We start from the raw sequence: 56908 nt of genomic DNA on the forward strand, positions 1-56908 counted from the left end.
GGTGTCGGCGGGTTGTGGCTGGCAGCGGGGGCACCAGTACGTGATGCGCTCGCCGTCGCCGTCGCCGTCCCGCTTGGCGATCGGGCCGTTGCAGCGGCGGCAGGGCTGGGCGCGGCGGCCGTACACGTAGCTGGTCTCGCCGCGGCGCAGCGAGCCGGTGGTGGACTGGGTCCAGCGGCCCCGGTTGGCCGCCAGCAGGCGCTGCCCGAGGGCCACCATGCCCGGCAGGTCGGGCACGTCGCGCAGCGGCGTCCACGGCCACACACCGCGCAGGAACAGCAGCTCGCACCGGTAGAGGTTGCCGATCCCGGCGAGGTTGCGCTGGTCGAGCAGCGCCTCGCCGACGGGGCGGGCGGGGTCGGCCGACAGCCGCCGTACCGCCTCCGCGGGGTCCCAGTCGGGCCCGAGCAGGTCCGGGCCGAGGTGGCCGACCAGCTCCGCCTCCCGCGCGGTCGGCACGAGTTTGAGATCGTGCAGGTGGTAGCCGACGGCGACGGCCTTCGCGGTGCGCAGCACGACCCGGATGAGGTGCGCCGGGCGGCCCGCCCAGCGCTCACCGGGGGCGTACACCCGCCAGGCGCCCTCCATCCGCAGGTGCGAGTGCAGCGTCAGCTCGCGGTGCTCGGGCGAGACCACCCGCAGCAGCAGGTGCTTGCCCCGGCTCAGCGAGTCGGCCACCCGGTAGCCCGCCAGGTCGACGGTGGCCAGGTGCGGCACGCGGAACTCCGACCCGATCAGCTCCGCGTCCTCCAGCCCGTCCCGCAGCACCTTGGCGGTGTTCCAGACGGTGTCCCCTTCCGGCATGGCTCCATCCTGCCCCAGCCGGCCTCGCCACCGCGGTCCCGGCATGCCCGGCACCAGGCCCCACCACGCCGACGATCATGAAGTTATGCCGGCGACACACCGTCGAGCCGTGCCATAAGTTCATGATCAACGCCAAAAAGCCGGGGCCCGGCCGCATGGTGCGGACCGGGCCCCGGGGTGGGCGGTGGTGGCTAGACCTCGTGGTCGCCGCCGTGGCGGCCGTGGGAGTAGCTGGGGGCCTCGATGACCGGGGCCTTGGTGCCGGTGGACACGGCCAGGTGCGGGAACTTGGCGTCGAAGGCGGGGCGCTCCGAGCGGATGCGGGGCATGCGGTCGAAGTTGCGCAGCGGCGGCGGGCAGCTGGTCGCCCACTCCAGGGAGTTGCCGTGGCCCCACGGGTCGTCGACGGTCACCAGCGGGCCGGTGCGGTACGACTTCCACACGTTGTAGAGGAACGGCAGCGTGGAGGCGCCCAGGATGAACGCGCCGACGGTGGAGAAGGCGTTCAGGAAGGTGAAGCCGTCGCTGGGCAGGTAGTCGGCGTACCGGCGGGGCATGCCCTCGGCGCCGAGCCAGTGCTGCACCAGGAAGGTCCAGTTGAAGCCGATCACGGTCAGCCAGAAGTGCACCTTGCCGAGCTTCTCGTCGAGCATCCGGCCGAACATCTTCGGGAACCAGAAGTAGACGCCGGAGTACACCGCGAACACGATGGTGCCGAAGAGCACGTAGTGGAAGTGCGCGACGACGAAGTACGAGTCCGAGACGTGGAAGTCGATCGGCGGGCTGGCCAGCAGCACGCCCGAGAGGCCGCCGAAGAGGAAGATCGCGAGGAAGCCGATGGCGAACAGCATCGGTGTCTCGAACGTTATCTGCCCTCGCCACATGGTGCCGATCCAGTTGAAGAACTTCATACCGGTGGGCACGGCGATCAGGAAGCTGAGGAACGAGAAGAACGGCAGCAGCACCTGGCCGGTGGCGAACATGTGGTGCGCCCACACGCTCATCGACAGGGCGGCGATCAGCAGGGTGGCGGCGACCAGACCGGTGTAACCGAAGATCGGCTTGCGGCTGAAGACCGGGATGACCTCGGAGATGATGCCGAAGAACGGCAGCGCGACGATGTACACCTCGGGGTGGCCGAAGAACCAGAAGAGGTGCTGCCACAGCATGGGTCCGCCGGTGGCGGGGTCGAACACGTGCGCGCCGAGGCGGCGGTCGGCCAGCAGGGCCAGCAGCGCGGCGGCCAGCAGCGGGAAGACCATGATGACGAGCAGGCTGGTGACCAGGATGTTCCAGGTCATGATCGACATGCGGAACATCGTCATGCCGGGCGCGCGCAGGGTCAGGATCGTCGTGATCATGTTGACCGCGCCGAGGATGGTGCCCAGACCCGACAGCACCAGGCCGGCGATCCACATGTCCGCGCCGATGCCGGGCGAGTTGATCGCGTCGTTCAGCGGCGCGTACGCGAACCAGCCGAAGTCGGCGGCACCACCCGGCGTGATGAACCCGGCGGTCGCCAGGCTCGCGCCGAACAGGTAGAGCCAGTACGCGAAGGAGTTCAGCCGCGGGAACGACACGTCCGGCGCGCCGATCTGGATCGGCACCACGAAGTTCGCGAACGCGAACACGATCGGCGTCGCGAAGAACAGCAGCATGATCGTGCCGTGCATGGTGAACAGCTGGTTGTACTGCTCCGGGGAGAGGTACTGCATGCCCGGCGCGGCCAGCTCTGCGCGCATGAGCAGCGCCATCAGGCCGCCGATCAGGAAGAACACGAAGGCGGTGACCATGTACATGATCCCGATCTGCTTCGCATCCGTGGTGCGCAGCAGGCGCGCGATCGCGGAACCCTTGACCTGCTTGCGCACGGGGTAGGGCCGGGTCGCGATCGGCTGCGGTGCGACGGTGGTCACGTCTGGCCTCCTGTAGCTGGCCCGGCTGCCGCGCCCCACTCTCGCGCCGTCACCCGGATTGATCATTCGAGGCGTACCTCGGAGGCAGAATAATCCTTCGCAGGCGGCCTCGGAGCACGGGGTGCCCAGGCGCGCCGAGCCATCTATACGAATGGCCCGGCATTCTCATGCCGGGCCATTCGCATTGGACGGCGTGCAGCTCAGCGAGTGCCGGCCGACGCGCCGAGGTTGAACTCGATCGCACCTGCCGCGACGGCGCCCAGGGCGAGCAGGATCACGCCCCAGCCGATGAGCCGGTCGGCCGCGTTGATGCGGTGCAGCCAGCGCGAGAACCTGTTGCCGTTGGTGGTGGCGGTCCCGCCCAGCGGGTCCGTGCCGGCCGGGGTGCCGGCCGGGTCGGGGGTGAGCGTCTTGACCACGGTGACCGTGGCTCCGGCCAGGACGAGCAGGGTGCCCAGCACGGCCAGCAGGCCGGCGATCCAATCCTTCATGATCATCCTCCCCAGCAGGGATGTCGCCGGTCGGGGTACCGGCGAACGACTCAGGTTAGACCTGAGCCCGGCTGGGCGACGCACCCCGGACGTGAGATCGTTTGAGCATGGCAAAGAAGCCGCCCCGCGACGACGTCGGTGACCGGGATCTCACTGTGCGCGGCCCCGAGGCCGCGGCGGCGGGGCTGCCCGGCGTGCGGCACGGCCTGGCCGCCGCGATGAGCCACATGGGGGTCCGCCGTACGGCGCTCACCCTGCTCAAAGTCAACCAGGCCGAGGGGTTCGACTGCCCCGGATGCGCCTGGCCGGAGCCGGCCCCCAAGCACCGCGCGACCGCCGAGTTCTGCGAGAACGGCGCCAAGGCCGTGGCCGAGGAGGCCACCCTGCGCCGGATCACCCCGGAGTTCTTCGCCGCGCACCCGATCGCCGAGCTGGCCGGGCGCAGTGACTACTGGCTGGGCCAGCAGGGCCGGCTGACCACCCCGATGGTCAAGCACCCGGGCGCGACGCACTTCCGCCCGCTCGGCTGGGCGCAGGCGTTCGCGCTGGCCGCCGAGCACCTCAAGGCCATCGAGCCGGACCAGGCGCTGTTCTACACGTCGGGACGCACCTCGAACGAGGCCGCGTTCCTCTACCAGCTGTTCGCGCGGGCGTACGGGACCAACAACCTGCCCGACTGCAGCAACATGTGCCACGAGTCGTCGGGCGTGGCGCTGGGCGCGACCATCGGCATGGGCAAGGGTTCGGTCACCCTCGACGACATCCACGACGCGAAGCTGATCGCGGTGGTCGGCCAGAACCCGGGCACCAACCACCCGCGCATGCTCGCCGCCCTGGAGAAGGCCAAGCAGCGCGGCGCGAAGATCATCTCGATCAACCCGCTGCCCGAGGCCGGGCTGATGCGCTTCAAGAACCCGCAGAAGGTCGCCGGGCTGGTCGGCTCCGGCACCCCGCTGGCCGACCTGCACCTGCCGATCCGGGTCGGCGGCGACCTGGCCCTGTTCCAGGCGATCGGGGCGAAGCTGGTCGAGTGGGGAGCCGTCGATGAGGCGTTCGTCACGGCGTACACCTCGGGGTTCGAGGGTTATGCCACCGCGGTGCGCGAGGTGGACGCCGAGCTGGTGGCCCGCGCGACCGGGCTGAGCGCCGAGGAGATCGAGGCGGCGGCGCGTCTGTTCGCCGCGTCCGAGGCGACCGTGGTCTGCTGGGCCATGGGCCTCACCCAGGGGCGCGACGCCGTCGCGACGATCCGGGAAGTCGTCAACGTGCAGCTGCTGCGCGGCATGATCGGCAAGCCCGGCGCGGGCCTGTGCCCGGTGCGCGGGCACTCCAACGTGCAGGGCGACCGGACCATGGGCATCTGGCACGAGCCGCCGACGTGGCTCGGCAGGCTCGGCGAGCGGCTGGGCGTGGCCATGCCGACCGGGCGCGGGCACGACACCGTCGAGGCGATCCGGGCCATGCGCGACGGCCACGCGAAGGTGTTCGTCGCGGTCGGCGGCAACTTCGCCGCGGCCAGCCCCGACACCGACGTCACCGAGGCGGCGCTGCGGCGCTGCACACTCACCGTGCACGTGTCCACCAAGCTCAACCGCTCGCACGTGGTCACCGCCGACGAGCAGACCGTGCTGATCATGCCCACGCTGGGCCGTACCGAGCGGGACACCCAGGCCGGCGGGGACCAGTTCGTCACCGTCGAGGACTCGATGTCGAACGTGCACGCCTCGCGCGGCCGCCTCGACCCGGCCTCGCCCCTGCTGCTCTCCGAGGTCGCCATCGTGTGCGGGCTGGCCCGCGCGGTGCTGCCGGAGTCGACGATCCCGTGGGAGTCGTACGCGCGGGACTACCGGGCGATCCGGGCGCTGATCGAGCAGACCGTGCCCGGCTTCGACGGCTTCGAGGCGAAGGTGCGCACACCGGCCGGGTTCACCCTGCCGCACCCGCCCCGCGACAGCCGCAGCTTCCCCACCCCGGACGGCAGGGCACGGTTCACCGTCAGCCCGCTGGAGGTGCTGACCGTGCCCCCGGGCCGGCTGCTGCTGCAGACGCTGCGCAGCCACGACCAGTACAACACCACGATCTACGGCCTCGACGACCGTTACCGCGGCGTCAAGGCGGGCCGGCGGGTGGTCTTCGTCAACCCCGACGACCTGACCGACCTCGGCGTCGCGGACGGGTCCATGGTCGACCTGATCTCCGAGTGGGCCGACGGCGAGCGGCGCGCGCCCGCGTTCCGGGTCATCGCGTACCCGACCGTGCGCGGCTGCGCCGCCGCCTACTTCCCCGAGGCGAACGTGCTGGTGCCGCTGGACTCCACAGCGGCCGGGTCGAACACGCCGACCTCGAAGCAGATCATCGTCCGGCTGCAGCCCGTCTGATGGGCCGGGCCAGCGACCGCAGGCAGGTGACCCGGATCGACCTCGGCGGGCCGGCTTCCGTACGCCGCCAGGACACCCTGGCCGCCGAGGAGCCCCTGGAGATCCGCGTCGGCCACCGCCGCGGCCCCCGCCCCCCGCTCGCCGTCACCATGCGCACCCCCGGCGACGAGCTCGACCTCGCCCTCGGCTTCCTCCTCACCGAAGGCGTCATCACCCACCCCACCGACATCCTCACCGCCCAACTCTGCGCCGGCGCCGGCACCGTCGCTGGCGCTGGCGAAAGGAAGGGCACCTTCCCAACCAAATACGTAGAGGAAGGGCACCTTCTTAACATCGGCGGAGCCGGAGCTGCGGCGGGGCCGCGGGTCGCTGGTGCGGTTGCGGGCGGGGCGGTCGGCGGACCCGGTGCGGAGCAGCTCGGCGGGCCCGGGGTAGTCGACGACGTGGAGCCCGCCGCGCCCGCGAACACGTACAACGTCGTCGACGTCGTGCTCGCCGACCATGTGCCGCCACCGGCGGCCGGGACGGAGCGCAACTTCTACACCACGTCCTCCTGCGGGGTGTGCGGCAAGGCCAGCATCGACGCCATCCGCACCCGGTCCCCGCACGACGTGGCCGCCGACCCGGTCACCGTCGACGCCCGTACGCTGGCGATGCTCCCGGACCGGCTGCGGGCCGCCCAGCGCACCTTCGAGCGCACCGGCGGGCTGCACGCGGCCGGGCTGTTCACGCCCGACGGCGAGCTGGTCGGGGTACGCGAGGACGTCGGCCGGCACAACGCGGTCGACAAGCTCATCGGCATGCAGCTGCGGGCCGGGCGGCTGCCGCTGGCCGGGCACGTGCTGCTGGTGTCCGGCCGGGCCAGTTTCGAGCTGACCCAGAAGGCGTGGATGGCCGGGATCAGCGTGCTGGCGGCGGTGTCCGCGCCGAGCACGCTCGCCGTCGACCTGGCCGCCGAGGCGGGCATGACGCTGGTCGGCTTCCTGCGCGGCCAGACCATGAACGTGTACGCGGGCCAGCAGCGCATCACCACCTGACACGTACTCCGGCCGCGTGCCCACCGACTCGCCCCCCGCTGCAGCCCGGCCGCGCCTGCTCGATGAGATGCCGCCGGCGACGTCGAAGCGCTCCCCCGCGTGCCGGCACTCGGCCGCGAGCGCGACCCTGCCCCGCTGGTCAGCAGCCAACAGGAGTTAAGAAGGTGCCCTTCCTCTACGGATTCGGTTGGGAAGGTGCCCTTCCTTCGCCAGGTCGTCAGGGGCGGAGGGCGTGGGAGTGGTGGTAGTCGCCGTCGGGGGTGACGAGCCAGGTGTGGAGGGGGGTGGCGGCGACGAGGGCGGTGGTGGCGGTCAGGCGGCAGAGGCGGGTGGCGAGTTCGAGTTCGCTGACGCCGGTGGCGCGGGCCAGGGAGTCGCCGGCGCTGAGTTCGCAGCCGTACTGCGGGTCGCCGGCGTCGGGGTTGATCCAGACGGTGGCGCGGACGTCGGCGGCGGCCATCAGGTCCTCGGCGGTGCCGGTGAACACGTCGGCCGGGTCCAGGCCGTACGCGTCGTGCAGCGCCTGGCGGAGGGACTCGGCCGGGGTGCCGGACGCGAAGGAGACGCTGTAGCCGGCCCGGCCGTCCTGGGCGGCCTGCCACACCTGGTCGATCGCCGTCCTCAGGTAGGCCGCCACTCCTTCGGGCTGCATGTTCAGGTCCCCGATGGCTTCGGCCGTGAACGGCACCCGCACCACGTCGTACGTGCCCTTGGCGGGGTCGGCGAACTCGGCGCCGTAGCGGCCCGCGACGTCCATCGACACGAGCTTGCACGCGAACAGGTGCTGGCGCTGCCAGAGGCCGTCCTCGCGCCGGGTGTCGACGAAGGTCAGCGGCACCGGCGGAGTCACCACCGCGCACAGCTCCTCGTCGAGTTCCCGGTAGAGCGCGGCCAGCAGGTTCGCGTCGCCGCGGTCCACGCCGCCGCCGGGCGTGGCCCAGTAGCGCCGCGGCACGCCGGGGCGGGTCCGCTCGAACAGGACCATGTCGTCGCCGTCGAGGAGCACGGCGCGCACACGATGACGGTCGGGCACGGCAACCATGTCTCCAGCGTCGCTGCCCGTGACGCCTTTGTCGACCGGAAGCCCGATTCCGCCGCCCGTCCGGGGACTGCAAGAAACGTGATTGAGTCTCGCCAAGCACGCCCTGTACTGGTATATGTGATTGGCCGTAACCCCGGGTCACAGGAAAGTGGTCATCATGGTGAGCTCAGCCGACCCCACCGCGGGGGAGGAAGAGACGATCAACATGCTGTTCCACCTCTCCCGGCGCTCGCAGGCGATGGTCGACCGGCTGATCAGCTGCCTGGACCGCATGGAGCAGGTGGAGCCGGACGCCGACCGGATGAAGGACGTCTTCGAACTCGACTTCCTCGCCATCCGGATGCGGCGCAACGACGAGAGCCTGCTGGTGCTCGCGGGCGGCGAGTCCGCCCGGATCCGGCGTGAGCCCGTCAGCCTGGTCGACGTGCTGCACGGGGCCCGGTCCGAGGTCGAGGACTACCGCCGGATCGAGTTCGGCGTGATCGACGAGAGCCTGGCCGTGGTCGCCCCGGCCGTGAACGACCTGGTGCACCTGCTGGCGGAGCTGTTCGACAACGCGGCCGCGTTCTCGCCGCCGGACAGCACGGTGCTGGTCGAGGCGCGCCGGGTGGCCGACCGGGCGGTGCTGCTCATCGAGGACCGGGGTATCGGCATCGGCGCGGAGCGGCTGCGCGAGCTGAACCACCGGCTGGCCCACCCGAGCCCGATCACCGCCGCGACCTGCCGGCAGATGGGCATCGAGGTGGTCAGCCGCCTGGCCCAGCGCCACGAGATGCGCGTCGAGCTGGAGCCCGCGGGCGAGCGCGGCATCGCCGCCTCCGTGGTCCTGCCCGCCCACGCCCTCGTCAACTGACCTCACCCACCGCGCGCCGCGCCTGACCCGCCGCACGCCGCACGCCGCACGCCGCGCCAAGATCGCTAGACTTGCCTGGCACGTGGGCGAATAGGCGGTCAAGATACGCACCGGTGCCGGGCAATTCCGACGATCTTGGCGCGGCGCGCGCGGTCGGGGCCGGACCGCGGATCACGGTGGGTAGGGGCGTCGCGAAACTCGCTGGGCCGATCCGGGAGAATGGGGCCAGTTCGCTTTCTCTTGGAAGGACGTGCCGATCGTGGCCGCAACCCCGGAGGCCGACTGGGTCTCCCGCTTCGCTGACGAGGTCATCGCCGAGGCAGAGCGTCGCGCTCCGGGCAAACCGATCGTCTGCGCGTCCGGGCTGAGCCCCTCGGGCCCGATCCACCTGGGCAACCTGCGCGAGGTGATGACCCCGCACCTGGTCGCCGACGAGATCCGCCGCCGCGGGCACGAGGTCGTGCACATCATCAGCTGGGACGACTACGACCGCTACCGCAAGGTGCCGGCGGGCATCGACCCGTCCTGGGGCGAGCACATCGGCAAGCCGCTGACCTCGGTCCCGGCACCGGCGGGCAGCGCCTACCCGAACTGGGCGGAGCACTTCAAGGCCTCGATGATCGAGTCGCTGGCGCAGCTGGGCGTGGAGTACCGCGGCATCAGTCAGACCGAGATGTACACCTCGGGGGCGTACACGGAGCAGGTCCTGCTGGCCATGCGCGAGCGCGGCAAGATCGACGCCGTGCTGGACCGCTACCGCACCAAGGGCCGGACCGGTTCGGGCGCGCCGCAGCAGGGCAAGCTCGACGAGGACGAGGCCGCCGCGGCGCAGGAGGCCGCCGAGGGCTCCGGCGCGGCCGCCGAGGACGACGGCACCGGCGCGGCGGGCTACTACCCGTACAAGCCGTACTGCTCGGTCTGCGACCGGGACCTGACGACGGTGGTGGCCTACGACGACGCGTCGACCGAGCTGACCTACACCTGCCAGTGCGGGCACACCGAGACGGTGCTGCTGTCCGAGCACCGGCGCGGCAAGCTGGTGTGGAAGGTCGACTGGCCGATGCGCTGGGCGTACGAGGGCGTCGTCTTCGAGCCGTCGGGCGTGGACCACTCCTCCCCCGGCTCGTCGTTCCAGGTCGGCGGGCAGATCGTCGGCGAGGTGTTCGGCGGGCAGCAGCCGATCGGGCCGATGTACGCCTTCGTCGGCATCTCCGGCATGTCGAAGATGAGCAGCTCGAAGGGCGGCGTGCCGACCCCGGCCGACGCGCTGCAGATCATGGAGCCGCCGCTGCTGCGCTGGCTCTACGCGCGGCGCCGCCCGAACCAGGCGTTCAAGATCGCGTTCGACCAGGAGATCCAGCGCCTCTACGACGAGTGGGACACGCTGGGCCGCAAGGTGGGCGAGGGCGCCGCGAACGCGGCCGACACCGCCGCGTACAGCCGTGCCGTCGGCACCGCCGCGGGCCCGCTGCCGGTGACGGCGCACCCGCTGCCGTACCGCACGCTGGCCTCGATCGTGGACATCACCACCGGCGACCCGGAGCAGACCCTGCGCATCCTGCGCGACCTGGACCCGGCCGACCCGGTGGCCTCGCTCGACGAGACCCGCCCGCGCCTGGACCGCGCCCAGCACTGGATCACCACCCAGGTGCCCGCCGAGCAGCGCACCCGGGTCCTGGCCGAGCCCGACGCCGTGCTGCTGGGCAAGCTCGACGACGACCAGCGCGAGTCGCTGCGCCTGCTGCTGGCCGGCCTCGACGACCACTGGTCCCTGGAGGGCCTGACCACCCTGGTGTACGGCGTCCCGAAGACCCGCCTGGGCCTGCCGATGGACGTCAAGCCGACCCCCGAGCTCAAGGTCGCCCAGCGCGAGTTCTTCGCCCTGCTCTACCACCTGCTCGTAGGCCGCGACACCGGCCCGCGCCTGCCCACCCTGCTCCTCGCGGTAGGCCCCGACCAGGTCCGCAAACTCCTCACCCCCTGACCGGACCCGTTACACGGAACAAGGACGCCCACCTCACCACCCCGATTTTCATAGACGCTGGCCTATCTCATCGAATTTTCGCGACTCGGATTCGATGAGATAGGCCAACGTCGATCACAAGGCGGGACGTCGGAGCGCGCGTCACGGCTCCAGGAGGTTGGCGCGCAGGCGGGTGACGTAGGCGTCGTCGATGCCGAGGCGCTGTTCGGCGTAGCCGCGCAGGGAGCCGTGCTGCTCACGAGCCCAGGCGAGGAACAGCGCCATCACCTCGGCCGGGGCACGGCCGTAGCCGGGCCAGACCGGTGGCACGCCCATCTGCGCGGTGATGTCCGCGACCAGGCCCGCCGTGGCCAGCTCGGTCAGCGCGAAGTCCTCGACGATGACCTCGTCGGGCACCTCGAGCAGGGTCAGCACCAGGGCGGCGAGCACGCCGGTGCGGTCCTTGCCGGAGGCGCAGTGGAACACCACGGGCGCGTTCTCGGCCGCGACGATCACGTCGAGCGCCTGCCGCAGCTCCACCACCCCGTCCTGCGCGACCTCGGCGTACTTGCCCGCGAGGAACGGCCCCGTCGCCACCTCCGGGCCCAGTTCCGCCTGCCGGTACGGCCGGTGCTCCACGCTCAGGTTGTGGTACGCCAGCCCGTCCCGCTCCCGCACCCGCCCGCGCCGGGCGATCTCGAACGGGTACCGCAGGTCGATCACGGTCCGGACACCCAGTTCGAGGAACCGGCCCCAGTCCTCGTCGTCCATCTTGGACAGCGCGTCGGACCGGTAGAGCCGGCCCCAGCGCACGGCCCTCCCCCCGAAGCCGACGTATCCGCCGAGGTCGCGGAAGTTTCGCAGGCGCGTGAACGCGATGTGTCTCTCCACGTCTGATCACCATACTTAAATCCGTGAGCCCACGCGTGCCCGCCGAATTCACCATCTACTCAAAACGGACGTATCCCTATAGAGTCGTGGCAGCCGCGGCAAGCACCTGCACGTCATCGCCAGGAATACGTCAGGAGACGGTGATGCAAGCGTTCGTCCTGCCCGACTTCTACCTGCCCCACCCGGCGCGGCTGAACCCGCACGAGCAGCACGCCCGGGACCACTCGAACGCCTGGGCCGAGCAGATGGGGATGCTCGACGCCCCCGGCCCGTCCGGCGAACCGGTGTGGGACCTGGAGGAGCTGAACAAGCACGACTACGCGCTGATGTGCGCGTACACCCACCCCGACTGCGACGAGACGGCGCTGGACCTGGTCACCGACTGGTACGTCTGGGTCTTCTTCTTCGACGACCACTTCCTCGAGTCGTTCAAGTACGACCGCGACCTCGCCGGGGCGCAGGAGTACCTGGACCGGCTGGAGTTGTTCATGACCGAGCCGGGGCAGACGCCGCCGGAGCCGCGCAACCCGGCCGAGGCGGGGCTGGCCGACCTGTGGGCGCGCACCATCCCGCACATGTCCGACGGGTGGCGGCGGCGCTTCGTCGCCAGCACGCACAACCTGATGGTCGAGTCGATGTGGGAGCTGGACAACATCAACCGGCACCGCATCGCCAACCCGATCGAGTACATCGAGATGCGGCGGCGGGTCGGCGGCGCGCCCTGGTCGGCGAACCTGGTCGAGTACGCCTGCGGGGCCGAGGTGCCCGACCGGCTCGCCGGGCAGCGGCCGCTGCAGGTGCTGCGGGACACCTTCGCCGACGCGGTGCACCTGCGCAACGACCTGTTCTCGTACCAGCGGGAGGTGGCGCAGGAGGGCGAGAACTCCAACGCGGTGCTGGTGCTGGAGAGGTTCCTCGACGTGCCCACCCAGCGGGCCGGCGACCTGGTCGGCGAGCTGCTCACCTCGCGCCTGCACCAGTTCGAGCACACCGCCCTGACCGAGCTGCCGGTGCTGTACGCCGAGAACGCGGTCACCCCGCCGGAGCAGCTGGCGGTGGCCCTGTACGCGAAGGGGCTGCAGGACTGGCAGGCGGGCGGGCACGAGTGGCACGCCCGGTCCAGCCGGTACACGAAGATCACGCCGCGCGCCGAGGGCCCGGCCGCGGTGCTGGCCCCGGGCCTGCCGACGCTGTTCGGGCAGTACGTCCACGTGCCGCTCGGGCGGCAGCCGGGGCACCTGCCGATCCCGGCGCTGCACATGCCGTACACGCCGCGGACCAGCCCGCACCTGGCGCGGGCCCGGCGGCAGACTGTGGCCTGGGGCCGCGAGATGGGCATGCTCGATCCGGTGCCGGGCACCGGCGTGCACGGGCTGTGGGACGAGCGGGCGCTGGCCGGCTTCGACTTCCCGCACTGCGCCGCGATGATCCATGCCGACGCGACTCCGGAGCAGCTGGAGATCTCGTCGAACTGGCTGACCTGGGGCACCTACGGCGACGACCTGTTCCCGGTGCAGTTCGGCCGCGGCCGCGACTTCCTCGGCGCGAAGGCGGCCAACGCCCGGCTGGCGCTGTTCATGCCGCTGGACGGCGAGCCGGCGCCGGAGCCGCTGACGCCGCTGGAACGCGGCCTGGCGGACCTGTGGCGGCGCACCGCGGGGCCGATGGAGCCCGGCGCGCGGGCCCGCTTCCGCAAGTCGGTCGAGGACATGACCGCGTCGTGGGTATGGGAGCTGGCCAACCAGATCCAGAACCGGGTGCCCGACCCGGTGGACTACGTGGAGATGCGCCGGGCCACGTTCGGCTCGGACATGACCATGAGCCTGTGCCGGCTGGCCCACGCGGGCCTGGTGCCCGACGAGCTCTACGAGCACCGGGTGCTGCAGCAGCTGGAGCACGCGGCGCAGGACTACGCGTGTTTCACCAACGACCTGTTCTCCTACCAGAAGGAGATCGAGTACGAGGACGAGGTCCACAACCTGGTGTTCGTGCTGGAGCGCTTCCTCGGCTGCGACCGGTTCGCCGCTCGTGACCTGGTCGCGCGCCTGATGGGCGAGCGCATGCGGCAGTTCGAGCACATCGTGTCGGTGGAGCTGCCCGCCCTGTGTGACCAGCTCGGGCTGGACGAGCCGGTCCGGGGGCGGCTGACGGCGTACGCGGACCAGCTCAAGGACTGGATGTCGGGCATCCTGCGCTGGCACGAGCAGTGCGTGCGGTACTCCCCCGCCAGCATGTCGCTGCGCAGCCCCGGCATGTCGGCGCCCGCTCCGGCGGTCCTGCCGCTGCCGTCGGGCCTGGGCACCTCGGCGGTACGCGTGCTCGCACCGCTCGGCGCCGGCTGAGCCGCACCCGCACACACCCGTGGCGCCGCCTCCGGAGCAGTCCGGAGGCGGCGCCACGATGCGCTCGGCCCCACCGGCGAGCTTGTGAGCTGCGCCCGAAGCAGTCAATATATCGATGTTAATAGATTGTTTCAAGCCGTCGCATCATATCGAAATCTGACAGTCTATCGATCTATGGCCACGCTTAGTGTATCGGTGGTCGTCGAAGCGTGACTATCGGCGACCGTCCCCCGTCCCCTAGATCGGAGGCCCCTGGTGGTCCGACTCGTCCGTGTCGCGCTCACCGCGATGCTGGTGCTCGGCGGCACCCTGTTCGCCGCCGCACCCGCCAGCGCGGCGGTGCTCGACGTGCAGTGCACCTCGCCCAGCAGCACCAACACCATCACGTTCAGCCCCCCGCTGACGCTGGTGAACCAGCCCACCGTGGTGTCGCGCACCACGAACTACAAGCCCTGCAAGGCACCGCGCTGGCCCAACCTGGTCTCCGGCTTCGAGACCAAGACGATCACCATGCTCGACGACTGCACCATGGTGCTCGGCACGCTGAACGTGAACTTCACGATCACCTGGAACACCGGCCAGACCACCACGGTCAACGCCATCCGCACCGCGTCGCTGTCCGGCACGAACCTGGTGGTGACCTTCAACGGCACCGTCACCGCCGGCCTGTTCCTCGGCAGCAACGTCAACCAGGTGTTCGTCGGCTCCGGGGTCGACCTGATCAACTGCCTCGCCGGTCGCGGCGAGGTGAAGAGCATCGTGTCGCGGGTGAACCTCGTCATCTCGCACTGACACCCGCGCCGGGGCCGTGGCGGCCGCAGCCCGAACCGCCGCCACGGCTCCACCACGACAGCGCCGAGACGGCGCGGTGACAGGACGGCAGGCGACCGTGGGTGCCGAGCAGCAGCCCACCGACCCGCCGACCTCAGGAGAGCACCGCATGCCGACCTTCGACACCCCCGCGCCCATCTCGGCGCGGGTCGACATCGTCCTCGGGGACATCCGCTTCGTCACCGGCGACCGGGCCGACACCGTGGTCGAGGTCGAGCCGATCGACCCCACCAGGCGGCTCGACCTCGAGGCCGCCGCACAGGTCGAGATCACGTTCACCGACGGCAGACTGCAGGTCACGCACCCGAAGGTGCGCGCGATGTTCACCAAGCGGTACGGCTCGGTGAAGGTGCTGGTGCGGCTGCCGGCCGGATCAGACGTACGCGGTGACACCGCGCAGGGCGAGTGCGTCGTGCAGGGCGTGGTCGGCTCGTGCCGGCTGAAGACCGCGATCGGGGGCCTCCGGGTGGGGCAGGCCACGGAGGTGCGGTTGCGGACCAGCGGCGGCAAGGTGGTCGTGGACCACGTGACCGGCCGGGCCGACGTCGACGCCAACGGCGACATCCGGATACGCAGGATCGACGGCGGCGCGGCGGTCAGGAGCATCGGCGGTGACATCCGCGTCGGCGAGCTCGGCGGCGGCCCGGCCGACCTGTACGCCGCCATCGGCAAGGTGGAGGTCGGCGTCGCCCAGGGCATCGCCGTCCGGCTCGACGCGCGCACCTCCACCGGCCAGGTGCGCGACCTGCTGGAACCTTCCGCCCCCGGGCATCCCGACCGGGCCGTCGCGCTGCGCGCCCGCTGCCATGGCGGCGACATCGTCGTCCGCCGCGCCGGAGCGGGCCACGACACGCCGCACCGAGCGGCCCCGCTCGCGGGCTGACGTCCGGCCGGGCGGCGGCGTGCCCGGCACGTTCACGAAGCGAGCGTGGCCTCGGCCAGTTCGCGCCAGTCCCGCCGCCGCCCGTCCTGGACCGCCTCGGCGAACGCGCTCTCGCCGAGGCGGTTGCGCGTGTCCTCGATGATCCGGGCGGCGTCGGGCTGCGCGCGGTCCTGCGTGCCGCGCACGCCGTCGCTCGCCGCGAGCAGCCGTACCGCCTGCTCGGGATGTCCCTGGCGCAGCGCGAGATCCGCGATCCCGATCAGCGCCTGCGCCAGCATCGGCCGGTGTCCCAGCCGCGCGGCGGCCTCGAACGCCTCGGCGCGGTGGGCGCGGGCCTGGTCGAGGTCGTCGGCCAGGTAGCCGTGCAGGTCCTGGGTCATGATGTGGATGCCGCCCCGCTCGACGTCGAACGTCGCGTGGATCGTCGTCAGACGCTCGCGGGCCTGGTCCGGTTCGCCACGCCACCGCGCCAGCTGCGCCTGCGCGAACATCAGCTCGGCCAGCGTGTCCGGCCAGGTGATGCCGTCGGCGCACCGCTGCGCCTGGGCCATCGCGGCCGCGGCGGCCCGCTCGTCGCCGAGCAGCCAGTACTGCTGGGCCTGCTTCAGCCGTACGCCGACGACCTCCTCGGTGGCGCCCAGCTCGGTCAGCGCCCCGACCGCCTGCTCGTAGTGCACCCCCGCGCGGGCGAACTCGCCGCGCGCCGCCAGCCGGTCGGCCAGGAAGACCAGCGCCGACGAGGCCCCCCACCGGTCCCCCAGCGCGCGGAACTCGCCGAGGGCGGTCTCGATGTCGGTGTCCACGTCGGTCTCGTCGCTGCCGAGCACGAGCCGGAACCGCCCCCGGGTGAGCCTGGCCTGCGCGCGCACCCACGGGTCCTCGGCGACGATCAGCGGCTCGAACGCGGGCAGGAAGTCCGTCGGCTCCCGCAGCATCCGCTCCAGCGGCGCGGCGAACCCGAGGATGGGATGGCGCGACCCGCTGCGCTGGGTGAACCGGTGCGCCTTCTCGATCCACTCCTGGGCCTGGTACTGGTCGCCGGCGGCTCCGGAGGTCACGAACAGCGTCACGATGGTGTACGCCAGCGCCCGCGCCTCGTCGGACACCTCACCCTCCAGGGCGGACGCCGCGATGGCCAGCTCGGTGCCCTCGGCCCGGTGCCCGCTGAGGAACCAGTACCAGCCCGCGGCCCCGACCAGCCGCATCGCCTCCTGCGCCCAGCCCCGCGCGATCGCCTCGCGCAGGGCCGCGCTGATGTTGTCGTGCTCGGCCTCCACCGTGGCCAGCCACCCGAGCTGATCGGCGCGGCGCAGGTGCGGATCGGCGGTCTCGGCGAGCTCGGTGAGGTACGCCAGGTGCGCCCGGCGGGCCGGCTCGTCCTGCCCGGCCTCGGTGAGCCGCTGCGCCGCGTACTCCCGGATGGTGTTGAGCATCCGGTAGCGCGGCGCGCCGTCGCCGTAGGACAGCAGCAGCGACTTCTCCGTCAGCGCGGTCAGCAGGTCGAGCGCCGGCTCCCCGCACACCCGCTCGGCAGCCTCCAGGCTCACCCCGCCCGAGAACACCGACAGCCGCCGCAGCAGGTCGCGCTCGGCCTCGCTCAGCAGGTCCCAGCTCCAGTCCACCACCGCGCGCAGCGTCCGGTGCCGGGCGAGCGCGGTGCGGCTGCCCCCGGTCAGCAGGAGGAACCGGTCGTCGAGCCGGTCGGCGAGCTGATCGACCGACATGGTGCGCAGCCGGGCCGCGGCCAGCTCGATCGCCAGCGGCATCCCGTCGAGCGCCCGGCAGATCCGGACCATGGTGGCCAGGGTCTGCTCGTCGGAGCCGACGTTGCGGCGTACCGCCTCCGCCCGGTCGCGCAGCAGCCGCACCGCCGGCGCGGAACCGGCCTGCGCCGGGCTCGCCCCCGCCGCGGGCAGGGCGAGCGGCTCCACCTGCCACAGCGCCTCCCCCGTGATGCCCAGCGGCTCCCGGCTCGTGGCCACGATGCGCAGTCGCCGGCACTCCCCCAGCAGCCGGTCCGCGAACGCCGAGACCTCCTCGATCATGTGCTCGCAGTTGTCCAGGACCAGCAGCATCACGCGCTCGCGGAGCGCGGCGACGAGCCGGTCCGTCGCGTCGCCGCCCGATCCCCCGCCGATGGACTGGTCCCGCAGGCCGAGCGCGGTCAGCGTGGCCTGTGCCAGCTCCACGCCCGCCCGCAGCGGGGCCAGCTCCACCAGCCACGCGCCGTCGGGCAGGTCGCCGAGCATCGTCCGCGCGGTCTCCGTGGCCAGCCGCGTCTTGCCGGAGCCGCCCGCCCCGGTCAGGGTGACCAGCCGGTGCCGGGAGGCGAGCGCGGCCACCTCCGCGACGTCGTCCTCCTTGCCCACGAACGTGGTCAGCTCGGCGCGCAGGTTCGTCCGGCGGTTCTCCGCCCGGCCGCCGATCTCGCCGCGCAGCAGCGCGGTGTGCAGCGCCGACAGCTCCGCCGACGGGTCCACCCCCAGCTCGTCGGCGAGCCGCTCGGACAGCTGCTGGTACGCCGTCAGCGCCTCGGCGCCCCGGCCCGCCTCGGCCAGCGCGCGCATCAACGCCGCGACCAGGCCCTCCCGCAGCGGGTAGCGCGCCACCAGGTCGGTCAGCTCGGACACCAGATCCGCACCACGGCCGAGGCGCACCTCCAGGTCGACGCGGTCCCCGAGCACGGCGAGGTGGCGTTCGGCCAGGCCCGAGACGGCGGCGTCGAACGTCCTGCTGCCCTGCAGCGCGATGCCGTCCATGGCGGTCCCGCGCCACAGGCCCAGCGCCGTGCGCAGCAGTTCCAGGCGCTCCGGGTCGTCCGCGGCGCGGGCCGTGGCGACGAGGCGCTCGAACCGGCTCACGTCCACGGCGTCCGGGTCGACGGTGAGCTGGTAGCCGCCGGGCTTCGCCTCGACCACCCCGTCGGGCAGCACCTTGCGCAGCCGGGAGACGAGGACCTGCAGGGCGTTCACCGCGTCGGCGGGCGGCTCCTCGCCCCAGACCCAGTCGACCAGCCTGGCTCGCGGGACGATCCGGCCGGGTTCGAGCGCGAGCGCGGCCAGCAGCGCGCGCAACCGCGCGCCGGGCACCTCCACGGCGGTCCCGTCACCGGTCTGGACTTCGAACGACCCGAGCATCCCGATACGCACCGGGCAATCCTGCCGCATCCCCGGTCGGTTGATCTACGCCGTTACCCCGAAAGGCACATATACGAAAACGCTCAGGTCAGCTGACCTGAGCGTTTTCCATGGTGGAGCCGAGGGGACTCGAACCCCTGACCCCCACACTGCCAGGACTGAGCCAGGGATAGCGGCTCACCAGGCAGGCCTCTGACCTGCACCATTACGGCGGTCGGCACCCCGACTCACCGCCATTCCCCGTTGCGTGCCCCTCGATGTGGCATGGATGTGGCACGCATAAATCACATATATACATATATATCTTACTATGTATTTTCAACTAGACGAGCTTGCTGAAACATCAGCGTGCGACGCCAGCACGCCAGTGTTTCAGCCGCTCTTCTCGATCATGAGGGACACGGGGGACAGCATGATCACCCGACTGTCCCTCATGATCAGTTCCGATGTCGCTGGTCAAACCGGGTTGGGGGACACGGGGGACACGGGGGACAGGAGAGGCGGCAAAGGATCGGCCCCACTGCGGACAACCGACTCGGGCTGTATGTGGGATGCCTTAGTCCACCAGGTTGAGGCAACATGTCGGACGTGTCGATGCCCTCACGGAGCACCAACCCTTCTGGCAGTCATGATCCGTTGATCTCAGAGGCGACGGTTTATTACACCTTCACCAGTGCCACTGAAAAGGCACTTGATCTACATAAGGTTGCGACTCGACTGCTCAAGTCCGGTGTTGCTGAAACTGTGTGCTCACCCGCAGAAGGTGAGGTGCGGGTTTCACCGAGGTATCGCCAACTTGCCAAACTCCATCGAAAAGCCACCAGGCTCCAGGAAAGCCAGAGGCTACTGTCAGAGGGACATTTTCGGTCACTGATTACACGGCACCCTCTTATGGCTATGAGGGTTGCAGCCTCTATCGGCCGCTCGCTGCTTCGAGGTGAGACTCCCCAAGAGGACGCGGAAGAAGAGGGCACGAGTCCTGATGATTCCGCTCTTGACGAGGCAATCGAGCTTATAGAGCGATCCGTTGCCGCCAGACAGTCAGTTAGCGGTGCTCAACATGCCATAGAATCGACATTGCTTCGATCCGCCTATCGCGATAGCGAGCCGTACCTACGCTTGCTTCTACGACCATCTCGGCACTGGCTAATACATATGACCGATGGAACACAGCGTGAAACTGATGACTTCGACTCCGCTAGCCACGTTGAGGCGCTTCTGCTAATTCACCGCTCTGGCGTAATACAGATTACGTTCGCACTAACCCTTCCCGAAAATCTCAAAGGCAGCGCCTTCTCCGCTTTTACCTTCGGCGGAAATCTTGTCTGCCAGGCATCCGAGATATCCGAACCAATAATTGTGAACGCCGCACGCGATCGCTACGAGCGAGATACTTCGCACTGGCTGGGAGAGTGGAGGGAGGAGGAAGAGGAGGGAACACGCTGGCGGCGAATGCAGTTCAGGGAGCCCACAAGCTTTGCAGACCTGTTTGCGCTATACATTGACGCAACTCTAAAAGCCATGAAACAGGATGGCGGGCATGAGTGGCAGTGTTATCCCGTAATCTGCATCGACAAGGTCGCATGTTGCGATGGCGAATCTGAGTGGCTAGAGGCTCACGGAGCATACATGGCGACTATCTGCAACGGTGGGCCATCGAAGCTACGAGAGTCGGCCATTGCCGAGCTGTCACCAAAGAACCGATCCCTCGTGCCGGACCATTCAGTTTTCGTGACGGCGACCAATAGTTTGCGTATTGCGTGGACGGAGCCCGATTACGAAAGCTCCTTCATCGATCATCTTCAGCTAATCGTTCCGATCGAAATCACTCTACTTCAACATTGGCAGCTCAGAAACCTTGAATCCCGCCTACACGCTACAGATGAACGCGGATTCGATGTGCAGGCAGTCCAACACGAGGCAATCTACGGACTTCGCGAATATCGACAAAGCAGCCTTCAGCACGGCACTGCAATCGAATTAACTGAGCATCTACTAGGTGCCTGGCGGACAGAGAGGCTCCACGCGCGGATCATCGATTCATTGGATCAGCTACAACAACTCGCAGCCATGGAGCAAACCCGCCAGTCGGCCAGCCGAGCCAACCGTCTAGCAGCGGCAGCAGTGGTGGTCGCCCTCGCTGTCGGATTGCCCGCTATCGAGGACACCATGGAAATCGCCAAGAAGATACCCGAAGATGGACTATGGGGAACGCTCGCATGGCCACTAAAGCACTTCGCTAATCAGGGCGATCTCGGCTATTGGAAGCTATACATAATCCTGCTAGGAACTGTCGCTGCCGCATACATCGCACTGCTGCTAAAACGCTATCGTTTCGGGGTCATGGTATTGCGCAGGGCTGGATACTCTTGGCAACAGGTATCAGGTGCTAGTCCGTCGCAGCGAAGCGAAGAGGGCACCGACTCCGACGGATAGGCCACATGCTGCGGATGCGATCATGTAGCGAGCTCATCTGCGCTACTGAATTGGCATCCGCTCAGCCCTCGCACCGGATTGGTGGCGATGCTGACAACACGGCCACATGTCGAGGTCGCTCAAACCAGATCAAGCACGGTCACGAACGGTAGCTGGACACCTCACCGACTTCGCGCTCGAAAAGAGCCCCAGAGCCGCGATGCCCATAGTTCATCGTCCGAACGTGTCGGAAGCCCTGACGCACGTAGTACCGATGGAGTGCGTGGTTCGTCTGCCATGCATCGAGCCGAAGCCAGCGCTTGCCCTGGCGGGCGGCTTCCGCCGCTGCCCAGTCGAGAAGCGCCTTACCCGTGTCTCTGCCAGCCGCCTGACGGCTAACGATCATGCGGTGAACGTACAGCGCTTCTTCCGGCCGGTCCTCCGGAGCCCAGAACTCTGGGTCAGCGAATTCGTCAAGCGTCAGCGTCGCAACGACCCGGCTATCCTGGCGCGCGACATAACAGGTCCCGGTCAGGATTGCCCTTTCGATCCGCTCACGAACTTGCTTCAGGTGCTGTACCTGCGACACGCCGGCAGGCTGCCACTGCCCCAGCCCCTTGCTCTTCAACCAGGCCTGTGCCTCGCGGTACAGATCGAGGATCGCGTCGAGGTCGGCCGGAAGCGCAAGGCCCATCTCGAACATCAGCTTTCGGCTTCCTTCGCCCGGTCCCGCTCAAACACGATGACATGGCGGTCACCAGGGAGGATGTTGATCACGACGCGCACCGGACGGCCGTCTTCTGTTAGCCCAGTACAGATGTGACAGGAGACCGGTGTTCCTGGACCGAGCTGGAGTCGCGTGGCCTCGTCGGGGGTGGGCATACGCACGTAAATCTCGTCAAGCGCGCGAACCTGATGCGCACCGTTCTCGGTGAGCACCTGATTCGCCCCACGCGCGATGTCGTGCGGCATCATGATCTCGGTTCCCTGCGCGAGGCTCAGCGGGAAGTAGCTGTCGTTGGTGTTGTACGGCTCGCCATCCAGATACCGAACGCGCCGGCGTACTACCGCCAACTCCCCCGGTTCGAGGCGCAGTCTCTTCGCAACATCTGATGATGGCTCGACTATTGCGACATCGATCGTCTGCCTAGGCTCTCGACCTGCTTCCGAATGCTCGGCAAGGAAGATGTCCATCTCCGGGCTCAGGGGTCGCGGCCGGAACTCGGTCTGCGGCCTGTAGTACAGCGGCTTGCGATCCTTGACGAAGTAACCACGTGGCGGCTGAGGCACGACGAGACCTTCGTTCACCAGCGCCGTTAGTGCCTGCCGCGCGGTCGCACGGGCAACGCTGTATCGACTCGTCAGCTCGCTCTCAGTTGGGAGCTGCGCACCTGGCGCAAGTGTTCCGTCAGTGACCTGATTGCGCAGGTCAGCTGCAATCTGCTGCCACTTGGACCGGCTCTGTCCAGGCATTATCGCTCCCTCGGGACCTCCAGCGCACATCTGTCTAGACAGTATAGGCAGTGGCCTTGACAAGCCATCACCGGTGCGTCACAGTCTTACTGTCTAGACAGTCTGGACTGACTAGACGGGTTTCGGCATATGGCCAGGTAGATGCAGGGAAGGCGATCGATGTCGCGCGCCCGCAGCTTCCTGTGATCGGTCGTTCCTTGACAAGTGAATGGGTGGTCCACCTGCCCGAGAACGAAGGTGGACGCGCACGGCTGAGGTTCGTGCAGATCTGCCCGGCGTGGCCGGGCTTTAGGGCTTTGCAAGTAGCACCGGGACGCGGCCTGGCCTGGAAACCATCTGGCCGCGCCCCGGCTTCCCGTCCACCCACTGAGTAGGAGGAGGTACCTCCATGGTCGCAAATCTGCGCGTCACGATCCGCAGCTGCGCCGTGTGGCGCACCTGCGAGTGCGGGGCGCTGGCTCCGCTGTCCGCCGAAGAGGACCGCTGTGCGGACTGCCGCAGCGGCAAGCGCACCCCCGGCCGTCGCCGGTTGGTGCGTCCCCGAGGAAGGAAGTAGCGCAACCATGGCGTTCCTGGATGACATCGACGGCCCTTCCGATGCGGAGCTGGCCGCGATCGAGCTGGAGTGGCCGCTGATCGCGGCTGAGATGGACCTCGCTGAGATCGAGGCGCAGATGCTGACCGCCGAGTGCAGGCCGGCCGAGCTGGACTGGCGCAGGCTGCGCCGGGCGGAGCGGCGCGTGCTGCGGGTCCTGGTCGAGCTGCTCGACCTCACCGACGACACGAACCGGCCGGCCGAGCAGGAACCGCGGCTGGCGGTGGCTGCCTGATGAGCGCGCAGATTCCGCCGCACGTGACCCTGCCCCGGCTGGTGAAGCTCATCGACACTCACGCGGCCGAGTTGCTCAACCCCACAGAGCTTTATCCACAGCTTGTGGACAAGGTCGGCAAGCGCCGCGCCCGCTGGATGTGGACTGCCGCTCTGGCGATCGTCACCGTTCGCGATGACCTGGTCCGCGATGACGTGTCCGCTACCGAGGTGTTCGCGTCGCTGTTCGGGCTGATCTGCCTGCTGCTGGTGCTGACGGTTGATGGCTGGTGGGACGGCGCGCTGTGCGGCGCGGCTGTCGCGCTGTTCGCGGTGTCGCTGGCCAAGACCCTGTTCCGGCACATCCGAGACGAGTGGTGGTCGTGATGGCCAGCCGCTCTTCGCTTCCCCTCACGCCCGGCGACGCCGGAGCCGTTCCCGCTTCCTGGAGGCACGAGATGGACACCCCTGAGCGGGCCAAGGGTCCGCTGCACCTGCTGTTCGTGTTCTACCTGGCCATGGCTGGGCTGGCGCTCTACGGCCAGTCCGATGGCCTGATGGCCTGGCTGAACATCGACCGTATCCCCGCGCTGCTGATCGGGTTCGCGATCGAGCTGCTCGCGGCGGTGCTGCTCGGGTTCGCCGACTGGCGGCGCACCGACCGGGGCGAGCAGGCGATCGCGGCCCGCTTGCTGTCGATCGCGGTGGCGCTGGGGGTGGCCGGGCTGAACTTCTTCGGCCATGACGCCAGCGTCGGGCAGCGGCTGCTGTTCACCGGGGCGAGCCTGGCCGGGTACGCGGTGTGGACGCTGCACAGCAACGCCCGTCGCCGTGATGCGCTGCGCGCGGCCGGTCGGCTTGCCGGCCAGCCGCCCGTGTTCGGGCTCGGCGCGTGGCTGCGGGAGCCGAAGGTGGTCTGGCGGGCGCGCCAGGTCGCTACCGCTGACACGACGCTGAGCGTGCACGACGCGTTGGCGCAGGCACGTACGGACATGGCGGCTGAGGAGCGGCACCGGGCGATTGCCGCAGCGCTGCGCCGCAAGCTGGCCAAGTCCCTGGACAGCACTTCGGCGGACATCGCGATGGTGTCTTACGACCTGGACGAGGTTGCCGCGCGGCTGGCCAAGTCCGTGGACTACGGGCGGCTGACCGGACTGCTCGCAGCGGACATCCACCCGGATCGCATCGCCGAGGGCCGGACTGCCAAGCGCTCGACCCCAATCGCCACGCCGGACGCGGTCCGTGTCGATGATGCGGACAAACCGCAGCCTAAGCCCACCAATGCCCGCAAGAGCGACAGCGGGCGTAAGGCGGACGCTGCGACCCGCGTGCGGGCGGCGCTGGCGGACAACCCCGGCGCGACGCAGGCCGAGATCGCTCGTGCTGCGCGGACCTCTGACCGGACGGTGCGGCGTGTGCTGTCGGCCGCGCGTCCGGACATCGACGCCATTGCCGCTGCCGTCTGAGGCTGCGGTATCGGCCGATCGCCAACAACCTAACTGGCAGTTAGAGGCGGGCGCGTTCTGCGCCCATAGCGTCACTCGCGGTTGGACACAGCGGGGTGCGGCACCAGGCCTGAGAAACCGCGCCGCACCCCTCGCCCCTCTACCGAAGGAGCTGTCTTCAGCATGCCAAAGTACGAGTTCCGGACGGTGCAGCACACCCCCGCGCGGGTTGTGTACAGGTTCCTGTCCGGCCGATTCCTCGACGGAGAGCGGCGCACCGATGGCGGCTACCTGCGCCCCGGTCGCCGCGTGCTGGCCGAGTCCGGGCACGCCTCGAAGTGGGCGATGCTGCCGGGCTGGCAGCGTCAAGCCTGGCGACTGGGTACGCCCATCGCGCTGTGCGGGGTTTCCTCCGCCTACCTGACCAGCCCCGACCTGACGGCCGGCACAGCCGCCGTACTGGCCGCTGTCGGCGGTACGCGGGTCGCTCGGCGGGCGCGTGCCGCGTGGCGGATGCGCAGGTTCAACGCCGCCTACATCAACCCCACCCTCGCCGCGCTCACGGGCGCGCTCGGGGACGCTCCGGTGAGGCTGCACGTGTCACCGGAGTTGGGCAGCCTGGTTCCCCGGCTGGTCAAGCCGATGAGCCCCGCCGAGAAGGCCGTGCGCACCTGGTACGGCGAACACGTGGAACCGGCGGTGCGCTGGGCACCCGAGCACATCATGCGGGCGCTCTGGCTGGCGCAGAAGAAGGCCAGCCCGGCAACGCGCTGGCTGGAGCAGTTCCGACGACCGGTCGACAGCGACACCGGTCCGCGTATCGAGCTGCTCACGTCGGTGCCGTACCTGACCGATGACCAGCGCCGCTACGTGTCGTCGGTGGTCAACGCCAAGATTCCGGCCGGTGACCTCAACGAGCGCTGGGACCAGGTCGGCCCGCAGGTGCGGGTCACGTGGACGGTGCGCAAGCGCCCTCCGTCGAAGGTCGGCTACGCGGACCTGTCGGCGCGGCTGGCGCAGCTGGCCGAGTGGGAGTACTTCCTGGGGCTGGGCGTGGGCGGCAAGCCGGTCACGATCAGCCTGAAGGAAGACTCGCCGCATATCGCGTGTTCGGCCGGCAGTGGTGCGGGCAAGAGCGTGCTCGCGCAGACCGTCGCCGTTCAGGTCCTCGCCAGGGGCGGGCGCGTGGTCATCCTCGACCTGAAGGGCTCGCACCGGTGGGCGCTGAACCTGCCGGGCGTGGACTACTGCACCAGCCCGGAGCAGATGCACAAAGCCCTGGTCGCGCTGGCGCGGCTGGCTGAGGAGCGCAACAGCCGCGCGCTGCACGAGAGCGAGGACTGGGATCCCGGCTACCGGGTGTTCGTCATCGCCGAGGAACTCAACGCCACGTTCGCCAAGCTCAAGGACTACTGGAGCGAGGCACGCGGCACGGGGGACGCGAAGGTCAGCCCGGCAGTGCGGGCGTTCCGTGACCTGCTGTTCATGGGTCGCTCGGCGAAGGTGAATGTGTTCGCGGTCGCGCAGATGCTCACCGCGCACACCACCGGCGGGCCGGAGTCGCGGGAGAACTTCGGCATCCGCGCCCTGGCCCGCTACACCAAGAACAATTGGCAGATGCTCGCTCCTGAGGCGGGCATGCCGCGTGCTTCGCGCACGCTCGGCCGGTGGCAGATCGTCGTGGGCGGTGTGGCCACCGAGTGTCAGGTGGCGTACCTCAGCCCGGCTGAGGCGCGTCTGCTGGTGCACAAGCACGCGGCCGTGTCCCCGAGCGCGCAGTCACCCTTGATGGGCGCTGACCAGGAAATGTCCCCGAGACAGACGACTGTCGGGGACAGCGTCTCGGCTGTCGTGGACCCGCTGAGCGAGACCGTGACCCTTCGGGAAGCGGTCGCGCGAGGCATCTCCCCGTGGGCGTTCGACGCGACCAAGAAGCGGCTCCAGCGCGCCCGCAAGGCTCAAGCGCCCACGGCACCGGCGCCGGTGGGCAAGGAGGGGCTCGCCGATGTGTACCGCGTCGGCGACCTCGTGATCTGGATCGAAAGCGAGCTGGTGGCCTGAGCGCCGCCCGACATCCACGGAGGAACCAGTGATCAAGCGCATGTATGAGGCCATCACCGGCACGCCCTGGACCACGGGGCGCAGCTGCACCGCCGATTTCGGACCCACCATCGCGGCCCGCTACGTGACCGAGGTGCTCAGCCTGACCGAGCAGGAGCTGCACGCGCTCCACCCGGCCATCGCGGTCGCCTACCTCGAACACGTCCGGGAGATCCACGCCATGCACGGCATGGAGCACCCGTCGGCGCTCACCCGCCACTGACCACACCGACCCGAGGGCGCGGCCGACCAGCAAGGTCGGCCGCGCCCTTCCGTAAGGAGGACCGGATGAGCGCCACCAGCACCGACATAGAAAACCGACGGGTCGGCGTACCCGCCACCCACCGTAAGGCTCGGACGGAGCCGCCCCGACTGCTCGACCTGTTCTGCTGCGCCGGCGGGGCCACCCACGGCTACCAGCGGGCCGGATGGCACGTCACCGGCGTCGACCTCGTACCCCGTCCCGACTACTGCGGTGACGAGTTCATCGCGGCCGACGCCGTCTCGTTCGTTCGGGCGCACGGCCACGAGTTCGACGCGATCCACGCCAGCCCACCATGCCAGGACCACAGCACGCTCACCCGCTCCAACCGCAAGCGCACCGGTTGGACCGACGGGCACGTCAACCTCATCCCACCCACCCGCGCCGCACTGTTGGCCACCGGCCGGCCGTGGGTCATGGAAAACGTCGTCGGCGCGCCGCTGCGCCCGGACCTGGTGTTGTGCGGGCTCATGTTCGACCTGCGGGTGTTCCGCCACCGCGTGTTCGAACTTCACGGCTTCGCCGTGTTCTCGCCCGCGCACCGCACACACCGTGGGCACCGGGTCGCCGGTTGGCGGCACGGCGTGCGCCACGACGGCGACATGGTCGCCGTGTACGGCGACGGGGGCGGCAAGGGCACCACCGAGCAGTGGCAGGCCGCGATGGGCATCGACTGGACCGCCGATCGAGAAGCCATCGCCCAGGCCATCCCACCCGCGTTCGCCCACTACATCGGCGAGCACCTCATGGCCGCTGTCGGGGCGATCGCATGAGCACGATCAGCACCGATGTAGAGATCTGGCTGACCGGCGACCCCGCCAGCGTCAGCCACGCGATCAGCGCCCTGGCCGCCGATGCCCGGATCACTCAGCTCAGCGAGGAGCACCCCCTGGTTGGTCCCGACGCCGGCCGGGTGCGCCGCTACGTACGGCTGGCAAAGCACACCAGCGGACCGCAGCGACCCGCACGGCCCACTGCCGAGCAGCTGCCCATCACGAAGGAGACAAGCCGATGACGACACCTCACCTGGTCGCGGTCGCCCTCGGCCTGGCCGAGCAGGGCTGGCACCTCTTCCCGCTGGCCCCTGGCGACAAGCGCCCCGCCGTCGCGCAATGGGAGCAGCGCGCTACCACCGACCCCGACCGCATCCGCCGCTGCTGGTCGGCAGGCCCGTACGGCATCGGGATCGCGTGCGGCCCGTCCGGGCTGGCCGTGCTCGACCTCGACCAGCCCAAGCGTGACCAGACTGCGCCCGCGCAGTGGACGGGACACCAGGACGGCTGGCACGTGCTCGGCACGCTCATGCGCCGAGCGCACGCGAGCCTGCCTGCAACGTTCACCGTGCAGACCGGGCGCGGCGGAACGCACCTGTACTTCCGCCACCCAACCAGCGGCCCGCAGCTGCGCAACACCGCTGGCAAGCTCGGCTGGCTCATCGACACCCGCGCCCACGGCGGCTACGTCGTCGCCCCCGGCAGCACCGTCAACGGTCGGCCGTACCGGATCATGTGCGAGCTGCCCGCTGTCGAGCTGCCCGCGTGGCTCGGCGAGCGGCTCGTGCCAGAGGAGCTGCCGCCGCAGCAGCCCGTCATGGTCACGCTCTCCGGCGACCAGCACGGCCGCTACGTCGTTGCCGCGATCAGCCGCCAGCTCGCGCACCTGGCACAGGCTGGTGAGGGACAGCGCAACCACGCCCTCTACCGCTCCGCGGTCGCCCTCGGCCAGCTCGCCGCTGGCGGCGCGATCGGGCAGGCAGAGATAGAGGGCCTGCTGACGCAGGCTGCCTACAGTGCCGGGCTGCGCCCGGCCGAGACACGCCGCACCATCACCTCCGGTCTGCGCGCGGGCGCGCGCCGTCCCCGGAGCGTGACCGCATGACCGCAGCGAACACGGCGCATCTCAGCGTCGTGCCTGCCGGTCCGCAGGCCGAGCGCAAGCGGCCCGCGCTAGGCGGGACGTGGACCGCCGACAAGCTCATGGGTGCAGAGTTCCCGCCACCGGCGTGGGCGGTGCCGGGCATCCTGCCCGAAGGGCTCACGCTGCTGGCCGGTGCGCCGAAGGTGGGCAAGAGCTGGCTGTCGCTCGGGCTGGGGCTGGCGGTCGCATCCGGTGGCATGGCGCTGGACAGCATCCCTGTCCAGGCCGGGCCGGTGCTCTACCTCGCGCTGGAGGACACTCCACGGCGGTTGCAGTCGCGCATGGGGCGCATCCTCGGCGGGCAGCCAGCCCCGGCAGGGCTCACCCTGGCCACCGAGTGTCCGCCCCTACGGGCGGGTGGTGCGCAGGCCATCGCCGATTGGATCAAAGCCAACCGGGGCGCGCGCATGGTCGTCATCGACGTGTTCGCCAAGGTGCGCGGCAACAACGCACCTGGCATCAGCCCGTACGAAGCCGACTATGCCGCGATGACACCAGCCAAGCTGCTCGCCGACCGGTTCGGTATCGCCGTCGTGCTGGTCCACCACGTGCGCAAGGCCGCGTCCGAAGACTTCCTCGCCGAAGTCTCCGGTACCAACGGCCTCGCTGGCGCGGCTGACACCACGATCGTGCTCAAGCGCGGGCGCGGGCAGGCCGATGGCGTCCTGCACACCACCGGCCGTGACGTGGACGAGGCGGAGTACGCACTGTCGTTCCACGCAGCGGCGGGCGCGTGGCAGCTGCTCGACGGTCCCGCCGTGGACCACACGCTGAGCGACACCCGCAGCGCGATCCTGCGGCACCTGCGGCAGCATGGCCAGGCACAGCCACCCAAGGCGGTCGCTGAGGCAACCGGGCTGGCCTACGACACGGTCAAGCGCACCTGTCTGCGGATGGCCGCAGCCGGACAGCTGATCTCCGACGCCAGCGGGCGCTACGGCATCCCGGCTGAGGGTGCACCTGCTGTCCCCCGTGTCCCCCGTGTCCCCCAACCGGGTCTGACCAGCAACAACGGAACGGATCATGAGGGACAGCCGGGTGATCATGCTGTCCCCCGTGTCCCTCATGATCGAAAAGGCGGCGAGGAAGGGAGCCTTGATGCCTGAGAAGTACCTCACCATCCCCGAGGTCGCTGAGCGGCTAGGTACGACTGAGCGCTTCCCGCGACGCCTCGTCGAGGAACGCCGGATCGAGTTCAAGCGGTTCGGCCGACACGTTCGGATCGGCGAGAGCGTGCTCGCCGAGTACATCGAGTCGTGCACCATCCGACCGGTTGAGCGTCGGCGTGGGCGCACGCGGAGGGGGTCCACCCGGTGAGCAACGGCAAGCAGAGCCGCCGACGCGAGTTCGGCACCGTTCGGAAGCTCCCGTCCGGCCGGTACCAGGCGCGCTACACCGGCCCGGACGGCATGAAGCGACCAGCGCCCGACACCTTCGCGACCAAGAAGGAAGCGACCGAATGGCTGGTCGAGAAGCAAGCAGAGATTCTGCGGAGCGACTGGATCGACCCTGACGCGGGAAGCATGACGCTCACGGAGTACACCGACCGGTGGGTCAAGGATCGCGACCTCAAGCCGCGAACGCGGGTCGAGTACGAGCGCGTGCTGAGGCTGCACGTCAAACCTCAGCTCGGCGAACAGTTGCTGAACGAGGTCACCGCGCCGCAGATCCGGGCGTGGCGGTCAGAGCGGCTCGCCGCTGGCGTCGGCAAGCCGACCGTGGCCAAGACGTATCGCATCCTGCGTGCGATCTTCGCGACCGCGCTGGATGACGACCTGATCCGGCGCAACCCCTGCCGGATCAAGGGTGCGGGGCAGGACGTAGCCGACGAGCGGCCCACAGCGACGCTGGAGCAGGTCTTCGCCATCGCGGGGGCCATTCAGCCCCGGTATCGGCTGCTCGTGCTACTCGCTACCTTCGCGCAGCTCCGCTTCGGAGAGCTGATCGCGCTGCGCCGCAGCAGCCTCGACCTGGATGCGATGGAGGTTCGCGTGGCGCGCTCTACGAACGAGATGGAGGACGGCACGCACTACGACGACGACCCGAAGTCGAAAGCCGGTAAGCGGCTGGTGAGCGTGCCGAGCGCGCTGGGTGCCGATATCAGGGCTCATCTCGACCGGTTCGTGTCGGCGGGGCGGGATGCACGGCTGTTCCTAGGACCGCAGGGCGCGATACCTCGCCGTAGGAACTTCAACCGGGTGTGGAAGGCGGCGCTCGAATCGGCCGGCATCCCGGATGAGATCGGTCTGCATCTGCATGACCTGCGCCACACGGGCGGCACCCTGTCGGGTCGTGGCGGCGCAACGCTCAAGGAGCTGATGGCGAGACTCGGGCACTCCAGTCCTCGCGCTGCAATGGTCTACCAGCACGCGACCAAGGATCGCGATCAGGCCATCGCAGCAGCGCTGGACATGCTGATCGAGCAGGCTCGCAGCACGAGCGGCGGCCAAAGTGGCACGGATATGACTCGCGGAGCGCTTTAGCCAGAGATCACAAACGCCCAGGTTCCTGACCTGGGCGTTTCTCTTTGGATCTACGGCCTGACCTGTCTGCATCTTTGAACGCGGTTAGTCTGCCCAACCCATCGCGTTGTTTCCTGACTCACGGCAGATACCAGAGCCCGTGTCCGGGTAATCACCGAAGCGCTCGTTGTGTAGATGCGCGAAGAAGTAGCACATCGCCTCGCAGTCTCCATCGAGCACTGCGACACGGGGATCGGCGACGACTGCCTGGTAAAAGGCATGTCCCGCAGCAACGATGAAGCCACGGGCGTACAGGAACCCGTCGTCTGAACCGTCTGTGACCGCGTGAATGTCTGCGCGATCAATGTCGTAGAGCTTGCGTTCAAGCACCCGGTCAAGATCTGCCAACTCCTCACGGGTGAAGTCAACGCTGCGGGCACGGAGCTTGGCCAGGAAGGTATCCAGGAATGGATCGACGACGTACATGTCCTGGTCGCAGTGCGGGTCCTGGTCATCGAGGAGGTTGCGTTCGCGCAGCACACGCCGTGCGTTTTGCGCCTCCGTGCCGACGTCGGCCCAAGCTTGTTCGATCAACGCCCAGAACCGAGCTTCTTCGGCCTCGGTCGGCATCCGGTTGTTCATCTCTTCCATCTCGATCACGCCCGGAAGGGTAACCATCGGACGCCCAATCTCGCAGCGGAGCAGCTTGGGCCTCCGTGATCATGCGGACATGTGGCACGGATGTGGCACGACGGAGATCACTGCCCGGACAATGCGAAACGCCCAGGTCGCTTGACCTGGGCGTTTCTTCGGTGGAGCCGAGGGGACTCGAACCCCTGACCCCCACACTGCCAGTGTGGTGCGCTACCAGCTGCGCCACGGCCCCTTGTTCCTGGTAAGTCCCCGTTTGACGTTTCCGCCGCCCGGGCACCTGCGAAATATTACACGGCCCCGCCCCCCGTGCAAAAACGGGTATCCCCGCGAGTTGACCAGGCGGTGTACGCCACACCCGCCGGCCGACCAGGAACGCGCATTCATGATCGACCGGAGCACCGCCGCTGGTCAGTTGAGGGCGACGTCCGGGGGGAAGTTGGCCACCGCAGCGGTCATGCCGCCCTGCCGGCGCAGCACCAGCGGCCACAGCTCCTCGGGCTGGGTGCGGAACGGATCGCTGGGCAGGGCCTCGAACACCAGCCAGGCGTTCTCCTCTATCTCCTGCTCCAGCTGCCCGGCGCCCCACCCGGCGTAGCCGTGGTAGACGCGGACGCACTCCAGCCGCTGGCCGACCCGGGCAGGGTCGCGGCTGAGGTCCACCGTGCCGATCTGCCCCATGACCCGGCTGAAGCCGACGAACCCCGCCACACCCGCGCGGGCACGGGCCACGCAGATCGCCGAGTCCGTGCCGACCGGGCCGCCCTCGAAGAGCACACCCGGCTCCCGCAGCAGCGATTCCCAGCCCGGCAGGATGTCGCCGACGAGCGCTTCGGTGGGCCGGTTCAGCACCACCCCGAGTGCCCCGTCGGCCTCGTGGGCCAGGACGAAGACGACTGTACGTTCGAAGTTGGGGTCCCGGAGCGAGGGCATGGCAACCAGCAGGTGCCCGGTCAGTGACTCCACTGCGTGCCGCCCCGTGCCCTTTCCCGCATTGTCGTGCCGCGTGGTGTGCGGCTCTCCCGACGCCATGACTGGCACCCTATCCGTCCGGAGGCGGCACGGTCAGGGTCTCGGCACGGCTTGTGCGGCAAACTTGCCCGACTCGGTGACAACGACTGCGCTGACCTGCACCCACCCGGTGACATGAGAGCTGTTCGACACGCCGCCTAGAATTCCCGGGTGACTCTTACCGGCACCGTGACCCCCGACCGGCCGCTGATCGTCGTCGCGCTGCCCGAGGAGGCGGCGCATCTGGACACCACCCATCCGGTGCTGCTGACCGGGGTGGGCAAGGTCTGCGCCGCGCTCGCGGTGTCGCGGGTGCTGGCCGCGGGCGTGCTGCCCAGCGAGATCGTCAACCTGGGCACCGCCGGCGCGCTGCGGCCGGGCCTGGCCGGCATCCATGAGATCAGCCGGGTGGTGCAGCACGACTTCGACGCCGTGACGATCGAGGCGCTGACCGGCCGTGCCTTCGGCAGCCCGCTGGAGCTGTCGGGCGCCGGGCCGGTGCTGGCCACCGGTGACGTGTTCGTCTCCGACCCGGTGCTGCGGGCGGCGCTGGCCGAGCAGGCCGACCTGGTCGACATGGAGGGCTACGCCGTCGCCGCGGCGGCGGCCGCGTACGGCGTGCCGGTGCGGATGGTCAAGCAGGTCAGCGACGAGGCCGACGGCGCGGCGGTCACCGGCTGGGCCGAGTCCGTCGACCAGTGCGCGCGCCTGCTCGCGGGCTGGCTCAGGGACTGGCAGGACACCGCCGGGGTGCGCTGACCCCGGCGGTCAGGTTTCTCCGCCGAGGTCGACGCCGTACGCCTGGTGCAGCACGTCGGCCGTGCGCTGGCGGTAGGCGGTGAGTCGCTGCGCGAGCTGTTCCTCGGCGCGCCGGTCGGCGGCGGCGGACGTCACGGCCGCGAGCAGCGCGCGGCGGTCCGATTCCAGCGCCCGCACGCTGTGGGTCAGCCGCGGCGCGTCCGCGATCACCTCGCCGAGCCGGCCGGAGGGGCCGAGCACCGCGTTCGACAGCTCGTCCAGTGAATCGGTGGCCATACCTCACCCCCGGACCGCAGAAACGTCCTTGCGTTCGATGGTCACGCGGGAGCGGCCCGAAGTCCATACCTTTGCCCAGGTTTGAACGGCCGTTCAGCCGGTCATTCGAGCAGGTAGCAGGGCATATGTGGCGAACGGCCCCGGTCCTGGTGGACCGGGGCCGTTCGGATCAGGTGGAGGTGCCGGGAATCGAACCCGGGTCCATCGCCGCATAAACAGGTCTTCTCCGAGCGCAGCTCACTATGCCTCTACTCGGCCCCACCGATCACATGAGCGAGACGGTGTGACAGGCCCAGTCGCGATTGATCTCGCCTCAGCAGCCCCGCGACGGGACCACATCGGCCAGCCCACTTACTGATGCCGGTACACGGGCCGTAGGCACTCCCGGACCGACAGACTTGCTACTCGCCTCAGGCGGCGAGAGCGAAGTCGCGCTTGACGTTAGTCTTGGCGCTTATGTTTTTCCGACGACGATTATCGAGACGACGTCGGCTTCCTCGGCTCGCTTCTCCTGCCGCAACGTACGATGTCGAAACCTGTCACCCCCTGGTCATGCGCTAACGCACGCACGGTGACGATCACCGCGTTCGTCAACAATAACGCCCGGGGCGACCAAAGTCATTCCGGTATCGGTCAACTCCCCGTGCAGGCGGTCCCGTCGACGGTGCAGGCGGTGACGGCCTGGCCGAGGGCCAGCAGCGCGGGGAAACGGATGACGAAGGTCACCGATCCGCCCGCGCTCACCGTGCGGGCCGCGCCGACCGGGGTCACCGTCACCTTCGTGCCCTCCTGCGTGAAGTTCACCGCGGCGGTGGACCGGTTCTCCACCGCCCGGTCGGCCGGCATGGTCAGCACGACCGTCCAGCCCTCCCGCGGGGTCGTGCCCGGGTTGCGGACGGTCACCTCGGTGTCGAAGCCGCCGAGGCCCAGCAGCGCGATCGTGCGGTAACCCGCGGTGAGCGGCGAGCCCGCCGGCGTGGCGGTCGCCTCGGCCTGGGGCGTGCCGACCGGTGAACCGGACACCCCCGGCTGCGGCGTCGCGCCGGCCGCGCCCGGCAGCGGGGTGCCGGAGGCGGCCGCGGGATCCGTGGCCTGCGCACCCGACTGCACGCCCGAGCCGAGCCCGTACACCGGCTCGGTGTCGACGCCGGGCGGGCCGCCGGGGCCGCCGCCGATCACCACGGCGACCGCGGTGCTGATCAGCACGACCAGCACCACCGCGCCGGCCAGGGACAGCAGCCGCAGCCGCTTCGAACCGCCCGGGGGCGGCGGCACCCGCGCCGGTTCGAGCGGGACCGTCTCCCGCCGCCGCGGGATCGCGGTGTGCAGGTCGGCCCGCACCCCGCCCAGGTCCACCTCGCCGGAGGCGAGCCGGTCCAGGGCCGCGGGGAGCTGGTCGCCGAACATGAACTGGTACGACCGGCGCAGCTCGCGCCGCCGCTGGGTGCCGTCCACCCCGAAGAACCCCGACTGGACCAGGGTCAGCCGGCAGCCGGCCTCGCTGTCCGCCAGCGACCAGGTGACCTCGGTGTGCGTGTGGTCGTCGCGCCAGTGCATGGCGAGCCGCTCCTGCGCCGCCACCTCCACCACGTCCAGATCGAACGGTGTCGCCAGCCCGGCCAGGCCGGGCGGCGGGAAGGCACGGAAGGTCTCCCCGGCGCTCGGCGTGAGATCGGTGGGCACGAACCACTCGCGCAGCAGCCGCTGCTCGGTGAGCGCCCGCCAGACTCGCGCGCGGGGATGGGAGAGATCGACATCGAGTCGCAGCTCGGTCACGGTCCGACTATAGGGTCGCCCCACGGCTCGCGGCATCCCCGGAATCGACCACGGTCATGACACGGGTGTCCGTCACCGGACAGCGGCGTTCACAGTTGCGCGCAGCTCACGCTCTCGAACTTGCAGCTCTTGGGCCGCGTCGCGCCGGACGGGTCGCCCACCTGGAAGGCGAAGACGAAGTCCGCCCCGGCGGGCAGTTCACGGTGCGCGGCCTGCGGCGTGAAGGTCACCCGGACGCCGGTCTGCCGGAAGTCGATCCGGTCCCACGCGCTCGTCACCTGGGCCTTAGCGGGCAGCAGGATGACGGCGGACCAGCCGTCGACCGCGGTGGCCGGCCGGATGGTGATCTCTCCGATGTAGCCGCCGCTCCAGGTCTCCAGTGTCCGGTATGAGACGGCCGCCGCTACGCCGCCGACCTCGGTGGCACCCGGACTGTCCGGCGGGGACACCGCGGCCGACGGGGAGGCCTGCGGCGTCACCACGACCGTCCCGCTCGGCGAGGCGGCCGGGCTCGCCGATCCCGCCGGGTCGGCCGTCGGTGCGAGTGACTTGGACTCCCCTGCCTGCAGCCCCGACCAGGGGCTGCGGCCACCGCCGAGCGGATCGGCCCCCGGGCCGGGCGCGCGCAGGACCAGCGTCGCCACCGCGGTGACCGCCAGCACGGTGAGCACCATCGCGCCGGCCGCCGACAGCAGCCGCAGCCGCCGGTCCACCGGCATGCGGGACACCCGGCGCAGCAGGCCCCCGGAACCCGGCGCGGCACGGCCTTCCCCGGCGGCGGGCACGCCCGCCGCGAACCGGGTCCGTGAACCGCGAACCGCGGCGCCCGGGTCGCTGTCCGCCGCGGGTGGCGTACGCGGCTCGAGGGTCGCCGTGGAGCGGTTTTCCGGGTCGGTGACCGCCGGGGGGAGGTCGGCCGGATCCGGCGGCTCAGCGAGGCCGCCCGCCGTGAATCCGGCGTACGGCGGGGTGGGCTCGTCCGCCGGGGGCGTGGCCGCCGTGGCCGGGGGGCGGCGCGGCATGTCGGCGGCGTCGTAGATGTCCGTGCTGCGCCGGCGGCGGGCCGGCGACGCGGCCTGCTCCTGCCGGGCCAGCAGGGCGGGCAGCCGCTGCTCGAACATCGTCGCGTACGCCCGCTGCAGCTCGGCCCGGCGCACCTGGCCCCCGATGCCGAAGAACCCGGTCTGGCTGACCCGCAGCCGGCTGCCCCCGGCGACGGTGGACAGCTCCCAGACCACGTCGGCGTGCAGCTGCTCGCCGCGCCAGCGCAGCACCAGCCGGGTCGGGCCCACCACCTCGACCACGTCCACGTCGAACGGCGCCGTGAACCCGGGCAGGTCGGTGCCGGGGAAGGCGTGGTAGACCCCGCCCGCCACCGGCATGAAATCGGTCTGCAGGAACCATTGGCCGAGCAGCCGGCGATCGGTCAGCGCCTGCCACACCAGCTCCACGGGGTAGGGCAGCTCCACATCGAGTCGCAGCACGGTCACGCGCCGAATATAGAGCCGGTTTCGCCCACCTGCCGCGTGCTTTAGGGCGGAGTTAAGCCACCGCTCAGCCAGCCTGGCAGGCGACCCCGTTGACCGTGCAGCTGACCGGGAAGTCGCCCGACCCGCGCCGGCCGATGAAACCGAAGGTCACCGAGGCTCCGGGGGCGAGGTCACCGCGCTCGGGGGTGAAGGTCCACACACCGTCCTGACCGGACCGGTCGGCCTCCCAGTCACCGTCGACGGTCGCGCCCTGCGGTAGCTGGATCCGCACCGTCCAGGCCAGCGGGGTGCCGCCCGTGTTGCGCACCCGTACGGAGATCACGTAGCCGCCGCCCCAGGAGTTCACCTCGTACGCCGCGCTCGCGCCACCGGGCGGCGCGGCGACGGGCGGGCTCGACGGGCGGGGTCCACTGCTGCCGGGAGCGGGGCTCGCCACCGGGGAGGCGGCGGGCGCCGCGGACGCGGAGGCGCTGGGCCGGACGGGCGCGCCCTCGGGAGCGACCTGGGCGCTGGGCGTCACCACGCCGAAGCCGTCGGTGAAGCCCGCGCCGGTCACGGACGGCCCGGCGCTGGGCATCAGCGTCGACGGCTGCGGCGCCGGCTTGGTCAGCGCCCAGGCGGCCGCGCCCGACACCAGCAGGCACATCGTGGCCACGCCGATCACCAGCGGCTGCCGCCCGGACCTGCGCCGCGACTCGGCGACCGGCTCACGTCCGGGACCTGCCTCGTCGGGCTCCTCCGCCATCGGCTGCCGCTCGGCACCGGGCGAAGCGGGCTCCGCCGGCGACTCGAGCCCGGAACCCTGCCGAGCAGGCTCCTGGGCTGCGGGCTCCTCGACGACACGGGGCAGCAGGGTGGTCTCGTCGTCCTCGTGCAGCCGATGCTTGCTCACGACCCGCGAGGCTACCGTCCCCGTGCACGGCCGCGCGATCGGCCATCCGACCGTGCCACGGCGGGGCCGGTGCGCGGCCCCGTGCGGCGGCCCGGCTCCGGCCTACCTCATACCCTTGGCACGGCGGCCGAGCTCGCGGCTGATCTCCCGGTCGGAGTCGCGCTTGGCGATGTCCTGGCGCTTGTCGTAGGTCTTCTTACCCCGCGCCAACCCGATCTCGACCTTGGCCCAGCCGTCCTTGAAGTACATGGACAGCGGCACCATGGTCAGGCCGCCCTCCCGGGTCTTGGTGATCAGGTGCACGATCTCCTTCTGCTTGAGCAGCAGCTTGCGGGTGCGCCGCGGCGCGTGGTTGGTCCACGTGCCCATGGCGTACTCGGGGATGTGCAGCGCATGCAGGTAGAGCTCGCCGTCGCGCTCCTGGCCGAACGCGTCGACCAGCGACGCCCGCCCGGCCCGCAGCGACTTCACCTCGGTGCCCATCAGGGCGATGCCCGCCTCGAACGTCTCGAGGATGGTGTAGTCGTGGTACGCCTTGCGGTTCGACGCGATGACCTTGCGCCCCTTCTCCCGCGGCATGACGGCCCTCCTCTCCTCGATCACGGCAACCCGACAATGCTACCGACCCCCCACCCACCGCCGCGATCGACTAACGCCCTCCCGCCACCCACCCCCGCCGCAACTCTTGAAGAGTCGCGCTGTCAGGACGTGCCGATGGCCGCGACTTTTTAAGAGTTGCGGCGGGGGGGGGCGGCGGAGGCGGGCGCCAGCAGCTCAGCTCAGCAGAGGCAGCCGGGGAGCCAGTTCAGGGGCTGGATGGGGTTGCCGTTCTGGCGTACCTCGAAGTGCAGGTGGTAGCCGGTCGAGGCGCCGGTGGTGCCGACGCGGCCGATCAGCTGGCCGCCGCGGATCTTGTCGCCGACCTTCACCAGGATCTTCGACTGGTGGGCGTAGCAGGTGGAGATGACCTTGCCGCCGGTCTTGCCGTGGGTGAGGCAGGTGTAGTTGCCGTACCCGCCGAGCCAGCCGGCGCTGCTGACCGTGCCGCCCGCCGCCGCGAAGATGGGCTGGCCGCCGCCCGCGGCGATGTCGACCCCGGCGTGCAGCTGCCAGACGCCGTAGTACGGGTCGAAGCGGTTGCCGAAGTCGCTGGACTTCCAGCCCTTCGTCGGCATGAGGAACTTCGCGCCGGGGCGCAGGACCGGCACGAACTTGCCGTACTGCCCCTCCCAGACCCGCAGTTCGTCGGCGATGCGCTCGCTCTGCTCCTTGACCTCCTGGTAGTGCCGCTGCGCCTCGGCCTTCTCGGCCTTGGTCGTCTCGATCGCCTTCTTCTGCCGGGCGGCCAGCGCGTCCAGGTCGCGGCGCGCCTGCTCGGCGTCCTGGCGGGCCTTCTCGGCCGCGAGCAGGGCCGCGCGGGCGATGCGGGCCGCGTCGGCGGCCTCCCGGCGCTTGAGCTCGGCGTCGCTGGTGATCTGCTTGGCGGCCCGGCGGGCGGCGACGTAGTCGTCGATCGCGTCGCGGCGGATGCGGCCGATCTGGCTGATGAAGTTGCCGCGGTCCAGGAACTCCTGGGGCCGGGTCGCGGCCATGAGCACGTTGAACTCGGTGAGGTTGGAACCGTGCAGGGTGGCCACGGCGAACCGGGCGAACCGGTCCCGGCCTTCCTGGACCTGCCGGACCGACGCCTGGTACGCCTGGTCGGTGACGGCCCAGGCGGCGGTGGCCTGGTCGGCGCGCCGCTGGGCGGAGGCCGCCTTGGTCTCGGCCACCACCACGGCGGCCCGGGTCTGGGCGATCCGCTCCTGGGCGGCGGGCATGGCCGCGTTGGCCTCGGCGAGTTCCGTCGCGGCGTTGCGCGCCTTGGCGGACAGCGCCTCCAGCAGGGCTCCGGTCTTGGCCAGCTCGGCGTCGACGCGCTTCTTGTCCTTCTTGAGGTCGTCGGGGGCGGCATGCGCCGGCAGGCCGACCGCCAGAGCGGTCAGCAGGGCGAACACCACCTGTACCAGTCGCCAGCGCACGGGACCTCCCTCGCCTGTCCCGATCACCCTACTGCCGACATATGCCCAGATACACGGCAAAACCGACATTCAACAGGAGTGGCGCAGAAAAGGTGACGGCCCGCCCCCGTAGCCGGGAGCGGGCCGTCGACGTGCGTCGTCGCGACTAGACGCGGATGTAGAAGCGCAGGGTCACCCAGGCGGTGACGGCGCTGACCACCGAGCCGATGCCCGCCAGGATCGGCAGCATCAGGTTGACGTTGCCCCAGCTCACCGGTAGCAGCAGGTCGGTCAGCGCGGCCAGCTTGCCGTCGATCAGCACGATCTTGCCGACGACCAGCATCACCCAGGCCAGGATCGAGCCCAGCAGCGCGGCGAAGACCGCCTCCAGCACGAACGGCGCCTGGATGAACCAGTTCGACGCGCCGACCAGCTTCATGACCGCGACCTCGCGCCGCTTGCTGTACGCGGCGACCTGGATGGTGTTGGCGACCAGCAGCAGGGCGGCCAGGCCCATGAAGCCGGCGACGACCAGCGACAGGTTCTGGATCGAGCCGAGGATGTCGAAGATCTTCTGCAGCAGCTTCTGCTGGTCGACGACCGTGTCCACGCCCGCCATGCCGGCGTAGGTGGCGTTGATCTGGTCGAACTTCTGCGGGTCCTTCAGCGCGACCCGGAACGACTCGGGCAGCTCGTCCGCGCCGATCGCGTTGACCAGGTCGGGGGCGTCACGGAACTGCTGCTTGAAGTTCTCGTACGCCATCTCCTTGGTCTCCCAGAGCACGCTCTTGACCAGGGGGTCGCTGTCGAGCTTCGCCTTGATCTCGGACCGCTGCGTGTCGTCGACGGTCTTCTCCAGGTAGATGGAGACCTCGACCTGCTCGTAGTAGTGGCCCTTCATCTCGTCGACCTGCATGTACATCAGCAGGCTGGCGCCGAGCATGGAGAGCGACACGATCATCGTAATGATCATGGCGATGGTCATCGTGACGTTGCGCCACAGCCCGACCAGCATTTCGGCCAGGACATACTTCGCACGCATCGGGGGAAATCCTCCGGGGGAGACGGTCAGGTCGTCAGGGACAGGGGCTCAGCGACGGGCACGGCTCAGCCGTACACACCACGGGCCTGGTCGCGGACGATCCGGCCGCCCTCGATCTCGATGACGCGGCGGCGCATCTGGTTGACGATGTTCGAGTCGTGGGTGACCATCACGACGGTCGTGCCGGTCCGGTTGATCCGGTCCAGCAGGCGCATGATCTCGATGGAGGTGTCCGGGTCGAGGTTACCGGTGGGCTCGTCGGCCAGCAGGATCAGCGGCCGGTTCACGAACGCGCGCGCCACCGCGACACGCTGCTGCTCACCACCGGAGAGCTCGTGCGGGTAGCGGTGCTCCTTGCCGCCGAGGCCGACCAGCTCCAGCACCTCGGGCACCACGCGGCGGGCGACCGCCTTGGACTTGCCGATGACCTCGAGCGCGAACGCGACGTTCTCGTAGGCGGTCTTGTTCGGCAGCAGCCGGAAGTCCTGGAAGACGCAGCCGATCGAGCGGCGGAAGCTGGGGATCTTCCACGACCGCATGGAGCTGATCTCCTTGCCGTTCACGAAGACCTTGCCCTTGTTGGGCTTGATCTCGTGCAGCATCAGCTTGACGATGCTTGATTTGCCGGAGCCGGACGGACCGATGAAGAAGACGAAGTCACCCTTCTCGATCGAGACCGACACGTCGTCCAGTGAGGGCCGGGACGCCTTCGGGTAGGTCTTAGTCACGTGCTCAAGTCGAATCACGGCGGAGAGTCTACGCGGTGTCGCCGTTTCGCCAACCCCGCAGGGGTTGAGATGCCGGTATTGCCGTGAATGTTCCTGGAAAATTCCGTGATCTACCCGTGATCAACTGTCACCGACAGTAGTCGGATCACCCGCGCGGGCGAAACGCCAGCGATGTCCATACATGAAAAAACTCCGCCCGGCTGCGCGGACAGCCGGGCGGAGCGAGGCTCACTCAGCCGATCAGGCAGCGGCTTCCAGCTCGTTCTGCTTGCGCCAGCGGATGCCGGCCTCGACGAAGTTGTCGATCTCACCGTCGAAGACCGCGGTCGGGTTGCCCGTCTCGAACTCGGTGCGCAGATCCTTGACCATCTGGTACGGGTGCAGCACGTACGAGCGCATCTGGTCGCCCCAGGAGCCGGCCGCGTCGGTCTTCAGGCCCTCCATCTTGGCCCGCTCCTCCTGGCGCTTGCGCTCCAGCAGGCGGGCCTGCAGCACGCGCAGCGCCGAGGCCTTGTTCTGCAGCTGGGACTTCTCGTTCTGGCAGGTCACCACGATGCCGGTCGGGATGTGCGTGATGCGCACCGCCGAGTCGGTCGTGTTGACGCTCTGCCCGCCGGGGCCGCTGGAGCGGTAGACGTCGACCTTCATCTCGTTCTCGGGGATGTCGATGTGGTCCGTCTGCTCCACCACCGGCAGCACCTCGACCCCGGCGAAGCTGGTCTGGCGGCGGCCCTGGTTGTCGAACGGGCTGATCCGGACCAGGCGGTGGGTGCCCGACTCGACCGACAGCGTGCCGTACGCGTACGGCGCCTTCACCGCGAACGTCGCCGACTTCAGCCCGGCCTCCTCCGCGTACGAGGTGTCGTAGACCTCGGTGGCGTAGCCGTGCCGCTCGGCCCAGCGCAGGTACATGCGCAGCAGCATCTCGGCGAAGTCCGCCGCGTCCACGCCGCCGGCGCCGGCCCGGATGGCGACCAGCGCCTCGCGGGAGTCGTACTCGCCGGAGAGCAGGGTGCGCACCTCCAGCTCCTCGATCGCCTTGGCCAGCGACGCCAGCTCCGTGCCCACCTCGGCCATGGAGGAGGCGTCCCCCTCGGCCTCGGCCAGCTCCATCAGCACCTGGGCGTCGTCGATGCGCCCGCGCAGCCTCGTCAGCTTGTTGATCTCACCGGTGGCGTACGCCAGCTGCGAGGTGACCTCCTGCGCCTTGGCCTGGTCGTCCCACAGATCCGGGGCCGACGCCGCCTCCTCGAGCCGCTCCTTGTCCCGGCGCAGCCGGTTGATGTCGAGCACGGACTCGATGTTGCGCATGGTCGCGTCAAGGTTCTTGAGCTGATCGGCGTAGTCGGCAGTCACATCAACAAGACTAGTGCCACCCGCCGCACGGTTTTCCGGGGCGCTCCCGCGACTTGACAGCGACCACGGTCGGCGACAATAGTAAATCTACTTTCCTATTACGAGGAGGGCACGTGGCACGGCTCGCCGGTTCGTCCAAGCTGCTCCGGGCGATGAACGAGAGCGCGACCATGGCGCTGCTCATCGACCGGGGCACGCTCACCCGTGGGGAGCTGCGGGAACTGACCGGGCTGTCCAAGCCGACCACCTCCGACGTGCTGCGCACGCTCACCGAGGCGGGGCTGGCGGTAGTCGTGGGCCACACCAGCGGCGGGCCCGGCCCGAACGCGGAGGTGTACGCGGTCAACCCGGCCGCCGCGACGGTGCTGGCGATCTCGGTACGGGACGTGAGCGAGACGTTACACGCCCCGTTCGAGGCGGCGCTGTGCGATCTCGGCGGGGCGGTGCTGGCCCGCGCGGCGTACCCGAGCGACCCGGCCGACGGCGACCCGGTCGGCACCGTCCGGGCGATCGCCGCCGACCTGTGCGCCCGCGCCGGCCGCGACCGGGTCACCCACCTGCAGCTGGGCGTGCCCGGCTCGTACGACCCGGGGACCGGCGCCATCCGGCACATCGACGTCACCGGCTGGGGCCGCCCGGGGCTGGTCACCGAGCTCGCCGCCGCGCTGGACCTCACCGTGGACGCGGACAACGACGTGAACCTGGCCGCGATCGCCGAACGCCACCGCGGCGCGGCCGCGGGCAGCGGCAGCTTCGCCCTGCTCTGGCTCGGCGCGGGCCTGGGCTGCGCCATCGACCTCGGCACGTCGCTGCTGCGCGGGGCCACCGGCGGGGCCGGCGAGATCGGCTACGTGCCGCTCGGCCTGGCCGCCCCCGGCCAGCCCCGGGACCTGCAGAGCCTGGCCGGCGGCCCGGCCGTCGCGGCGCTGGGCGCGGCGCACGGCTTCACCGGGGCCACCGCCGAGGAGATGGTCGCCGCCGCGGCCCGCGCGGACTCCCCCGCCGCGACCGCCTTCCTGGGCGCGCTGGCCGACCGGATCGCCGTCGTGCTGGCCGTGGTCGCCGCGCTGGTGGACCCGCCGCTGGTGGTGCTGGCCGGCGAGGTCGCCCAGGCCGGCGGCGTGCGGCTGCGCGACCTGGTCACCGAGGCCTTCCACCGCAACACCCCGCTGCGCACCCCGGTCGAGGTCACCGCGCTGACCGACGACGCGGTGCTGCTCGGCGCCATGGACTCGGGCCTGCGCTCGGTGCGCGAGTCCCTGGTCGACTCCCTGAACGCCCGGCCGATCCCGGCCCGCTCCGCCTGAATCACTCCTCACCGGAAGAGCACCAGATGAAGATCGCAGTCGTGGGTGGAGGTTCCACCTACACCCCCGAGCTGGTCGACGGGTTCGCCCGGCTGGCCGGCAGCCTCGACGTCACCGAGCTGTGCCTGATCGACCCGGCCGGGCCGCGGCTGGACGTCATCGGCCCGTACGCCCGCCGACTGATGGCCCACCACGGCCACCCCGGCACGCTGACCTGGACCACCGACCTCGACGCCGGCCTCACCGACGCCGCCGTGGTCGTCGTCCAGCTGCGCGTGGGCGGGCAGGCCGCCCGGATCAGCGACGAGACGTTCCCGCTGGAGTGCGGGTGCGTCGGGCAGGAGACCACCGGCGCGGGCGGCCTGGCCAAGGCGCTGCGCACGGTGCCGGTCGTGCTCGACGTCGCCGAGCGGGCCGCCCGGCTCGCCGCGCCCGGCGCGTGGATCGTCGACTTCACCAACCCGGTCGGCATCGTCACCCGGGCCCTGCTGGACGCCGGGCACAAGGCGGTCGGCCTGTGCAACGTGGCGATCGGCTTCCAGCGCCGGTTCGCCAAGCTGCTGGGCGTCGAGCCGGGCGCGGTCACCCTGGACCACGTCGGCCTCAACCACCTCACCTGGGAGCGCGCCGCGTACGTCGACGGCGTCGACCGGCTGCCCGAGCTGCTCGCCGGCCACCTGGACGAGCTGGCCGGGCCGGTGCAGCTGCCGCCGTCGCTGCTGCGGCTGCTCGGCAACGTGCCGTCGTACTACCTGCGCTACTTCTACGCCCACGACGAGGTCGTGCGCGAGGAGCGCGGCGCCCCGACGCGCGGGCAGAAGGTCGCCGAGATGGAGACCGAGCTGCTGAAGATGTACGCCGACCCGGCCCTGACCACCAAACCGGACCTGCTGTCCAAGCGGGGCGGGGCGTTCTACTCCGAGGCGGCCGTCGGCCTGATCACCTCGCTGCTCACCGGCGACGGCGCCGTGCACGCGGTGAACCTGCGCAACGGCGGCCACCTGCCGTTCCTGCCCGACGACGCGGTCATCGAGGTCAGCGCCCGGGTGAACCGCGACGGCGCGACCCCGGTCAAGGCCCCGCCGGTCGGACCCGAGCTGTCCGGCCTCATCGCCGGCGTCGCCGCGTACGAGGAGCTGGCCGTGCGCGCCGCGGTCCACGGCGGTCGCGACCGCGTGTACGCCGCGCTGCTCGCCCACCCGCTGGTCGGCCAGCACGAGTACGCCGAAGCCCTCACCCAGGGCCTGCTCGCCGCCAACGCCGACCACCTGGCGTGGGCCCGATGAGCGCCCGAACCGTCGACCGGGCCGGCGCGCGGGACGGGAGCCGAGCATGAGCCCCGCTGAGCTGTTCATCGCCGTCGACGGCGGGAACTCCAAAACCGACGTGGTGCTCGCCGACTCGGCCGGGCGGGTGCACGGCTACGTCCGCGGGCCGGGCTCGTGCCCGCAGGTCATCGGCCTGGACACGGCGGTCGCGCTGCTGGACCGGCTGGTCGGCGCGGCGCTGCGGGTGGCCGAGATGCCCCCGTCCGTGCCCATCACCCGCGCCGAGGTCTACCTGTCCGGCCTCGACCTGCCCGAGGAGGTCGAGGCGGCGGCGAAGGCGGTCGCGGCGACCGGCTGGGCGGAGTCGTACCGGCTGGACAACGACACGTTCGCGCTGCTGCGGGCGGGCACCGACAGCCCGGACGCGGTCGCGGTGGTGTGCGGGGCGGGGATCAACTGCGTGGGGCGCAGCGCCGACGGGCGCACCGCCCGGTTCCCGGCACTGGGGCCGATCTCCGGCGACTGGGGCGGCGGGCTGCACCTGGCCTCGCTGGCGATGTGGCACGCGGCGCGGGCCGAGGACGGCCGCGGTCCGGCCACGGCGCTGGCCGGCGCGGTGGCCGCGCACTTCGGGCAGGCCTGCGTCAACGACGTGATCACCGGCCTGCACCTGGGCAGCCTCAGCCAGGACCGCATGATCGGGCTGAGCGAGGTGCTGTTCGCCGCTGCCGGGCGGGGTGACGAGGTCGCCCGCCGCGTGGTGGCGCGTCAGGCGACCGAGATCACTTCATTGGTGACGGTTGCCGCGGACCGGCTCGGGCTGAGGGAGGAACCGTACGCCGTGGTCCTGGGCGGTGGTGTGCTGCGCGCTCGGCACTCGCTGCTGCAGGATGCCGTGGACGCGGGGGTGAAGGCCCACTCGTCGAAGGCCCGGTTGACCGTGCTCGCACAGCCACCGGTGGTGGGAGCGGGCCTTTTCGCACTGGACGCGCTCGGCGCGCCGCCGGCCGCCGCGGCCGCGTTGCGTTCCGCGCTGGAGGACGGGCGGCCGCACCTCGGCCAGCGCTGAGGCGCTACTTGGCGATGGCGGTCTTCAGCCAGTTCAGCGCGGCCTTGTGGTAGGCGACGGCGAACTCCAGCCCTGCCGCGGTGAAGTCGTCGCCTTCCTTCTTGGCTTCCTTGGCCTGCTCGCGAGCCTCCGCGAGGGCCTCGGTGTGGTGCGAGTTGGCGCTGTTGAGCAGCGAGTCGAACTGGTTGGTCGCGTGCGTGGATCCGAACGCGACACGCAGTGCATACGGGTTGCGCACCAGCTCGCGGCCGGGCTCCTCGTTCAGCCAGCGGGCGAAGGCGCGCTTGCCCGACGCGGTGATCGCGTAGGGCTGGCTCGCCCGCGGGCCGGGCTTGCCGAGCTTGACGTAGCCGAGCTCGGCGAGGACCGGCAGTTCGCGGTAGACCTGGGACCGGGTCATCGACCAGTACGGGCTGAGCCGGCGCTCGGCCGCGGCCATCAGCTGGCCACCGGTCATGGGTCCATCGTGCAGCAGGCCGAGCACGGCCGCCGCAGTAGCGTTGATTCCTACCTCTGCCATGACTCAACGCTGCCACTTTCCCAGCCTTCTGTCCAGGATATCGGCCCATCCACAGTGCACATTCCCCGCCGGACAGTCCCTTTCCGACTGTCTGATCAGACAGGAATATGTCCGTTTCCTGCCTCCGAAGTCCCGCCTGACGGGATAACACAAACCGCCCGATATCTCTCCCCTCGGCGTGTCGCCCCTTTTTCTCCCCCACCCACACCCGCCCGATCTTGCACACGCACCTACGATCACCCCAAAACCGACATACCTCCGGCCGAGTCCACAAGATCCGCTCGGTGATCGCCGTCTCCGGGCGGAAAGTGCGGCCGGGCCGCGGTTCCGGACCGGAAACAGCGATCGCCACCCGGCGGGGATCGGACGGAGGCGGGGTCAGAGTGCGGCGCGCAGGGACCAGAGGGCGGGGTAGAAGCGGGTGTCCAGGCGGGAGCGCAGGTAGGGGCTGCCGGCGGAGCCGCCGGTGCCGGGTTTCGTGCCGATCTGGCGCTCGGCCATCAGCACGTGCCGCGCCCGCCACAGCGACCACGCCTGGTCGTGCGCGATCAGCGCCTCGGCCAGGTCCCACAGCGCACCGTGCCGCTCCCGGTCACGGGCGATGGCGACCAGGGCGGCCAGCACCTGCTCGTCGGAGCCGACCGCGAAGCCGTGCGCAGCCAGCAGCGCCAGGTAGCCGTCCCAGAGCGTCGGCTCGGCCAGCCGGCGGCGCAGCCGCTCCTGCTCGGCCGGGGACAGCCCGCGCAGCCGCTCGACGAAGCCCGGGTCCTTGAGACCGGAGATGAACTCGATCTCGCGGAACTGGGCGGACTGGAACCCGGACGCGGGCGCGAGCAGGGTGCGGAAGGCGAGGAAGTCCTGCGGGGTCATCGTGTCGATGACGTCGACCTGACCGACGAGCAGCACCTCGACCGCGTGGCAGCGCTCCAGGCGCACCCGGGGCAGGTAGCTCTCCCCCGCCAGCATCCGGTCCCGGGCGTCGGCCAGCTCGTGCAGCAGCAGCTGGAACCACAGCTCGTACGCCTGGTGGATGGTGATGAACAGCAGCTCGTCGTGGGCGGCGGGGGCGGACTGGGGCACCTGCTGGGACAGCAGCTCGGGCACGCGCAGGTAGGCGCCGTAGGTCAGGCGTCCGCCCTGCTCCCCGAAGCTCTGCACGCAGCCACGGTAACCCAGACATATGCCGAGGAAGGGGCTGTATCGCCTGATACAGCCCCTTCCTCGATCAGCGGGTCACGGACGGGGGTGGTCGGTGTCCATGTGCGGGTAGCGGTGGTCGGTCGGCGGGACGAACGTCTCCTTGATGGTCCGCGGGGACATCCAGCGGATCAGGTTGTGCCAGGAGCCCGCCTTGTCGTTGGTGCCCGAGGCCCGGCCGCCGCCGAACGGCTGCTGGCCGACGACCGCGCCGGTCGGCTTGTCGTTGAGGTAGAAGTTGCCCGCCGCGAAGCGCAGCTCGTGCGACAGCCACTCCAGCGCCCGCCGGTCCTGCGCGAAGATCGCGCCGGTCAGCGCGTACGGCGCGACGCTCTCCATCTGCTTGACGACCGCGGGCAGGTCGGCGTCGTCGTAGACGTACACGGCCAGGATCGGCCCGAAGTACTCGGTGGTGAACACCTCGTTGGCCGGGTCGGTGCAGACGATCACGGTCGGCTGCACGAAGAAGCCGACGCTGTCGTCGACCTCGCCGCCGACCAGGATCTCGCACGACTCCGACGCCTTGGCCTTCTCCAGCGCGGCCGCGTGGCGCGCGAACGCCCGGCCGTCGATCACGGCGCCGCCGAAGTTGCGGAAGTCGGTCACGTCGCCGTACGTCAGCGACTCGGTGTCGGCGACGAGCTGGTCGCGGACGCCGGACTCCCACAGCGAGCGCGGCACGTACGCCCGCGACGCGGCGGAGCACTTCTGGCCCTGGTACTCGAACGCGCCCCGGACCATCGCGGTGACCAGGGCCGCCGGGTCGGCCGACGGGTGCGCGACGATGAAGTCCTTGCCGCCGGTCTCGCCGACGATGCGCGGGTACGAGCGGTAGCCGGCGATGTTGTCGCCGATCTGCTTCCACAGGTGCTGGAACACCCGGGTGGAGCCGGTGAAGTGGATGCCGGACAGGTCCGGGTCGGCCAGCGCGACCTCGGACACGGCCAGGCCGTCGCCGGTGACCATGTTGATGACGCCCGGGGGCAGGCCCGCCTCCTCGAACAGCCGCATCAGGAAGTGCGCCGAGAACTGCTGGGTGTGCGCCGGCTTCCAGAGCACCGTGTTGCCCATCAGGGCCGGGGTGGCCGGCAGGTTGCCCGCGATGGCGGTGAAGTTGAACGGGGTGACCGCGTAGACGAAGCCCTCCAGCGGGCGGTGGTCGAAGCGGTTCCACACGCCGGGCGACGAGACCGGCTGCTCGGCCAGCAGCTTGCGGCCGAAGTGCACGTTGAAGCGCAGGAAGTCGATCAGCTCGCAGGCCGAGTCGATCTCCGCCTGCTGCACGGTCTTCGACTGGCCGAGCATGGTGGCGCCGTTGAGGGTGTCGCGCCACGGCCCGGAGAGCAGATCGGCGGCCTTCAGGAAGATCGCGGCCCGGTCGTCGAAGGACATATCACGCCAAAGAGGGGCGGCTTTCTTCGCGGCCGTCACCGCCGCCACCGCATCGGCGTTGGTCGCATTGTGGGTGACTCCCAGCACATGCGAGTGCTTGTGCGGCTGGACGACGTCGATCGCGTTGCCGCCACCCATACGTTGCTGCCCGTCGATGGTCATCGTCAGTTCGAGCTGCTCCGAGGCGAGCTCCCCGAGACGTTTGTGCAGACGGGATCGCTCAGCGCTGCCCGGTGCGTAGGTGTGCACCGGCTCGTTGTGCGGCTCGGGCACCACGGATACGGCGTCCATCGATGGCTCCTCCGGTCGGAAGGTTCGTCAACGTTCTTTGCATACTTGCACGCAAAGTACCGCCACAGCCCGGCCCGGCGGCAGACATGTGATCCGTTCGACCATGACCGGCCCGGCGACCACCGGGTCGACCGCGATCCGGTCCTGGTCACCGGGCCCGCCCTACCGCTCCAGCCTACCCACCCCTCCGGCCTGGCTAGGCTAGGTCGCCGGAGCACGGGACCCCGCCCGTCCACGCCCGCCGGCTCGTCGGTGGGCCGGTCGGCCGGACCGGTCCCACCGGTGGCCCCTGTGGAACATGGCTCGTCCCGGCACGCCGCCGCTCAAGCGGCGTGCCGAGCGACTCCCCACGTTCCACGCCAGCCGTCCAGGCCCTTCCGACACGGGGCCGCCGCGGCGAGCACCCTGCCGTCGGCAGGCCCACTGTCGCCCAACAGGAGACCACGATGACCGAGCCCGCGACCGCCACGTCCACCGAGTCCCCGCGCAAGACCGGCGCGGAGCCGCCCGCCGCGCCGACCCCGCCGCGGGCGCCGTCCACGACCGGCTGGCTGGCCTTCTCCGCCCTGGCCTGGCTCCTGGTGACGCTGCTCTTCTACCGCACCGCGTTCACCGGCGAGGCGGGCGACTGGAGCCTGGTCATGGCGGCGATCCTGCTGCCGCAGGTGATCCAGGCCAACCTGCTCGCCGGGGCGGCGGTCGGGCTGTGGTCCACGCTCGCGCTGGGCCGCCGCAAGCCGTGGGCCGAGCGCGGGGTCGGCCGCTGGGCCGTGGGCACCGCCGCCGGCCTGCTGACCGGCACGCTGGCCAGCGGGGCCGTCCTGCTCGCGTACGGCATGTCCGCGCGCGCCGTGGGCGTGGTCGCGGTCGCCGTCGGGGTGGCCGGCGCGCTCGGCGGGGCGCTGGGCGCGATCCGCCCGGCGCGCATCATGGCGGCGGGCCTGTCCGCGGCGCTGCTGGTGCTGATCTTCCTCAACGTGGTGGCGCTGTTCTCCACGCCGCTGCTGAACGCGTTCGGCAGCGGCGACACCGCCGCCGAGCGCTACTCCGCGAACGGCCTGCTGGCCGGCACCACCGCGATCATCGCAGGGCTGATCGCCGGGCTCGCCGCGTACTGGCGCATCCGGCGCGCGGCCGCGCGCAGCGGGGACACCGCGAAGTGGCCGGTCTACCTCGCCGCGGGCGCGTCCGCCGGGCTGCTGCTGATCGTCGCCGAGTTCTGCACCCGGCTGGGCGTCGCCCAGCTGCTCTCGCTCGCCGAGGCCGACATCTCCGCCGACAGCGAGATCCTGTCCTTCATCGCGGCCTCGCGCCTGAACACCGGGCTGGTCGTGCTGTTCGTCGGCGCGCTCACCACGACCATCGCGTACGGCCGGAGCCTGCCGAAGGCCGTCCGGGACTGAGCACCCTCACCGGAGGAGCTCGTCGAGCTCCTCCGGTGCGTACCAGAGCAGGTCGAGGTCCTCGGCGGAGTCGACGGTGAACTGCGCGTCCGGGTCTCCGCCCGCGGCCCGCTCGACCACCTCGGCGGCCTCGGCGACCACCGGCTCGGCCTCGGGCTCGTCCACGTGGAAGGCGGCGATCGCCGCGCGGCGCACGGCGCCGTTCAGCCGGACCGAGCTGGTGCCCAGGTCCCGGCTCTCGGTGACCACCTGGCTCGCGGGCACGTCGGCGGAGACCACCACGCGCCGCCGGGGCGCGGACGGGTCGTCCCTCAGCAGGCGCAGCGCGTCCTGGGCGGCCCGCATGAAGGCGACGTACTCCAACTCCTCCTCGTCGCCCTCGGCATACCACTCGCGCAGGGCCGGGGTCACCGCGTGCGCGATCGCGCCGGGCAGCTCGTCGGCGTCACGCAACGCCGCCACCAGCTTCACCGTCGCCGGCAGGTACACCCTCACGAGATCGTTCGCCACGTCGGATCCCTCCGTCCCCGTTCGCCTGCGCACAGTCTCGCACGGCGGCACCGGACTCCCGCGTCACACCATCCGGTGGCAAACTGAGGCAACCGAAGGAATCAGACCCCATTCAGGAGATCCGCCGCCATGACCCAGCCGTTGCCCCGGTTCCTCACCCTGGAGCAGGTCGCCGAGGAGCTCAGCACCTCCACGGCGCAGATCTACGCGCTGGTCCGGCGGGGCGAGCTGCCCGCCATCCGGCTGGGCGGGCGCGGCCAGTGGCGGGTGGAGCGGTCCCGGCTCGAGGAGTTCATCGCCCAGCTCTACGACGAGGCGCAGCAGTACGTGAAGGACAACCCGCTGACCGGCGGCGAGGACTGAGCCCGGCGCGGCCTCCGCGCACACCAAGATCGCGAGATGGGCATTGACCGATGCCTCATGCGCAAGCTACAAATGTCAAACGGAGGCAAACTCAAGCAAACTCAAGATCTAAGGTGGTGGTCCCGATGACGGCACTGGCCGTGCCTGCCGGATCCGTCCGCATCCATCGCGCGCCCCCGCTCGACCCGCCGTTCGACGACGAGCTGCGCCCCACCACCTACCGGCCGGCCCGGCCCGAGCCCCATGAGGTCATCCCGCCGGCGGCCGTCGCCGGAGCCTCACCCGAGTGCCACACCGCGGCCCTGCGCTTCCTGAACCTGTGCCTGGAGCTGTTCAACGGCTTCCGCTCCCCCGGCCAGCTGCGCCCGCTGCTGCGCGTCACCGAGGCCAACACCGTGCTCGACGAGCTGTCCCGCAGCCTGCGCCGGTTGGCCGCGCTCCGGCAGGCCGTGCCCTCGGGCACCCCGCGCCGCCCCGTCCGCCGCCGCCAGCTGAGAACCTGCGAACCCCGCCCAGGCGTCGCCGAGGTCGCCGCCGTGCTCAGCGACGGCCGCACCACCTGGTCGGTGGCATACCGCCTGGAACGCGACACGTCGACCTGGCGCTGCACCGCCCTCCTGGTGCTCCTCTGACCCCGGGGCGGGCGGCTGCACCCATCGATCCGCGCCGCCCGCCCTGGGCTCCATACGACGAAGGACCGACCTCCGGCCGGTCCTTCGTCGTATGGAGCTGAACAGTGCCGCTTAGGCGGCGCCGTGGCAGCGCTTGTACTTCTTGCCCGAGCCGCAGGGGCAGGGGCTGTTGCGGGAGGCCGGAGCAGCGACCGCGCCGCGGCCACCGCTGCGCGGGGACGGCTTGCGGCCGCCGTCGCCGTTGCCGATGCCGAGCGCCGGAGCCTGCTGCACCTGCGGCGAGCCCGCGCCCGCCGCGCCGTCGATCGTCGGCGACGTGTACTGCACGCGCTGCGGCTGCTGCCGCTGGCCCAGGCCCTTGGCCCGGACCTCGACGTGCGACTCGCCGTCGGGCAGCGGCACCCCGGGCGAGGACGGCTCGGCCGGCGCCTGCTCGACCTGGACCTCCAGGTTGAACAGGAAGCCGACGGCCTCCTCCTTGATGCCCTCCATCATCTGGGCGAACATGTCGAAGCCCTCGCGCTGGTACTCGACCAGCGGGTCGCGCTGGGCGTACGCGCGCAGGCCGACACCCTCCTGGAGGTAGTCCATCTCGTAGAGGTGCTCGCGCCACTTGCGGTCGATGACGGCCAGCAGCACCTGACGCTCCAGCTCGCGCATCGCCTCCGGGCCGAGCTGCTCCTCGCGGCGGTCGTACGCGTCGTGCGCGTCCTGCTTCATCCGCTGGACGAGGAAGTCGTGGTCGAAGGTGGTGCGCTCGGCACCGGCCTCCTCCTCCAGGTCCTCCAGCGTGATGGTGACCGGGTACAGCTGCTTGAGGTTGGTCCACAGCTGGTCGAGGTCCCAGTCCTCGGCGTACTCCTTGCCGGTGCCGACGGTGCCGCCGGTGACGTACGCCGCGACCACGTCGTCGATCATCGAGTCGACCTGGTCGTGCAGGTCCTCGCCGTCGAGCACGCGCTTGCGCTCGGCGTAGACCACCTGGCGCTGCTTGTTCATGACCTCGTCGTACTTGAGCACGTTCTTGCGGATCTCGGCGTTCTGCGCCTCGATCTGCGTCTGCGCGCCCCGGATCTGGCGGGTCACCATCTTCGACTCGATCGGCACGTCGTCCGGGATGTTGAAGCGCTCCATGACCGCCTCGACCGCGCCGGAGCGGAACCGCCGCATCAGGTCGTCCTGCAGCGACAGGTAGAACCGCGACTCGCCCGGGTCACCCTGCCGGCCGGCGCGACCCCTCAGCTGGTTGTCGATGCGGCGGGACTCGTGCCGCTCGGTGCCCAGCACGTACAGGCCGCCCGCGCCGGTGACCTCCTCGGCCTCGGCCGCGCAGGCCTCCTCCCAGGTCGGGAGGATCTCCTCGAGCGCCTTGTAGTAGTCGTCGCCGTGCTCCTCCTCGGTGATCCCCCGCTGGCGCAGCTCCGCCGCGGCGAGGAATTCGGCGTTGCCGCCGAGCAGGATGTCCGTGCCACGACCGGCCATGTTGGTGGCCACCGTGACGCCGCCCTTGCGGCCGGCCTGCGCGATGATCTCCGCCTCGCGGGCGTGGTACTTCGCGTTGAGGACCGCGTGCGGGATGCCCTTACGGCGCAGCAGCTGCGACAGGATCTCGGAGTTCTCCACCGAGACCGTGCCGACCAGCACCGGCTGCCCGGTGGCGTGGCGCTCGGCGATGTCCTCGACGACCGCCTGGAACTTCGCCTTCTCGGTCTTGTAGATGACGTCCGACTTGTCCTGGCGGACCATCGGGCGGTGCGTCGGGATGGTCACCACACCGACGTTGTAGACCTTGTTGAACTCGCCCGCCTCGGTCTGCGCCGTGCCGGTCATGCCGGACAGCTTCTCGTACATGCGGAAGTAGTTCTGCAGGGTGACCGTCGCCAGGGTCTGGTTCTCCTGCTTGATCTCGACGCCTTCCTTGGCCTCGATCGCCTGGTGCATGCCCTCGTTGTAGCGGCGGCCGTGCAGGATGCGGCCGGTGAACTCGTCGACGATCAGGACCTCGCCGTCGGAGACGATGTAGTCCTTGTCCCGCTTGAACAGCTCCTTGGCCTTGATGGCGTTGTTCAGGTAGCCGACCAGCGGGGTGTTCACCGACTCGTACAGGTTGTCGATGCCCAGGCGGTCCTCGACCCGCGAGACGCCGCGCTCGGTGACGGCGACGGTGCGCTTGGACTCGTCGACCTCGTAGTCGCCGGAACCGTCCTTGCCGCGCTCCAGGCGGGCCACCACCGCGGAGAACTCGCCGTACCACCGCTGCGACTGCTCGGCCGGGCCGGAGATGATCAGCGGCGTGCGGGCCTCGTCGATGAGGATCGAGTCGACCTCGTCGACGATCGCGAAGCCGTGGCCGCGCTGCACCATGTCCGCGGCCGACCAGGCCATGTTGTCGCGCAGGTAGTCGAAGCCGAACTCGTTGTTCGTGCCGTAGGTGATGTCGCAGTCGTAGGCCGCGCGGTGCTCGTCGGCCGGGCGGTTGGGCAGCACCGTCCCGACGGTCAGGCCGAGGAAGCGGTGCACCCGCCCCATCCACTCGGCGTCACGCTGGGCCAGGTAGTCGTTGACCGTGATGACGTGCACGCCCTTGCCGGCCAGCGCGTTGAGGTAGGCCGGCAGGGTCGACACGAGGGTCTTGCCCTCACCGGTCTTCATCTCGGCGATGTTGCCGAAGTGCAGGGCCGCGCCGCCCATGATCTGCACGTCGTAGTGCCGCTTGTGCAGCACCCGCTTGGCGGCCTCACGCACCGTGGCGAACGCCTCGGGGAGCAGGTCGTCCAGGGTCTCCCCGTCGGCGAGACGCTCACGGTACTGGTCGGTCAGTGCCCGCAGCTCGGCATCGCTGAGATCGACGTAGTTCTCCTCGATGGAGTTGACGGCGTCGGCGATGGCCTTGAGCCGGCGGAGCATCCGCCCCTCACCGGCACGGAGGATCTTCTCGAAAATCGACACGGGTGTTCATCGCTCCCTAGACAGTCTGCCGACCCATCGTAGGCGCATCGCACGGCGAATCGTCACCCCCGGGGAAGCGAACCGGCAGAATCGGGCACGAAGTTACAAACCTTCGAGCCGTCGTCCGGCCGTACGGAGTCGTTCGCGGGCGCCCGGGTCCGGCCGCCGGGGAGACGGCCGCCACGGCGTCGCACGCCGCGCCGGCCGCCCCCGTACCCCCTGACGCCGGGCCGGGCCGCTCCGCTCACGGGCACCATGGTGGCCACCCCTGCGGCCGCCGCGCTGCCGCTATGCTGCCGACTGCTGCGCTCCGGCTGCCGTGATCACGTCAGGCCAGGTCAGCGCCGCGCGGGCAGGTGCCCCTGCCTGCGGTCGCCCGCGCCAGCCGACAGGAGGACCGTGACCGACCGACCGCTGCGCTTCGAACTGCTGGGCCCGCTGCGGGCGTGGCACGGCAGCACGGAACTCGATTTGGGGCCCGGCAAGCAGCGGGCGGTGCTGGCCATGCTGGTGCTGCATGCCAACCGGCCGGTCGCCCCCGCCGCCATCATCGACGCGGTCTGGCAGTCCGAGCCG

The 56908-nt window shown here is 70.3% G+C and carries 52 protein-coding genes, 1 tRNA gene and 1 other RNA gene (1 of these 54 cut by a window edge); 28 read left to right on the forward strand and 26 right to left on the reverse strand.

Annotated features, from left to right (window positions below):
- The 3 genes from Cco03nite_RS05585 to Cco03nite_RS05595 form a co-directional block, all read right to left on the reverse strand.
- Nucleotides 1-804: DNA-formamidopyrimidine glycosylase family protein (locus Cco03nite_RS05585; protein WP_203689162.1), on the reverse strand; the 804-nt coding region annotated here is incomplete at its 3' end.
- A 191-nt stretch (nt 805-995) separates the two neighbouring features.
- Nucleotides 996-2720: an aa3-type cytochrome oxidase subunit I gene (ctaD, locus tag Cco03nite_RS05590; RefSeq protein WP_203689164.1), complete on the reverse strand. Its 1725-nt coding sequence runs from the start codon at nt 2718-2720 to the stop codon at nt 996-998.
- 200 nt (nt 2721-2920) lie between these two features.
- Entirely contained in the window at nt 2921-3211 is a 291-nt protein-coding gene (locus Cco03nite_RS05595) for a hypothetical protein (protein ID WP_203689166.1), read from the reverse strand.
- 107 nt (nt 3212-3318) lie between these two features.
- Between Cco03nite_RS05595 and Cco03nite_RS05600 the strand changes: the two genes are divergently transcribed.
- Together Cco03nite_RS05600 and fdhD are read left to right on the forward strand one after the other, a co-directional pair.
- Nucleotides 3319-5589, forward strand: a complete 2271-nt coding sequence (locus tag Cco03nite_RS05600; protein ID WP_203689175.1) for an FdhF/YdeP family oxidoreductase — start codon at nt 3319-3321, stop codon at nt 5587-5589.
- Nucleotides 5589-6626, forward strand: coding sequence for a formate dehydrogenase accessory sulfurtransferase FdhD (gene fdhD, locus Cco03nite_RS05605; RefSeq protein ID WP_203689177.1), 1038 nt, complete (start codon nt 5589-5591; stop codon nt 6624-6626). The genes Cco03nite_RS05600 and fdhD overlap by 1 nt, the downstream gene beginning before the upstream one ends.
- Before the next feature lie 217 nt (nt 6627-6843).
- Here the strand turns inward: fdhD and Cco03nite_RS05610 are convergent, their stop codons facing one another.
- Nucleotides 6844-7641, reverse strand: a complete 798-nt coding sequence (locus Cco03nite_RS05610) for an NUDIX domain-containing protein (RefSeq protein ID WP_203689179.1) — start codon at nt 7639-7641, stop codon at nt 6844-6846.
- A gap of 184 nt (nt 7642-7825) precedes the next feature.
- Between Cco03nite_RS05610 and Cco03nite_RS05615 the strand changes: the two genes are divergently transcribed.
- The gene (locus Cco03nite_RS05615; protein ID WP_203689181.1) at nt 7826-8521 is read left to right on the forward strand and encodes a sensor histidine kinase; all 696 of its coding nucleotides are present in this window, start codon (nt 7826-7828) and stop codon (nt 8519-8521) included.
- 259 nt (nt 8522-8780) lie between these two features.
- Nucleotides 8781-10505: a lysine--tRNA ligase gene (lysS, locus tag Cco03nite_RS05620; RefSeq protein WP_203689182.1), complete on the forward strand. Its 1725-nt coding sequence runs from the start codon at nt 8781-8783 to the stop codon at nt 10503-10505.
- A 141-nt stretch (nt 10506-10646) separates the two neighbouring features.
- Here the strand turns inward: lysS and Cco03nite_RS05625 are convergent, their stop codons facing one another.
- Entirely contained in the window at nt 10647-11375 is a 729-nt protein-coding gene (locus tag Cco03nite_RS05625; protein WP_203689188.1) for a tyrosine-protein phosphatase, read from the reverse strand.
- A 143-nt stretch (nt 11376-11518) separates the two neighbouring features.
- Here Cco03nite_RS05625 and Cco03nite_RS05630 point away from each other — a divergent pair, with 143 nt between their 5' ends.
- The 3 genes from Cco03nite_RS05630 (at nt 11519) to Cco03nite_RS05640 (ending at nt 15431) form a co-directional block, all read left to right on the forward strand.
- A complete protein-coding gene (locus Cco03nite_RS05630) occupies nt 11519-13717 on the forward strand; it encodes a terpene synthase family protein (protein ID WP_239167143.1) in 2199 nt (732 codons plus the stop codon).
- 255 nt (nt 13718-13972) lie between these two features.
- Nucleotides 13973-14509: a hypothetical protein gene (locus Cco03nite_RS05635; protein ID WP_203689190.1), complete on the forward strand. Its 537-nt coding sequence runs from the start codon at nt 13973-13975 to the stop codon at nt 14507-14509.
- Nucleotides 14510-14585: 76 nt separating this feature from the next.
- Nucleotides 14586-15431 (forward strand): DUF4097 family beta strand repeat-containing protein, encoded by an 846-nt coding sequence (locus Cco03nite_RS05640; protein ID WP_239167144.1) that lies wholly within the window; start codon nt 14586-14588, stop codon nt 15429-15431.
- A 32-nt stretch (nt 15432-15463) separates the two neighbouring features.
- Here the strand turns inward: Cco03nite_RS05640 and Cco03nite_RS05645 are convergent, their stop codons facing one another.
- A complete protein-coding gene (locus tag Cco03nite_RS05645; protein WP_203689196.1) occupies nt 15464-18580 on the reverse strand; it encodes an AfsR/SARP family transcriptional regulator in 3117 nt (1038 codons plus the stop codon).
- A gap of 1143 nt (nt 18581-19723) precedes the next feature.
- Here Cco03nite_RS05645 and Cco03nite_RS05650 point away from each other — a divergent pair.
- Entirely contained in the window at nt 19724-21004 is a 1281-nt protein-coding gene (locus Cco03nite_RS05650) for a hypothetical protein (protein ID WP_203689198.1), read from the forward strand.
- A 139-nt stretch (nt 21005-21143) separates the two neighbouring features.
- Here the strand turns inward: Cco03nite_RS05650 and Cco03nite_RS05655 are convergent, their stop codons facing one another.
- Nucleotides 21144-21686: a GNAT family N-acetyltransferase gene (locus Cco03nite_RS05655; protein ID WP_203689200.1), complete on the reverse strand. Its 543-nt coding sequence runs from the start codon at nt 21684-21686 to the stop codon at nt 21144-21146.
- On the reverse strand, nt 21686-22456 hold the full coding sequence (locus Cco03nite_RS05660; RefSeq protein ID WP_203689202.1) for a GntR family transcriptional regulator: 771 nt from the start codon (nt 22454-22456) through the stop codon (nt 21686-21688). The genes Cco03nite_RS05655 and Cco03nite_RS05660 overlap by 1 nt, the downstream gene beginning before the upstream one ends.
- Before the next feature lie 388 nt (nt 22457-22844).
- Between Cco03nite_RS05660 and Cco03nite_RS05665 the strand changes: the two genes are divergently transcribed.
- The 12 genes from Cco03nite_RS05665 (at nt 22845) to Cco03nite_RS05720 (ending at nt 31471) form a co-directional block, all read left to right on the forward strand.
- Nucleotides 22845-23012, forward strand: a complete 168-nt coding sequence (locus Cco03nite_RS05665) for a hypothetical protein (RefSeq protein WP_203689204.1) — start codon at nt 22845-22847, stop codon at nt 23010-23012.
- Nucleotides 23013-23019: 7 nt separating this feature from the next.
- Nucleotides 23020-23286, forward strand: a complete 267-nt coding sequence (locus tag Cco03nite_RS05670) for a DUF6284 family protein (RefSeq protein WP_203689206.1) — start codon at nt 23020-23022, stop codon at nt 23284-23286.
- On the forward strand, nt 23286-23651 hold the full coding sequence (locus Cco03nite_RS05675; RefSeq protein ID WP_203689208.1) for a hypothetical protein: 366 nt from the start codon (nt 23286-23288) through the stop codon (nt 23649-23651). The genes Cco03nite_RS05670 and Cco03nite_RS05675 overlap by 1 nt, the downstream gene beginning before the upstream one ends.
- A gap of 71 nt (nt 23652-23722) precedes the next feature.
- Nucleotides 23723-24730 carry a hypothetical protein gene (locus Cco03nite_RS05680; RefSeq protein ID WP_203689210.1) on the forward strand — a complete coding sequence of 336 codons (1008 nt, stop codon included), beginning with the start codon at nt 23723-23725 and terminating at the stop codon, nt 24728-24730.
- Nucleotides 24731-24892: 162 nt separating this feature from the next.
- Nucleotides 24893-26770, forward strand: a complete 1878-nt coding sequence (locus tag Cco03nite_RS05685; protein ID WP_239167145.1) for a helicase HerA domain-containing protein — start codon at nt 24893-24895, stop codon at nt 26768-26770.
- A gap of 28 nt (nt 26771-26798) precedes the next feature.
- Nucleotides 26799-27032 carry a hypothetical protein gene (locus Cco03nite_RS05690; protein WP_203689212.1) on the forward strand — a complete coding sequence of 78 codons (234 nt, stop codon included), beginning with the start codon at nt 26799-26801 and terminating at the stop codon, nt 27030-27032.
- A 65-nt stretch (nt 27033-27097) separates the two neighbouring features.
- The gene (locus Cco03nite_RS05695) at nt 27098-27844 is read left to right on the forward strand and encodes a DNA cytosine methyltransferase (protein ID WP_239167146.1); all 747 of its coding nucleotides are present in this window, start codon (nt 27098-27100) and stop codon (nt 27842-27844) included.
- Complete coding sequence (locus Cco03nite_RS05700; protein WP_203689214.1) at nt 27841-28086, forward strand: hypothetical protein; 246 nt, start codon at nt 27841-27843, stop codon at nt 28084-28086. The genes Cco03nite_RS05695 and Cco03nite_RS05700 overlap by 4 nt, the downstream gene beginning before the upstream one ends.
- The gene (locus tag Cco03nite_RS05705; protein ID WP_203689216.1) at nt 28083-28949 is read left to right on the forward strand and encodes a bifunctional DNA primase/polymerase; all 867 of its coding nucleotides are present in this window, start codon (nt 28083-28085) and stop codon (nt 28947-28949) included. Before Cco03nite_RS05700 ends, Cco03nite_RS05705 begins: the two co-directional genes overlap by 4 nt.
- Nucleotides 28946-30094, forward strand: a complete 1149-nt coding sequence (locus tag Cco03nite_RS05710) for an AAA family ATPase (protein ID WP_203689218.1) — start codon at nt 28946-28948, stop codon at nt 30092-30094. The genes Cco03nite_RS05705 and Cco03nite_RS05710 overlap by 4 nt, the downstream gene beginning before the upstream one ends.
- Nucleotides 30087-30305, forward strand: coding sequence for an excisionase family DNA-binding protein (locus Cco03nite_RS05715; RefSeq protein ID WP_203689220.1), 219 nt, complete (start codon nt 30087-30089; stop codon nt 30303-30305). Before Cco03nite_RS05710 ends, Cco03nite_RS05715 begins: the two co-directional genes overlap by 8 nt.
- Nucleotides 30302-31471 (forward strand): tyrosine-type recombinase/integrase, encoded by a 1170-nt coding sequence (locus Cco03nite_RS05720; protein ID WP_239167147.1) that lies wholly within the window; start codon nt 30302-30304, stop codon nt 31469-31471. The genes Cco03nite_RS05715 and Cco03nite_RS05720 overlap by 4 nt, the downstream gene beginning before the upstream one ends.
- Before the next feature lie 84 nt (nt 31472-31555).
- Here Cco03nite_RS05720 and Cco03nite_RS05725 read toward each other — a convergent pair whose 3' ends face one another.
- From Cco03nite_RS05725 to Cco03nite_RS05735, 3 genes are all read right to left on the reverse strand, one after another.
- Entirely contained in the window at nt 31556-32101 is a 546-nt protein-coding gene (locus Cco03nite_RS05725; RefSeq protein ID WP_239167163.1) for a DUF4240 domain-containing protein, read from the reverse strand.
- A gap of 162 nt (nt 32102-32263) precedes the next feature.
- A tRNA-Ala gene (locus tag Cco03nite_RS05730) sits at nt 32264-32336 on the reverse strand.
- A gap of 176 nt (nt 32337-32512) precedes the next feature.
- Nucleotides 32513-33133 carry a YqgE/AlgH family protein gene (locus Cco03nite_RS05735; protein WP_203689222.1) on the reverse strand — a complete coding sequence of 207 codons (621 nt, stop codon included), beginning with the start codon at nt 33131-33133 and terminating at the stop codon, nt 32513-32515.
- Between the two features lie 150 nt (nt 33134-33283).
- Between Cco03nite_RS05735 and Cco03nite_RS05740 the strand changes: the two genes are divergently transcribed.
- On the forward strand, nt 33284-33871 hold the full coding sequence (locus Cco03nite_RS05740) for a nucleosidase (RefSeq protein WP_203689224.1): 588 nt from the start codon (nt 33284-33286) through the stop codon (nt 33869-33871).
- A 9-nt stretch (nt 33872-33880) separates the two neighbouring features.
- On the opposite strand, the gene Cco03nite_RS05745 is transcribed toward Cco03nite_RS05740, so the two are convergent.
- The 10 genes from Cco03nite_RS05745 to prfB form a co-directional block, all read right to left on the reverse strand.
- Nucleotides 33881-34147, reverse strand: coding sequence for a hypothetical protein (locus Cco03nite_RS05745; protein WP_203689226.1), 267 nt, complete (start codon nt 34145-34147; stop codon nt 33881-33883).
- A 171-nt stretch (nt 34148-34318) separates the two neighbouring features.
- Nucleotides 34319-34694: a transfer-messenger RNA gene (ssrA, locus tag Cco03nite_RS05750) on the reverse strand.
- A gap of 86 nt (nt 34695-34780) precedes the next feature.
- Nucleotides 34781-35923: an SRPBCC domain-containing protein gene (locus tag Cco03nite_RS05755; RefSeq protein WP_203689240.1), complete on the reverse strand. Its 1143-nt coding sequence runs from the start codon at nt 35921-35923 to the stop codon at nt 34781-34783.
- Between the two features lie 89 nt (nt 35924-36012).
- Nucleotides 36013-37413: an SRPBCC domain-containing protein gene (locus tag Cco03nite_RS05760; RefSeq protein WP_203689248.1), complete on the reverse strand. Its 1401-nt coding sequence runs from the start codon at nt 37411-37413 to the stop codon at nt 36013-36015.
- Nucleotides 37414-37477: 64 nt separating this feature from the next.
- Nucleotides 37478-38305, reverse strand: coding sequence for a cellulose binding domain-containing protein (locus Cco03nite_RS05765; protein WP_203689258.1), 828 nt, complete (start codon nt 38303-38305; stop codon nt 37478-37480).
- A 102-nt stretch (nt 38306-38407) separates the two neighbouring features.
- Nucleotides 38408-38884 carry an SsrA-binding protein SmpB gene (gene smpB, locus Cco03nite_RS05770; protein ID WP_203689265.1) on the reverse strand — a complete coding sequence of 159 codons (477 nt, stop codon included), beginning with the start codon at nt 38882-38884 and terminating at the stop codon, nt 38408-38410.
- A 200-nt stretch (nt 38885-39084) separates the two neighbouring features.
- Nucleotides 39085-40326 carry a M23 family metallopeptidase gene (locus Cco03nite_RS05775; RefSeq protein ID WP_203689267.1) on the reverse strand — a complete coding sequence of 414 codons (1242 nt, stop codon included), beginning with the start codon at nt 40324-40326 and terminating at the stop codon, nt 39085-39087.
- A 145-nt stretch (nt 40327-40471) separates the two neighbouring features.
- Complete coding sequence (ftsX, locus tag Cco03nite_RS05780) at nt 40472-41347, reverse strand: permease-like cell division protein FtsX (protein WP_203689270.1); 876 nt, start codon at nt 41345-41347, stop codon at nt 40472-40474.
- Between the two features lie 65 nt (nt 41348-41412).
- Nucleotides 41413-42093: a cell division ATP-binding protein FtsE gene (gene ftsE, locus Cco03nite_RS05785; RefSeq protein ID WP_203689272.1), complete on the reverse strand. Its 681-nt coding sequence runs from the start codon at nt 42091-42093 to the stop codon at nt 41413-41415.
- Nucleotides 42094-42315: 222 nt separating this feature from the next.
- Nucleotides 42316-43431, reverse strand: a complete 1116-nt coding sequence (gene prfB, locus Cco03nite_RS05790) for a peptide chain release factor 2 (protein WP_275412005.1) — start codon at nt 43429-43431, stop codon at nt 42316-42318.
- Nucleotides 43432-43544: 113 nt separating this feature from the next.
- Here prfB and Cco03nite_RS05795 point away from each other — a divergent pair, with 113 nt between their 5' ends.
- From Cco03nite_RS05795 to Cco03nite_RS05805, 3 genes are read left to right on the forward strand one after another with little or no spacing between them, the layout of a single operon-like run.
- Entirely contained in the window at nt 43545-44738 is a 1194-nt protein-coding gene (locus tag Cco03nite_RS05795; protein WP_203689273.1) for an ROK family transcriptional regulator, read from the forward strand.
- Nucleotides 44739-44764: 26 nt separating this feature from the next.
- Nucleotides 44765-46024: a 6-phospho-beta-glucosidase gene (locus Cco03nite_RS05800; RefSeq protein ID WP_203689275.1), complete on the forward strand. Its 1260-nt coding sequence runs from the start codon at nt 44765-44767 to the stop codon at nt 46022-46024.
- Between the two features lie 46 nt (nt 46025-46070).
- On the forward strand, nt 46071-47075 hold the full coding sequence (locus tag Cco03nite_RS05805) for an N-acetylglucosamine kinase (protein WP_203689277.1): 1005 nt from the start codon (nt 46071-46073) through the stop codon (nt 47073-47075).
- A gap of 4 nt (nt 47076-47079) precedes the next feature.
- On the opposite strand, the gene Cco03nite_RS05810 is transcribed toward Cco03nite_RS05805, so the two are convergent.
- The 3 genes from Cco03nite_RS05810 to pruA form a co-directional block, all read right to left on the reverse strand.
- Nucleotides 47080-47595 (reverse strand): PadR family transcriptional regulator, encoded by a 516-nt coding sequence (locus Cco03nite_RS05810; RefSeq protein WP_120316849.1) that lies wholly within the window; start codon nt 47593-47595, stop codon nt 47080-47082.
- Between the two features lie 378 nt (nt 47596-47973).
- Nucleotides 47974-48753: a tryptophan 2,3-dioxygenase gene (locus tag Cco03nite_RS05815; RefSeq protein WP_239167148.1), complete on the reverse strand. Its 780-nt coding sequence runs from the start codon at nt 48751-48753 to the stop codon at nt 47974-47976.
- Between the two features lie 75 nt (nt 48754-48828).
- Complete coding sequence (gene pruA / locus Cco03nite_RS05820; protein WP_203689279.1) at nt 48829-50475, reverse strand: L-glutamate gamma-semialdehyde dehydrogenase; 1647 nt, start codon at nt 50473-50475, stop codon at nt 48829-48831.
- Between the two features lie 446 nt (nt 50476-50921).
- Here pruA and Cco03nite_RS05825 point away from each other — a divergent pair, with 446 nt between their 5' ends.
- Nucleotides 50922-51878: a hypothetical protein gene (locus Cco03nite_RS05825; protein WP_203689281.1), complete on the forward strand. Its 957-nt coding sequence runs from the start codon at nt 50922-50924 to the stop codon at nt 51876-51878.
- A 6-nt stretch (nt 51879-51884) separates the two neighbouring features.
- Here Cco03nite_RS05825 and Cco03nite_RS05830 read toward each other — a convergent pair whose 3' ends face one another.
- Entirely contained in the window at nt 51885-52388 is a 504-nt protein-coding gene (locus Cco03nite_RS05830) for a DUF6912 family protein (protein ID WP_203689283.1), read from the reverse strand.
- Nucleotides 52389-52517: 129 nt separating this feature from the next.
- On the opposite strand from Cco03nite_RS05830, the gene Cco03nite_RS05835 reads away from it, so the two are divergent.
- Entirely contained in the window at nt 52518-52751 is a 234-nt protein-coding gene (locus tag Cco03nite_RS05835; RefSeq protein ID WP_203689285.1) for a helix-turn-helix transcriptional regulator, read from the forward strand.
- A gap of 125 nt (nt 52752-52876) precedes the next feature.
- Nucleotides 52877-53383 carry an Rv3235 family protein gene (locus Cco03nite_RS05840; protein ID WP_203689287.1) on the forward strand — a complete coding sequence of 169 codons (507 nt, stop codon included), beginning with the start codon at nt 52877-52879 and terminating at the stop codon, nt 53381-53383.
- Nucleotides 53384-53494: 111 nt separating this feature from the next.
- Here Cco03nite_RS05840 and secA read toward each other — a convergent pair whose 3' ends face one another.
- Nucleotides 53495-56332: a preprotein translocase subunit SecA gene (gene secA, locus Cco03nite_RS05845; RefSeq protein ID WP_203689294.1), complete on the reverse strand. Its 2838-nt coding sequence runs from the start codon at nt 56330-56332 to the stop codon at nt 53495-53497.
- Nucleotides 56333-56731: 399 nt separating this feature from the next.
- On the opposite strand from secA, the gene Cco03nite_RS05850 reads away from it, so the two are divergent.
- On the forward strand, nt 56732-56908 hold the 5' portion of the coding sequence (locus tag Cco03nite_RS05850; RefSeq protein WP_203689303.1) for an AfsR/SARP family transcriptional regulator. The gene runs 1437 nt beyond the window's last position; 177 of the gene's 1614 nt are visible here — the first part of the coding sequence; it begins with the start codon at nt 56732-56734; its stop codon lies off the right edge, out of view.

Source organism: Catellatospora coxensis, assembly GCF_016862635.1.
Taxonomy (GTDB): Bacteria; Actinomycetota; Actinomycetes; order Mycobacteriales; family Micromonosporaceae; genus Catellatospora; species Catellatospora coxensis.

Bases quoted from the DNA above. Each gene is read 5' to 3' on its own strand.
- Cco03nite_RS05595 (WP_203689166.1), bottom strand. From the start codon at position 3,211: ATGAAGGATTGGATCGCCGGCCTGCTGGCCGTGCTGGGCACCCTGCTC.
- Cco03nite_RS05600 (WP_203689175.1), top strand. From the start codon at position 3,319: ATGGCAAAGAAGCCGCCCCGCGACGACGTCGGTGACCGGGATCTCACT.
- fdhD (WP_203689177.1), top strand. From the start codon at position 5,589: ATGGGCCGGGCCAGCGACCGCAGGCAGGTGACCCGGATCGACCTCGGC.
- Cco03nite_RS05615 (WP_203689181.1), top strand. From the start codon at position 7,826: ATGGTGAGCTCAGCCGACCCCACCGCGGGGGAGGAAGAGACGATCAAC.
- Cco03nite_RS05630 (WP_239167143.1), top strand. From the start codon at position 11,519: ATGCAAGCGTTCGTCCTGCCCGACTTCTACCTGCCCCACCCGGCGCGG.
- Cco03nite_RS05650 (WP_203689198.1), top strand. From the start codon at position 19,724: ATGACCGATGGAACACAGCGTGAAACTGATGACTTCGACTCCGCTAGC.
- Cco03nite_RS05655 (WP_203689200.1), bottom strand. From the start codon at position 21,686: ATGTTCGAGATGGGCCTTGCGCTTCCGGCCGACCTCGACGCGATCCTC.
- Cco03nite_RS05660 (WP_203689202.1), bottom strand. From the start codon at position 22,456: ATGCCTGGACAGAGCCGGTCCAAGTGGCAGCAGATTGCAGCTGACCTG.
- Cco03nite_RS05665 (WP_203689204.1), top strand. From the start codon at position 22,845: ATGGTCGCAAATCTGCGCGTCACGATCCGCAGCTGCGCCGTGTGGCGC.
- Cco03nite_RS05670 (WP_203689206.1), top strand. From the start codon at position 23,020: ATGGCGTTCCTGGATGACATCGACGGCCCTTCCGATGCGGAGCTGGCC.
- Cco03nite_RS05675 (WP_203689208.1), top strand. From the start codon at position 23,286: ATGAGCGCGCAGATTCCGCCGCACGTGACCCTGCCCCGGCTGGTGAAG.
- Cco03nite_RS05680 (WP_203689210.1), top strand. From the start codon at position 23,723: ATGGACACCCCTGAGCGGGCCAAGGGTCCGCTGCACCTGCTGTTCGTG.
- Cco03nite_RS05685 (WP_239167145.1), top strand. From the start codon at position 24,893: ATGCCAAAGTACGAGTTCCGGACGGTGCAGCACACCCCCGCGCGGGTT.
- Cco03nite_RS05695 (WP_239167146.1), top strand. From the start codon at position 27,098: ATGAGCGCCACCAGCACCGACATAGAAAACCGACGGGTCGGCGTACCC.
- Cco03nite_RS05700 (WP_203689214.1), top strand. From the start codon at position 27,841: ATGAGCACGATCAGCACCGATGTAGAGATCTGGCTGACCGGCGACCCC.
- Cco03nite_RS05705 (WP_203689216.1), top strand. From the start codon at position 28,083: ATGACGACACCTCACCTGGTCGCGGTCGCCCTCGGCCTGGCCGAGCAG.
- Cco03nite_RS05710 (WP_203689218.1), top strand. From the start codon at position 28,946: ATGACCGCAGCGAACACGGCGCATCTCAGCGTCGTGCCTGCCGGTCCG.
- Cco03nite_RS05715 (WP_203689220.1), top strand. From the start codon at position 30,087: ATGCCTGAGAAGTACCTCACCATCCCCGAGGTCGCTGAGCGGCTAGGT.
- Cco03nite_RS05725 (WP_239167163.1), bottom strand. From the start codon at position 32,101: ATGGAAGAGATGAACAACCGGATGCCGACCGAGGCCGAAGAAGCTCGG.
- Cco03nite_RS05735 (WP_203689222.1), bottom strand. From the start codon at position 33,133: ATGGCGTCGGGAGAGCCGCACACCACGCGGCACGACAATGCGGGAAAG.
- Cco03nite_RS05745 (WP_203689226.1), bottom strand. From the start codon at position 34,147: ATGGCCACCGATTCACTGGACGAGCTGTCGAACGCGGTGCTCGGCCCC.
- smpB (WP_203689265.1), bottom strand. From the start codon at position 38,884: ATGCCGCGGGAGAAGGGGCGCAAGGTCATCGCGTCGAACCGCAAGGCG.
- ftsX (WP_203689270.1), bottom strand. From the start codon at position 41,347: ATGCGTGCGAAGTATGTCCTGGCCGAAATGCTGGTCGGGCTGTGGCGC.
- Cco03nite_RS05800 (WP_203689275.1), top strand. From the start codon at position 44,765: ATGAAGATCGCAGTCGTGGGTGGAGGTTCCACCTACACCCCCGAGCTG.
- Cco03nite_RS05805 (WP_203689277.1), top strand. From the start codon at position 46,071: ATGAGCCCCGCTGAGCTGTTCATCGCCGTCGACGGCGGGAACTCCAAA.
- Cco03nite_RS05810 (WP_120316849.1), bottom strand. From the start codon at position 47,595: ATGGCAGAGGTAGGAATCAACGCTACTGCGGCGGCCGTGCTCGGCCTG.
- pruA (WP_203689279.1), bottom strand. From the start codon at position 50,475: ATGGACGCCGTATCCGTGGTGCCCGAGCCGCACAACGAGCCGGTGCAC.
- Cco03nite_RS05825 (WP_203689281.1), top strand. From the start codon at position 50,922: ATGACCGAGCCCGCGACCGCCACGTCCACCGAGTCCCCGCGCAAGACC.
- Cco03nite_RS05835 (WP_203689285.1), top strand. From the start codon at position 52,518: ATGACCCAGCCGTTGCCCCGGTTCCTCACCCTGGAGCAGGTCGCCGAG.
- Cco03nite_RS05840 (WP_203689287.1), top strand. From the start codon at position 52,877: ATGACGGCACTGGCCGTGCCTGCCGGATCCGTCCGCATCCATCGCGCG.